The following is a 57,295-nucleotide window of genomic DNA, read 5'->3' as shown; positions in this document are numbered from 1 at the left end:
CTCCGAAGGTAGGAAAGCGGTATCTGCACCGCAAGGAAAAAGCGCTGCACGCGTTGACGCTCCGGCCACGCACGCCTAGAGACCGGTTGAAAACCCCTGCTCCGGGCAACACTGGCGATTTATTTGGAAACTGTGACATGGCGGGATCAAACATCTTCGATCTCAATCCCGAGCTGCTGGCGGCCGCGACCGACAGCAAGGCATGGCCGTTCGAGGAAGCCAAGAAGATCATCGAACGCTACAAAGGCACCGACTTTCCCGAAACAATCCTGTTCGAGACCGGCTACGGACCGTCCGGGCTGCCGCATATCGGCACGTTCGGCGAGGTGGCGCGCACGACGATGGTGCGGCACGCCTTCCGCGTCCTGACTCAGGACAAGGTTGCGACCAAGCTGCTGTGCTTTTCCGACGACATGGACGGCATGCGCAAGATACCCGACAACGTGCCGGATCGCGCAGCGCTGGAGCCGCACCTGCACAAGCCGCTGTCGTCGGTGCCCAATCCGTTCGGCGACGATTATGCGAGCTTTGCTGATCACAACAACGCGATGCTTTGCCGCTTCCTGGACACGTTCGGCTTCGATTACGAGTTCGCCAGCGCGACGCAATATTACAAGTCGGGCCGCTTCGACGCGATGCTGCTGCGTGCCGCCGAACGCTATGACCAGATCATGGCGGTGATGCTGCCGACGCTCGGCTCCGAGCGGCAGGCCACCTACAGTCCGTTCCTGCCGATTTCGCCGAAGAGCGGCCGCGTGCTCTACGTGCCAATGAAGCATGTCGACGCCAAGGCCGGCACCATCACCTTCGACGATGAAGGCACCGAGACCACGCTTTCGATCACTGGCGGGCGGGTGAAGCTGCAGTGGAAGCCGGATTTCGGCATGCGCTGGGCAGCGCTCGGCGTCGATTTCGAAATGTTCGGCAAGGACCACCAGACCAATGCGGTGGTCTATGACCGCATCTGCAACATCCTGGGCGGGCGCGCGCCGGAGCATTTCGTCTATGAACTGTTCCTCGACGAAAACGGCCAGAAGATCTCGAAGTCGAAGGGCAACGGGCTGACCATCGACGAGTGGCTGACCTATGCGCCGACCGAGAGCCTCGGGCTCTATATGTACCAGCGGCCGCGGCAGGCCAAGAAGCTGTATTTCGATGTCATCCCGAGAGCAGTGGACGAGTATTACACCTTCCTTGCGGCTTACCCGCGGCAGGACTGGAAGGAGCGGCTGGGCAACCCGGTCTGGCATATGCATGACGGCAACCCGCCGGCCATCGACATGCCGGTGCCGTTCTCGCTGCTGCTCAACCTGGTCAGCGCTTCCAACGCGCAGAACAAGGATGTGCTATGGGGCTTCATTTCGCGCCATACCGCGGGGGTGACGCCTAAGACGCATCCCGAGCTCGACCAGCTGGTCGGCCATGCGATCCGCTATTTCGACGATTTCGTGAAGCCGACGAAAACCTTCCGCCCCGCCGACGAGGTCGAGCGCGCGGCGCTGGCAGCCCTCGACACGGCGCTTGGCGCGCTGCCGACGGACGCCAACGGCGAAGCGATCCAGAACGCTTCGCTCAACGTCGCACGCAGGATCGAACGCTATCAGGATCACTCCAAGCAGAGCCCGGAAGGTGGCCCCGGCGTGTCGGGCGCCTTCTTCCAGATGATCTACCAGGTGCTGATCGGCCAAGAGCGCGGCCCGCGCTTCGGCTCGTTCGCCGCGCTCTATGGCATTGCCGAGACGCGGGCGCTCATTGAGCGGGCGCTGGCTGGTCAGCTGGCTTGAGCACGCCGTCGACCTCTTCCAGGATCGAGCTCGGCGCCTGAGGCGCAGGGCTCGGTGCGGCCGGCATCGCCGGCATGCCGGAGAGGTTCGGCGCCGATCCGAAAATGCCCTTCTTGGCCGTGCGCGCCTCGTCGCCGGCCTCGACATAGGGCCCACCCTTGGCGGCCCGAGCCCAGCCGTTTTCGACCAGCCATTGACCGACATCCTGCTTGCCGATCCGGCATTCGGCGGCGATCAGGTCGCGACCGCCCTCGGGCGGCACGGTGCAGACCACCGCGCGGCCGCGCAGGAAGGCGCGGAACGCCGTTCGCGCCCGGATACCGCACGGCCAGGCTTTGCCGTCATCGCTGCAGGTCTCGTCCTGCCTGACGATGTCGATGCCCGACACCGCGACCGAATAGCCCTTGGCCTCGATCAGGCCGGCGGCCTGCGCGACCGGCTGGAACAGCTTTGTCCCGTTCCAGTCGTCGGGCATTTTCGGCCTGGGCGGCACCGCCAGCGCCAGCTTGCTCAACGGCTCGCGCGGCTCAACACGCTCAAGCCCCTCGGCGGGCAGTTCCGGTGGTACGATAATTTCAGGATCGATCGCCCTTGAATGTGACTCCGGCTTTGGCGGCTGCGGAGCGGCTATGGCGGATGTCGCCGGCTCTGCGAGCACGGTCTCGGCGCCCTCTTGCGAGATCGTGTCGGCGCCCGGATCGACCTGATCCACCGTGACTGCTCCTGCACTTCCCTTCAGCGTGCGACCGCCAGCGACGACCATTGCCGCCATCGCCGGGACCATCAAAACCGCCAGGACAAGATGAGGGAGCCGCACCAGCCGGACCTACTGGCTTGCCCAGACAATCCGCGCCACCCATTCGACATCGCGCATGGGAATGTCGCGGTCCGGATGATCGGGATTGAGCGAGACCAGTGCAATCGACTTGACGGTCTGGCGCTCGAGCACCTTGGCCATCACTTCGCCGGCGGTGGTCTTGACGACGACGCGGTCGCCCTTGCGGGTGACGGCGCCCGGCTCGACGATGAGGACGTCGCCATCGCGGTAGAGCGGCAGCATGGAATCACCTTGCACCTGCAGCGCATAGGAGCTCTCCGTCGATTGCGCCGGCAGTTCGACCAGGTCCCAGCCCTGCCCGGCCGGAAAGCCGGCATCGTCGAAGAAGCCGCCGGCGCCGGCCTGGGCAAAGCCGAGCAACGGCACCGAGCGCCTGTGGGCTACCCGTGCTCCCTGGGCTGACGCGGCCCTGCCCTCGATCAGGCCGGTGAATTCGTCAAGTGTCGCCCCTGTCGCCTCGATGATCTTGGCCAGCGATTCGGTCGAAGGCCAGCGCGGCCGGCCATCCGACGACAGACGTTTCGACTTGTTGAAGGCCGTCGAATCGAGCCCCGCGCGCCGGGCCAGCCCCGAAGCCGACAGCGAATAGCGCTCGGCGAGAGCATCGATGGCAGCCCAGACACGGTCATGCGAGAGCAAGCTCGCTCTCCTCGAAACAGGAAAAAATGCCTCTTCCTCTCTAACGCGCAACCGCCGCCATGTCCACCGGGCGCAGTAGGCGGATTGCCGACAAAACTGTGTGCCGCCGCGACAACGACGCGCGGTTCCGTGATCGGACATCAATGATCGCCGATGAACCTATCCGGCCATCGCCGCCATCGCTCTCGGCAAGCCCTTCCTGAGTTCCTCAGCGTTCATCACCGGGATCATCTCGACGCTGGCATTGAAGGCGAAGAAGAACCGCTCGGCGACATAGGGCATATCCGAACTGTCCTTTACCTCCACGACGAGATAGGCCGTTCGCCGGCCACCGTCGGCGGTGAAATAGGCGGCCTCCGGGTTGAGGTCGGACAGGGTGTGCTCGATGAACTTGGCCATGCTGCCGTTCTTGATCGCCTTGTTGCCTTCCTCGGCCGGGATGGAAACTCTCAGCATCATACGCATGACGATTACGTCCTTCTGCCAACTTTAGGTTAGCAAAAGCTAATTTATCACCGACGGACCTCATGGGAAAGCTGAAGCGCGCCGGCCACGGCTACGTGCCGTGGCCATCATACGCAGACCAAAGGGCGACAAGCATCCTTTGCGTCTCCGAAGGACGCAGCGCTGCCGCCGCACCCAGACATAGATCGGCCCGCGTCAGGCTGCCTGCTTCACGTCACCGGTGTAAGGATTGAAGCGCTCATAAAAGGTCTCGCCCTTCTCGGCCATATCGAGCAACAGCTTGGGCGCCTTGAATTCGGCGCCGTATTTCTTCTGCAGCTTCTTGGCGATCTTGACGAATGCCTTGGCGCCGATGCCGTCGATATAGGACAGCGCACCGCCGGTGTAGGGCGCGAAGCCAAAGGCCAGAATCGAGCCGACATCGGCCTCGCGCGGGTCGGTGACGATGCCCTCTTCCATCACCCGGGCCGCTTCCAGCGCGATGGTGACCAGCAGCCGCTGCTGCAGCTCTTCATAATCGACCTTCTCGGCCGCAAGCTGCGGATAGAGGTCCTTGAGGCCCGGCCACAGCTTCTTCTTGGCCGGCTTGGCGGGATAGTCGTAAAAACCCTTGCCATTCTTGCGGCCGAAGCGGCCATGGTCGTCGACCATTGTGTTGATCAACGCCATTTGCTTCTGGTCGACGGCGGCGTCGCCGAGATCGCGCATGGTCTGCTTCATGATTTTCTGCGCGAGGTCGATGGCCGTCTCGTCGGTCAGGGCCAGCGGGCCAACCGGCATGCCGGCGGCTTTCGCCGCATTCTCGATCATGGGTGCAGGCACGCCTTCGATCAACATCTTGTAGGCTTCCGACATGTAACGCAGCACGCAGCGGTTGACATAGAAGCCGCGCGTGTCGTTGACGACGATCGGCGTCTTCTTGATGGCGCGGACGAAATCGATGGCTGTCGCGAGCGCCTTGTCGCCGGTCTTCTTGCCCAAAATGATCTCGACCAGCATCATCCTGTCGACCGGCGAGAAGAAATGGATGCCGATGAAGTTCTTCGGCCGCGCCGAGTTCTTGGCCAGCGACGAGATCGGGATGGTCGAGGTGTTGGAGGCGAAGATGCCCGAGGCTTTAAGCACCGCTTCCGCCTGCTCGGTGGCGCTCTTCTTGACGGCGGAATCCTCGAACACCGCTTCGACCACCAGGTCGCAGCCGGCAAGGTCGCCATAGTCGGCCGTCGGCGTGATCAGCGACAGAAGTTTGTCCTTCTCCTCGGGCTTGGCGCGGCCCTTCTTCACCTGATCCGAGACCAGGCTGTCGGAATGCGCCTTGCCCTTGGCGGCCGACTCCATGTCACGGTCGAGCAGCACCACCGGAATGCCGGCCTTGGCGGTGACGTAGGCGATGCCGGCGCCCATGAAGCCGGCGCCGAGAATGCCGATCTTCTTGAACTTGGTTTCCGGTACGCCGGCCGGGCGACGCGCGCCCTTGTTCAGTTCCTGCAGCGACACGAACAACGAGCGGATCATCGCCGCCGCTTCCTGGGTCTGCATGATCTCGGTGAAATAGCGCTGCTCGATGCGCAGGGCCGTGTCGAACGGCACCAGCAGGCCTTCATAGACGCATTTCAAGATCGCGGCGGCAGCTGGATAATTGCCATAGGTCTCTCGGCGCAGGATCGCGATGGCCGGCGGCCACAGATTGAAGCCGGCTGGTGAATAGATCTGGCCTCCGGGCAGCTTAAAACCCTTCTCGTCCCACGGCGCCACCGGCTTCAGGCCGTTCCTGATCATCGCCTTGGCGGTGTCGACCAGCTTGGCCGGTTCGGCTATCTCATGGATCAGGCCCATCGACTTGGCCTTCTGCGGCGACAGTGTCTGGCCGGACGTCAGCATCTGCAGCGCCTGTTGCTGATCGGTCAACCGCGGCACGCGCTGGGTGCCGCCGGCGCCCGGGAAGATGCCGATCTTCACTTCGGGAAGCGCCATCCTGACCTTGTCGCTATCGGCGGCGACACGGCCGTGGCAAGCGAGCGACAATTCGAAGGCGCCGCCCATGCAGGTGCCGTTGATCGCCGACACCCACGGCTTGCCCGACGTTTCAAGTTTGCGGAACAGGCCGGTCATAGTGCCGGCCTGGTCGAAAAGCGCCTTGGTGGCCTTTTCGACATCCTTGTCCTTTTCAGCGGCGAAAGTGGTCAGCATCTTCTGCAGCAAGGTGATGTCAGCGCCGCCGGAGAAGGTGTCCTTGCCGGAGGTGATCACCGCGCCCTTGATGGCGGCATCACCCGCCACCATGTCGACGATGGCGTTCAGTTCCAGCATCGCCTCTTCGGTGAAGACGTTCATCGAGCGGCCCGGCATGTCCCAGGTGACCAGCGCAATGCCGTCGGCGTCGATGTCGAGGGTGAAATTGGTGTAGCTCATGATTTCTCTCCCCTGTCAGACGCGTTCGATAATCGTTGCGGTGCCCATGCCGGCACCGATGCACAGTGTCACCAGCGCGGTGTTGAGGTCGCGGCGCTCGAGTTCGTCCAGCACCGTGCCGAAGATCATCGCGCCGGTGGCGCCGAGCGGATGGCCCATGGCGATGGCGCCGCCATTGACGTTGATCTTGTCGTGCTCGATATCGAAGGCCTGCATGTAGCGCAGCACCACCGAGGCGAAGGCCTCGTTGAGCTCGAACAGGTCGATATCCGACAGCTTCATCTTGGCGCGCTTCAACAGCTTCTCGGTGACGTCGACCGGACCGGTCAGCATCAGCACCGGTTCGGACCCGATGTTAGCGAAGGTGCGGATGCGAGCGCGCGGCTTCAGCCCCATCGCCTTGCCGGCCTTCTTCGAGCCGAGCAGCACGGCGGCGGCGCCATCGACGATGCCGGACGAATTGCCGGCATGGTGGACGTGGTTGACCTCTTCCACCTCGGGGTGCTTCTGCACGGCGACGGCATCGAAACCACCCATTTCGCCGGGCATGACGAAGGACGGGTTGAGCGAGGCCAGCGACTGCATGTCGGTCGACGGACGCATGTGTTCGTCATGGTCGAGGATGGTCAGGCCGTTCTGGTCCTTGATCGGAATGACGGAATTCTTGAAGCGGCCGTCGGCCCAGGATTTGGCCGCGCGCTTCTGGCTCTCGACTGCATAGGCGTCGACGTCGTCGCGCGAGAAGCCGTATTTGGTGGCGATCAGGTCGGCCGAGATGCCTTGCGGCACGAACCAGCCGGGCAGGCCAACCGAAGGATCCATAAACCAGGCGCCGCCAGAGGCGCCCATGCCGACCCGCGACATCGATTCAACGCCGCCGGCGATGACGATGTCATCGGCGCCCTGCGCGATCTTGGCGGCGCCGAAATTGATGGCGTCGAGGCCCGAAGCGCAGAAGCGCGAGATCTGCATGCCAGGCGCCTTGGTGTCGTAGCCAGCCTCGAAGGCGGCGGCGCGCGGAATGACCGAGCCCGCCTCGCCGACCGGATCGACGCAGCCGAAGATGATGTCGTCGACATTGCCGGTGTCGAGCCCATTGCGATCGCGCAATGCTTCGAGCGTCCTGGCGGCAAGCCGCACCGCCGGCACCTCATGCAGCGATCCGTCCTTCTTGCCCTTGCCGCGCGGCGTGCGCACGGCGTCATAGACATAAGCTTCGGCCATTTTTCGGTTCCTTCCTTGTGGTGCCGTCTAAGGCTTGCTTTAACGCAAAGCCGCACGCAGGCGATTTAGTTCGTCCTTGAATTTGGCTGCATCAGCCGGAGCGGCTTCAGCCCAGAGTTCCATGAGTTCAGAATTAGGGCTGCTCACGCATTCGACTGCCTGGATTGCCTTGCCCTTCAATCCACTCAAAGCTTGCCAGTTCGAGACAGTTCGCAATGCTTTTTCTGCGGGTTCCGACAAGAACTCGGACTTCCCGCTAGCTGCGGCGACAATTGCAGCGGCGGCCAGTGCAACCGAGCCATCCGGAGCCTCGATGTAGTCCAGATTGTTGCAAGCCACATCGAGCGCGCCTGCAACAGCGACGGCGCCACTGTTCTCAAATTCGGCGACGAAATCCGCTGCGTCATCGTTTTCGAAAATCTTGAAACCCCATGCGCCCATAATTGCTATCCTAAAGGCTCCGCCCAATCAGCAATTTCATGATCTCGTTGGTGCCGCCGTAGATGCGCTGGACGCGAGCGTCGCGGAACATGCGGGCGATCGGGTATTCATTCATGTAGCCATAGCCGCCATGCAATTGAAGGCATTCGTCGACGACTTTTCCCTGCAGGTCGCTGAGCCAGTATTTGGCCATCGACGCCGTCACCGGGTCGAGGCCGCCGGCGATGTGGCGGGTCACACAATCATTGTAGAAGACGCGGCCGATGGTCGCCTCGGTCTTGATTTCGGCCAACTTGAACTGGGTGTTCTGGAAATCGATGATCGCCTTGCCGAACGCCTTGCGTTCCTTCACGTAATCGATGGTCAGCGCCAGTGCCCGCTCGATCATGGCAATGGCGCTGGTGCCGATCTGTAGCCGCTCCTGCGGCAATTGCTGCATCAGCTGGACAAAGCCCTGCCCTTCCTCGTGGCCGAGCAGGTTGGAAGTCGGCACGCGCATATCGTTGAAGAACAGCTCCGAGGTGTCGTTGGCCTTCAACCCGATCTTGTCGAGGTTGCGGCCGCGCTGGAAGCCTTCGACCTCATCGGTCTCGACGACGATCAGCGAGGTGCCCTTGGCGCCCTTCTCCGGATCGGTCTTGGTGACGACGATGACGAAGTTGGCAAGCTGGCCATTGGTGATGAAGGTCTTGGAACCGTTGATCTTATAATGGTTGCCATCCTTCTCTGCCCGCGTCTTGACGCCTTGCAGATCGGAGCCGGCACCTGGCTCGGTCATGGCGATGGCGCCGATCAGCTCGCCGGTCGCCAGCTTCGGCAGCCATTTCTTCTTCTGCTCTTCAGAGCCGTAGTGGAGGATGTAGGGGGCGACGATCGAGTTGTGCAGGCCGATGCCGAAACCATCGACACCGACATGGCTGATGGCCTCGATGATGGCGCTCTCATGCGCGAAGGTACCGCCCGAGCCGCCGTATTCCTCCGGCATCGAGGCGCAGAGCAGACCGGCAGCGCCGGCCTTCAACCAGCTCTCGCGGTCGACCATCTCGTTCTTCTCGAATTCGTCGTAGCGCGGCGCGATTTCCTCCGACATGAAGCGGTGCGCCATGTCGTAGAGCATGCCGACCTCGTCCGCGGCCCAGGCGGGCTTCGGCAAAGAGAGCACTTCGGCGGGATTTGTCGCCACGATTTCCTCCGCGTATCGACAGGACAGGGCCGGCGGTGCCGGCGTTCGAGCTTAGAACGCTTCCGCCGGCAGAGCCATCAGCGTGTCGGCACCGCTCGAAATGCGGGCGAGGTGAGCGCCGGTTTCCGGCATGATCCGCTCCATGAAGAAGCGCGCAGTCACAACCTTGTTGTCGTAGAAGGACTGCGAACCGTTGGCCCCCGTCTTGCCGAGCGCCGCTTTGGCCATCTGCGCCCACATATAGCCCAGCGCCACAAGGCCGAAGAGATGCATAAAATCGGTCGAGGCGGCGCCCGCATTGTCGGGCTTGGCCATGCCGTTCTGCAGCAGCCACATGGTGGCGGCCTGAAGGTCGTTGAGGCCCTTCTTCAGCGCCTTCGTGAACGGCGCCATCTTCTCGTCGGAACGGTTTTCCTCGCAGAATTCGCCGACGTCCTTGAAGAAGGCCTGCACGGCGCGGCCGCCATTCAAACCCAGCTTGCGGCCGACAAGGTCGAGCGCCTGGATGCCGTTGGCGCCTTCATAGATCATGGCGATGCGGGCATCGCGCACGAACTGGCTCATGCCGTGCTCTTCGATGTACCCGTGACCGCCGAACACCTGCTGCGCCATCACGACGTGGTCGAACCCCTTGTCGGTGAGCACGCCCTTGACCACCGGCGTCAACAGGCCGGTGTAGTCGTCGGCGGCCTGGCGGTCCTTGTCGTCGCCAGAGCGGTGGGCGACGTCGGACTTGATCGCCGTCCACAGCGCCAGCGCGCGGCCGGCCTCGTTGAAGGCCTTCATGGTCATCAGGCTGCGGCGGATGTCGGGATGGACGATGATCGGGTCGGCCTTCTTGTCCGGTGCCTTCGGCCCCGACAGCGAGCGGCCCTGCAAGCGATCCTTGGCGTAGGCGGCGGCGTTCTGGTAGGCGATCTCCGACAGCGACAGCCCTTGCAGGCCAACGCCAAGGCGCGCCTCGTTCATCATCGTGAACATCGCCTTCAAACCACCATTGGCCTCGCCGAGCAACGTGCCTTCGGCCTCGTCATAGTTCATGACGCAGGTCGAGTTGCCGTGGATGCCCATCTTCTCCTCGATCGAACCGCAGGAGACGGTGTTCCTGTTGCCGGGATTGCCCGATGCGTCGAGCTTGAGCTTTGGCACGATGAACAGCGAGATGCCTTTGACGCCTTCAGGCGCGCCCTCGATGCGGGCCAGCACCAGATGGACGATGTTGTCCGACATGTCGTGCTCGCCGGCCGAGATGAATATCTTCTGGCCTGAAATCTTGTAGGTGCCATCGCCATTCGGCACCGCCTTGGTTCGCAGCAGGCCAAGATCGGTACCGCAATGCGGCTCGGTCAGGTTCATGGTGCCGGTCCAGGCACCCTCAACCATCTTCGGCAGCCATTTGGATTTCTGCTCGTCAGTGCCGTGTGTGATGATCGCCGCGATCGCGCCCTGCGTCAGGCCCGGATACATCATCAGCGACATGTTGGCCGACACCATATATTCGGCAACGGCGGTGTGCACCGCGTAGGGCAGGCCCTGGCCGCCGAACTCTACGGGTGCGGCCAGACCCATCCAGCCACCCTCGCGATACTGGTCGAAGGCCTCCTTGAAACCTTTCGGCGTCGTCACCGAGCCGTCGTCATGGCGGACACAGCCTTCCATGTCGCCGACACGGTTGAGCGGATGCATGACGTTTTCGGCGAGCTTGGCACCTTCGGCGAGGATAGCCTCCAGTACATCGGGCGTGGCGTCGGCAAATCCGGGAAGGTTCGAATAGCGCTGATAGCCCAGCACCTCGTTGAGCACGAACAGCGTATCCTGGACCGGAGCCCTGTATGTCGGCATGCTTTCCTCCACCCTGCAGACCTGTCCGAATGCCCCCGAAGTCTACCAAGGGTGGCATGCGGACCCATGTTGCGAGCGGGATAGCAAAAATTGACGTTTGCGTAAACGTCAATTTTTTCGATGCGACAAGATTTCCCGTTCACCGCGCGGTGAACGTAGCGGCGAGGCGTTGCACAAGCTAGCGGCGAGAGGCTGCATTGGGCCGCGGCCAAGACGACGAAAAGCCGCGCGGCAGGGCCACGCGGCTTTGATAGTCAGACAGTCAGCGGATGAATTAGCCTGCGACGCTCGCCTGCGGCGCCGAACGCTCGGTCAGCATTTGGCGCACCGCCGACATCGAGCCGCTCAGCTCGTTGATGGCGTCATCGATCAGCGCCCGCTGCTTCTGCAGCCGGGCAAGCTGCTTTTCCGACTTGTCCAGCGCCAGCCGCAGCTGCTTGGTGTTGGAGCCGGTCGGATCGTAGAGGTCCATCATCTGCTTGACGTCGCGCAGCGAGAACCCAACCTTGCGGCCAAGCAGGATCAGCTTCAGCCGGGCCTTGTCGCGGCGCGTGTAGAGACGGGTCGAACCGTCGCGCTGCGGGTTGAGCAGGCCCTTGTCTTCATAGAAACGCAGCGTGCGCAGCGTCACTCCATATTTCTTGGCCATCTCACCGATGCGGACAAGGTCCTCGCCGGCTTCGACAGACATATTGTTGGTATTGGCCGCGGTCTCGCCGGCCGAGATAAGCTTCATGGTCACTGGCTTTCCCCATCTGGTGGCGTCGCGGTCCTGGACCGTGCGTCGCCTGACTGGAAGCGGGGGCTTGCTTCCGGTCGTGGTTTCAACAAACAAATCGCAAACAGCACGCTCAGGGCGCCTTTTACGTTTACGTCAATTCTATACCGATAGCCGCCTCATGACGCAAGGGCGTTCTGCGCGGCGAGCGTTATGCCGCACCGTGCTGCCGGCATCCGACATCCTTGCAACTTCTTAAGTTTGGTTAACGCGTTGTTTACCACGTTGGGCGAAATGTGGGCGCGTCGGCTACCCGTGGTTATCCTGTATCGAATTTTTCACGGTTTTTCGGAGCGCGGGTGAGAGCCCGGGAAGCTCGTCTTCCACTGCGGCATAGCCGCTGTCGCCTCGTTCCGACAGGGACTTGGGGGAACTGGCCGCGAGCCAGCCAATCTGAAAGACGGACGCACCGATGAACAGCAAGCGGTCCTACCTCGATACACTCAACGCCGGCAGGCAGCGCAGGCCGCAGACCACGCTCGAGCAGTTGAACCGTTCCCTCGAAACGCTGGAGCAGCGGCTGGAGCGTACGCGCGAGGACCCGATGGCACCGCCCGAGCCCCGCCAATACGGGGCCGATGCGCGCTATCCAGCAGCCCAACCCTCTGGCCAACCCTCCAGCCAGCAGCGGTGGTACGAGGATCCGCAGCCGGCGCCGCGCCCGACGAGCCCGCCGCCGCCCGCCGCCGCTTTCGGGCAGAATTACCAGGCCATCGCCCGCGACATCGATCGCGTGCGTGGCCAGGAGGACGGCGTTGCCATGGTCGGCAAGATCGCCGGCGAGTTGCGCGGCATGCGCGAGGAACTGCGCCACCAGATGACGGCTGGGCTGCAGCGGGAATTCGAAGCGCTGCGCAAGGACATCGAGCGGGCTTTCCAGTCGGGCGCCAGGCCGGGCACCTCGGCCAAGGGCAGCGCCGAACTCGGCCTTGAATTCGAACGGCTCTCCGGCGCCATCCAGATACTTGCCGAGAAGAGCGACGACAGAAGCGTCAACATGCTGCGGCTCGAGCTCGAACAGGTCAAGGCCGCGCTCGACACGCTGGCGCGCGAGGAGAGCGTGCAGAAGGTAGACCGCCGCTGGGACGATTTCGATCGCCGGTGGACGGCCTTCGAGGACCGCGTCGACGCCGATCAGCGCAAGCGCTCCGACGACCCCGGCCTATCAATGCTGACCGACCGGCTGGAGCAGATCAGCAACGCCGTCAACAATCTGCCGGAATCGCTGTCGCTGCGCTCGCTCGAGGAAAAGGTCCGCACGCTTGCCGGCGCCGTCGATCATTTCGCCAGCCAGCAGGACAATCGTGGCAGCGACACGCTTGGCATGATCGACGAGCGGCTGGACGAGATCTCCCGCGCCATCGTCGCCTCGACGGTCGCCGCGCAAGCCAATTCTTTCGACCACGAGGCTTTCGAGCGCATCGAGAAGCGGATCGACTCGCTTGCCCAACAGATCGAGGAAGTTGCGCAGGACCGCCCGGGCAACGCTGTCATGGACCGGCTGAGCACCCTGTCGAGCCGTGTCGACGAGCTCGCCGGCCGCGCCAACCTGCCCGAGCAGGCGATGGAGCGCCTGGCCAAGCAGATCGCGCTCATTGCCGACAAGATCGACCAGGCGCCTGCCATGCCCGACGCCGACTATATCTTCCATGGCCTGGAGCAACGCTTCGACGTGCTGTCGAGCATGATGGAACGTCGCCAGGGCGACGCCATCGAACAGGGCAACATGCTGTTCCGCGATCTCGAGCGGCGGCTGGACGAGGTGGCCGACAGGCTGGACCAGCGCATGCCGCATGTCGACAGCGCCGGCATCATGGAAGCCATCGACGCCCGCTTCACCGCGCTGGCCAAGCGCTTGGAAACGCGTGTTCCCGATCCCGCAGGCGAAGCCGCGATCCGCGGCCTGGAAAGCCGGCTCGAAGACATTTCAAGCCGGCTGGACGCATCGGCCGCGCAGGTGGCCGGCATCGATCCGGCGCTGATCCGCAGCCTGGAGGCGCAGGTCGCCGGCCTGTCCGCCCACCTTTCAAGGCCCAGCACGCCCCTGCCGGAATTCGAGGACATCAGCCCGCGTCTCGACGAGATCGAAAAGTCGCTGTCCGGAACGCGCGATTCCATCCTCGGCGCGGCGCGCGAAGCGGCCGAGAACGCGGTGCGTTCGCTGGCCGGTTCGAGCGCCAACACGACAGCCGTTTCCGGCCTCGCCCAGGACCTGAAGACCCTCGAAACGCTGACGCGGCGCTCGGACGAGCGCAATTCGAGAACATTCGAAGCCATCCACGACACGCTGCTGAAGATCGTCGACCGGTTGGGTTCGCTGGAACCCGGCGAACCGGTCGAGGCGGTGAGCGAACTCCTGGATGCGGCTGCGGTCGGACCCAACAGCCGGCGCGGTGCGCGGCGGTCCAAGATGGCCGTCGAGGCACCGTCAATGGATATCGATCAGCCTGTACCGCTTACCGGGGACATGGCCGATCTCGATGGCCGCGCCGCCGCTATCCTGCGCAATGATCCGGGCATGCGTGGCGACCTGGATACGCGTGGCGACCTGGATATGCGTGGCGACCTGGATATGCGTGGCGACGTGGGCACGCGCTCACCAGCCGAAGCCGCCGCTGCCGCGGCCCTGGCTGCCCTCAGTTCCGACACCATCGCCGAGAAAAGCGAACAGGCAGGCGGCCGCAAATCGTTGTTCGGCGGGTTGGCACGTGCATTCAGGGGCAAGAAGGAGGCCGACATACCGCCGCTGGCCGGCTCGGCGCCGATTGCCCCAACACCGAGCGTCGACCTCGACGAACCGCTCGACCCAAAATTGGCCAATCGGCCGCTGGAGCCCGGCTCCGGCGCGCCCGACCTCAATGCCATCATGAAGCGGGTGCGCGACGAGCGCGGCCAGCCGGCCAAGCCCAGCGACACCGATGCCGCCAAATCGGATTTCATCGCCGCAGCGCGGCGCGCGGCGCAGGCCGCCGCCGCCGAGGCCGATGCGCTGAAGCGCCAGTCGACGATGACCGGACCCGTGAAGGCATTGCGGATCGGCGACCTGCTCAAGGCGCGGCGCAAGCCGATCCTGATGGCGGCCGCCGCGATCATGCTGGCGCTCGCCGGCCTGCAACTGGGCAAGGCCTTCTTCGCCGATCCGGCGCAGGTGGCAAGCAACGACGCCGCGCCGATCGTCGCCTCGCAACCGGTGCAAACCGCCTCGGTCGATGCGGCTAGCCAGCCGAAGGCGGACGTTCAGCCGCAGTCCGTGGAAAGCGCGCCGGCCCGTTCCGTCAGACAGGCCGAGCCGTCCGAACCGGCAGCCAAGGATGACATGGCCGCGCAAAGCACGATGGCCACGCCGCCAAGCATCGAGCCTTCGATGGATGCGGCACCGACAGCCCAGCCGGTTCCTGCGCCTGTTGCTTCGGCGACGCCCGCAGATGCGAGCGCAGCGGCGCCCGACATGACAGCTTCGGCTGCTGCGCTCCCGGCTGGTCCGGCCCCGGTCGCCGCGGAAGCGACCGATGCCGATACCGGGCCTGTGATGGCCGAGCCGAACACCGCCAAGGACACCACGGGCGCGGTTCCACCGGCGGACGCTTCGCCGGCGGCGGCCACCGCCAAGTTCGACATTCCCACCGACGTCGGCCCGCTCGGCTTGCGCGATGCCGCTGCCGGCGGCGACGCCAAGGCATTGTTCGAGGTCGGTTCGCGCTACGCCGAGTCGCGTGGCGTCAAGGAAGACATGGCGGCAGCCGCCAAATGGTATGAGAAGTCGGCCGAACTCGGCTTCGCGCCGGCCGAATACCGTATCGGCAATTTCTTCGAGAAGGGCATTGGCGTCGCGCGCGATATCAAGAAGGCGAAGACCTGGTACCAGCTCGCCGCCGAGCAGGGCAACGCCAGCGCCATGCACAACCTGGCCGTGCTGTTCGCCATGGCCGCGGATGGCGTCACCGACAATGAGTCGGCCGCGCACTGGTTCCAGGCGGCGGCAGACGTCGGCGTCAAGGACAGCCAGTTCAACCTCGGCATCCTCGCCGCCAAGGGCGTCGGGATGAAGCAGAACCTCGAGGAATCCTACAAATGGTTCGCGCTCGTCGCCAAGACCGGCGACAAGGATGCGGCGGCCAAGCGTGACGAGATCGCGAATGCGATGCGGCCCGAGCAACTCGAACGCGCCCGTGCCGCGGCCGAACTGTGGAAGGCCAAGCCGCTGGATGCGGCAGCCAATTCGGTCGACATTCCCGAATCGTGGCAGGACGGCGCGCCGCAGACGACCGCCAGCGTCGACATGAAGAAGGCCATCGAGAACATCCAGCGCATTCTCAACAAGAATGGCTACGATGCAGGCGACGCCGACGGCAGGATGGGCCAGAAGACGAAGACCGCGATCATGGCTTTCCAGACCGACAACAAGCTGCCGGCGACCGGCACGGTCGACGAAAAACTGGTCAAGGCGCTGCTGGCGCGCAAATAACGGCAGATGCGTCGCTTCCACGACGCCCTTGCCACACATTTGCCTGTTAACTGATTGAGATGTTTTTTGTTTCGGCAATGCTGCGTGGTTTGACTTCGTAGCACCTCCGGCGCAAGAACAAACTGGCTTGTCGGGTCAAGATGCCCGCAACGGTTGCATTCACCGACAGGCAAAACTGATCGAGACTGACGGGTGGGCATCTATCTCCCGATCGCGGAAATTTCCGTCAACGTCTTCGTACTGCTGGCCATGGGTGCGGCAGTGGGCTTCCTGTCGGGCATGTTTGGCGTCGGCGGTGGCTTCCTCATCACGCCGCTGCTGATCTTCTACAACATCCCCCCGGCGATCGCCGTCGCCACCGGCGCCAACCAGGTCATCGCCTCCTCCTTCTCCGGCGTCCTTTCGCACATGAAGCGAGGTACGCTCGACTTCAAGCTCGGCGGCGTGCTGCTGGCCGGCGGCATCGTTGGCTCCACCGGTGGCATCTTCGTCTTCGCCTTCCTGCGCAGGCTCGGCCAGCTCGACCTGTTCATCTCGCTGCTTTATGTCGTGCTGCTCGGCACGGTCGGCGGGCTGATGCTGGTCGAAAGCGTCAATGCGCTCCGCGCCACGCGCAGCGGCGCGGCACCGGTGCTGAAGAAATCCGGCCAGCACAATTGGATCCACCGCTTGCCGCTGAAGATGCGGTTCAGGGCCTCGAAACTGTTCGTCAGCGTCATCCCCGTGCTGGGTCTTGGCGCCGGCATCGGCTTCCTGTCGTCGATCATGGGCGTCGGCGGCGGCTTCATCATGGTGCCGGCGCTGATCTATCTGCTGAAAGTGCCGACCAATGTCGTCATCGGCACTTCGCTGTTCCAGATCATCTTCACCTCCGCCTACACGACTCTGGTCCATGCCACCACCAACCAGACGGTCGACGTCGTGCTGGCCTTCCTGTTGATGGCGGGCGGCGTTGCCGGCGCCCAATACGGCGCCAAGGCCGGCCAGAGGCTGCGCGGCGAGCAGCTCAGGGCCTTGCTGGCACTGCTGGTGCTGGCGGTGGCGATCCGCCTCGCCATCGACCTCTTCGTCACACCGCCCAATCTCTATTCGCTGACCGCCACGGGCCTCAACTGATGAGGGGGCCCAAAGCGTTCGCAACCGCTATTGTCCTGTCGTTGCTTGCGGTCGCCGTGCCGGTCAAGGCACAGACACCACCGGTAGAAGGCATCCAGATCGGCCTCTCCACCGACAATGTTTCGATCACCGCCGGCTTTTCCGGCGCCGACCTGACCATTTTCGGCTCGCTGGAAAATCCCGACCCGCTGGTTGCCCGTCAAGGCAGATACGATGTCATCGTCGTGCTCGAGGGTCCGCCGCGCCCGGTCGTGGTGCGCCGCAAGGACCGGGTGCTCGGCGTCTGGGTCAACCTGGAGTCCGAAACCTTCGAGAATGTGCCGATGTCGTATTCGGTGGCGACGACGCGACCGCTGCAGGACATCACCGAACCGAACAGCTACAAGCAGCTGTCGCTCGGTGCCTCCAACCTCTACATGCAGCCGGCCGACGCTGGCGACAACCCGGCGACCATCGAGGAATTCACTGCGGCGCTGCGCAGCCGCAAAACAGCGACCGGCCTCTACAGCGAGAATGTCGGCGGCGTGCAATTCCTGTCGCAGAACCTGTTCCGCGCCACCGTCAGGCTGGCACCGAATGTTCCGGTCGGCACCCACAAGGCACGCGCCTTCCTGTTCAAGAGCGGCGTGTTCATCAAGGAAAGCTCGGCCCAGCTCGAAATCCGCAAATCCGGCTTCGAGCAGTCGATCTTCCGTGTCGCGCACAATTATTCCTTCCTCTATGGCGTCTTCGCGATATCGCTGGCCATGCTGACGGGCTGGCTCGGTAGGGTGATCTTCCGAAAGGATTAGGCGCCGGATTTCCAAAAAGGGTTTCCCTTTCCGGCGTCTTGCGTTAGAGAGCACGCCCCCGGCCCGACCGGACACGAGTTGCCGCTCCCCAAAGACAAAATCAGGAAACTTGCCATGCGACCAGCATTCGGCGGTATCGACTTTGGCACTTCAAACTCCACCGTTGGCGTGGTCCGCAACGGGCAGCCGCGCCTCGTCGCACTTGAAGATGGGCAGGTCACGCTGCCCAGTGCCGTGTTCTTCAACTTCGAGGACAACCGCACCTGTTTCGGACGCCACGCCATTGCCAACTACACCGACAGCATCGAAGGCCGGCTGATGCGCTCGCTGAAGAGCGTGCTCGGCAGTTCGCTTGCCCACGAGAAGACCCGCATCAAGTCCCGCTCGATCGGCTTCATGGAGATCGTCGGCCTGTTCCTCGGCCACCTCCGCAAAAAACTGGAGGAAGATGCCGGCGGCGCGGTCGAAACAGTGGTGCTCGGCCGCCCGGTGCAATTCGTCGACGACGATCCCGAGGCCGATACAAACGCCCAGGGCGAACTTGAGAAGGCCGCGCGCGCCCAGGGCTTCAAACACATCGCTTTCCAGTTCGAGCCGATCGCGGCGGCGCTCGACTATGAGCAGAAGGTGACGCGCGAGGAACTGGCGCTGATCGTCGACATGGGCGGCGGCACCTCGGACTTCTCGATCGTGCGGGTCTCACCGCAGCGCTCGCGCTCGCTCGACCGCAAGGACGACATCCTGGCCAGCCGCGGCATCCATATCGGCGGCACGGATTTCGACCGGCTGTTGAGCATCGCCCATGTGATGCCGCAGCTCGGCTATCTGACCCCGACCAAGGACGGCAAGCGCAATCTGCCGGCCAGCTACTTCATCGATCTCGCGACATGGCAGCGCATCAACCTGGTCTACACCGCCAAGGCAATGACGCATCTGCGCCAGATCCGCTACGAGGCCGAGCGCGCCGACCTGGTCGACCGCTTCATCCACATTGTCGAGCATCGCTATGGACATGCGCTGGCGGCCCTTGTCGAAAAGGCCAAGATCGAGCTGACCGACAGATCATCGGCTCAGGTGGCGGTGAAGCTGCCGGGGGCGGCGTTCGCCGCCGAAATCACGCGCACCGGGCTGGACGCCACGATTGCAAGGGACATCGAGCGGGTCACCGCAACGGTCGGGCAGACCATCCGCGACGCCCAGGTCAAGCCATCCGACATCACCGCGGTGTTCCTGACCGGCGGGTCGACCGCAATCCCGCTGGCAAGACGAGAGATTCTCTCCTTGGTGCCGCAGGCATCCGTCATCGACGGCGACATGTTCGGCTCGGTCGGGCTTGGCCTGGCGCTCGACGCCCAGCGAAAGTTTGGCTGACACAGCCCACTCACGGGCGGGCGGGCACCGCTTCATCAGCACTGGCGCTGAGATGCACCTTGAGCGCCATCTGGGCAAGGCTCGCCTGCCGGTCGCGGTGGGTGATGATGGCGAAGTCGCGCTTCGGCAGGTCAATAGGCACCGCGCGCAAACTGCCTTCGGCAATCGCGCCGCCGACGACGAGTTCGGAAATGATGGTGGCGCCGGCACCCGCCTCGACCGCCTGGCGGATGGCCTCGTTGCTCGGCAGCACCAGGAATATCTGCAGGTCGGCGAGCGAAATTGCTTCGCGGCGGGCCAGATCCTCCAGCACTTCGCGCGTGCCCGAACCACCCTCGCGGATGATCCAGCGCAGGCCCTTGATGTCGGGCCGGCCTTGCGAGACTTCGGCGATCTCGGGGTGGGCGCTGGCGACGACCAGCATCAACCTGTCGACGTCGACCTTGGCGCGGCGCAGGATGTCGGATTCCGTCCGCCCCTCGACCAGACCGAGATCCGCGGCACCATCGAGGACATTGGCCTCGACCTGCCTGGTGTTGCCGATGGTGACGCTCAACCTGACGGCGGGATAGGCCTCGTGGAAGGAAGCCAGCCGGCGCGGCAGCCAATAGCTGGCGATGGTCTGGCTGGCGGCGATCGAGAGGCTGCCGGTGACCGTCTGCGAGACATGCTCCAGCACATTGCGTGCAGTGGCCGCCCGCTCCAGCACGGCCTTGGCTTCCGGCAGGAAGCGGTGCCCGGTCTGGGCGAGCTCGATGTTGCGGCCGACCCGGTTGAACAGATGGACGCCGTGCTGCTCTTCAAGCGCGCGAATAGCGGCAGACGCGGCCGATTGGGAAATGCCAAGCAGCTCGGCCGCCTTGGTCATGTGGCCACGCTCGGCAACGGCGACGAAAATCCGCAATTGGTCCAGGGTCATGCGTGCATTAAGAACCAATATCGATCGAATTTACAAGAACAACTGATTAGACAGATCGATAGCTTTATTCTACGTTTTCGAGTGAAGTTAGAAAAAATTCGCCACCGAATCGCAGGGAACAAAATGATCGGGCGGTTCAGATCCCTGCTTGCCCATTGGACCCGCGGCATCCGGCGGCGGCTGGCCGGTGACCGATACCACCCGGAAGAGCACTATATGCGCGGCCCCGGGCCGAAGACTCGAGCCAAGTCCGCCGGCCGTGCGGGCACCAGCGGATCATGATGCACCGACCGCCGCGCGGCGCAAATTCGGCACCATCGCAACGCCCGCTTGCCGACACCAGGGCGCCCGATGAAGGCGACGGCGTCGACACTTCGCCAAGCATTTCCGACAGCATCGCCAAGACGACCTGCTACATGTGCGCCTGCCGCTGCGGCATCGACGTGCACATCAAGGCTGGCAAGGTCCGCTACATCAACGGCAACAAGGACCATCCGGTCAATCGCGGCGTGATCTGCGGCAAGGGCAGCTCTGGCATCATGCAGCACTACAGTCCGGCCCGGCTGAAAAAACCATTGCTGCGCACAGGCCCGCGCGGCTCGGGAGAATTTCGCGAGATCGAGTGGGAGGAAGCCTTCTCGATCGCGACCGAACGGCTATCGGTCATCCGCCGGACCGATCCGAAAAAACTTGCCTTCTTCACCGGTCGCGACCAGTCGCAGTCGCTCACCGGCTGGTGGGCCAGCCAGTTCGGCACGCCTAACTTCGCCGCGCATGGCGGCTTCTGTTCGGTCAACATGGCGGCCGGCGGCCTCTATACGATCGGCGGGTCGTTCTGGGAGTTCGGCGAACCCGACTGGGACAACACCAGATACTTCATGCTGTTCGGCGTCGCCGAGGATCACGATTCCAACCCGATCAAGATCGGCCTCGGCAAGCTCAAGGCGCGCGGTGCCAAGGTGGTTTCGATCAATCCGTGCCGGACAGGCTACAACGCCATTGCCGACGACTGGATCGGCATCCGACCCGGCACCGATGGCCTGTTCGTGTTCGCCCTCATCCACGAATTGCTGAAGGCCGGGCGCGTCGATCTCGACTATCTCCTGCGGTACACCAATGCGCATTTGCTCGTCATCCAGGAGCCGGGCGCGGCGGATGACGGCCTGTTCGTGCGTGACGCCGGCGGCAATCCGCTGGCCTGGGACAGAGTTGCGAAGAGACCGGTCAGCGCCACCGATACCGAGGCCAAGCCTGCACTGACGGGCAGCTTCACCGTCGACGGTCGCCGCTGCGTACCGGTGTTCCAGCTCATCGCCGACCGCTATCTCGATGAGAGCTACGCACCCGACGCGGTGGCAGAGCGCTGCGGCATTCCCGCCGACACGATCCGCAGGATCGCCGCCGAACTCGCGCATGTCGCCTTCGAACAGACGATCGAATTGCCGGTCGCCTGGACCGACTGGGCCGGGCGCCGGCACGAGACGATCAAGGGGCGGCCAGTGTCGATGCATGCCATGCGCGGCATCTCCGCCCATTCGAACGGCTTTCACACCTGCCGCGCCGTCCATCTCTTGCAGGTGCTGCTCGGCACCGTGGATGTTCCCGGCGGCTTCCGCTTCAAGCCGCCCTACCCGAGATCGGCGCCGCCGGGCCCAAAGCCTTCAGGCAAGACCGTCAAGCCGATGACGCCGCTCGACGGCATGCCGCTCGGCTTCGTCTGTGGGCCGGACGACCTTTTGGTCGACGACGCCGGCATGCCTGTTCGCATCGACAAGGCCTATTCCTGGGATGCGCCGCTGGCGGCACATGGCCTCATGCACACCGTCATCCGCAATGCGTGGGCCGGCGACCCGTACCCGATCGACACGTTGATGATGTACATGTCGAACATGGCCTGGAATTCCTCAATGAACACTGTCGAGACCATGGCCATGCTGACCGACCATGACGAAGCGGGCAACTACAAGATCCCCTTCATCATCTATTCCGACGCCTATTATTCCGAGACGGTGCCGTTCGCCGATCTCGTGCTGCCGGACACAACCTATCTCGAACGCCATGATTGCATCAGCCTGCTCGACCGGCCGATCAGCCATGCCGACGGACCAGGGGACGCTATCCGCCATCCCGTCGTCGAGCCGGATCGCGATGTCAGGCCGTTCCAGTCGGTGCTGATCGAACTCGGCGCGCGGCTTGGCCTGCCGTGCTTCGTCAATGACGATGGCTCGGCCAGATACCGCGACTATGCCGATTACATCGTCAACCATGAGCGCACGCCCGGCATTGGCCCGCTTGCTGGCTGGCGCGGCAAGGATGGCGCCTCGTTTGGCAAGGGCGAGGCCAATCCGGACCAATTGCAGCGCTACATCGACAATGGCGGCTTCTGGCACCACGATTTCGCCGAGGACCAGCGCTACTACAAGATGGCCAACCGCTCCTATCTCGACTTCGCGGTGCAGATGGGCTTCATCCCCAAGGCTGAGCCGGTCGTCTTCCAGCTCTATTGCGAGCCTCTGCAGCGCCTCAGGCTGGCCGCACGCGGCCATGGCCGCGTGGTGCCGCCAGAGGGCGACCGCCGGCGCATCGAGACCTATATGGACCCGCTGCCGTACTGGTACATGCCGTTCGAGGAAGCGGCCGTCGATTTGCAAGACTATCCGCTGCACGCGCTGACGCAGCGGCCGATGCATATGTATCATTCCTGGGGCTCGCAGAATGCGTGGCTGAGACAGATCACCAGCCAGAACCGGCTGTTCGTGCATCACCGGACCGCCGCTGGTCTCGGTCTTGTCGATGACGACTGGGTGTGGATCGAAAGCATCAACGGCAAGGTCAAGGGGCAGATCAAGCTGGTCGACGGGGTGAACGAAAGCACGGTCTGGACCTGGAACGCGATCGGCAAGCGGCGTGGCAGCTGGGGGCTGAAGGATGACGCCGCCGAATCCAATCGCGGCTTCCTGCTCAACCACATCATTGGCGACCAGACTTCGGCCGACGCCAACGGCAAGCGCTATTCGAACTCCGATCCGGTGACCGGTCAGGCGGCGTGGTTCGACCTGCGCGTGCGCATCGTCAAATGCGCGGCCGAGGAAGCCGGCTTCACCGAGCCGCAATTCGAACGTTTCCAACAACCGCCTGGCTTCGAACCCTCACCCGACAGACTGACCTTCGGCGCTGAGTTCCGCCGGGCAAGGGAGGCGGCCGAATGACCTGTCTGCCAAGTCAAAGCGGCAAGAAGCTCGGCCTCGTCATCGATCTCGACACCTGCGTCGGCTGCCAGGCCTGCGTCACGGCCTGCAAGGAATGGAACACCGGCGGCCACATGGCGCCGCTGACCGACATCGACCCCTATGGCGGCCATGTCGACGGCGTCTGGTTCAACCGCGTCCACAGCTACGAACACACCACCGAGATGGGCGGGCGGACCGTGAACTTCCCGCGCTCCTGCCTGCATTGCGAGACGCCGGCCTGCGTCACGGTCTGCCCGACCGGCGCCTCCTACAAGCGGGCCTCGGACGGCATCGTGCTGATCGACGAGGACAAGTGCATCGGCTGCAAATTGTGTAGTTGGGCCTGCCCCTATGGGGCGCGCGAATTCGATCGTGATGTCGGCGTGATGAAGAAGTGCACGCTGTGCGTCGACCGCATCTACAATGACAACCTGGCTGAGGAAGACCGCGTGCCGGCCTGCGTCGCCGCTTGCCCGACCAGCGCCCGGCATTTCGGCGATCTCGGCGATCCCGCGTCGGCCGTCTCGCAGCTGGTGGCGGAGCGTGGTGGCGTCGACCTGATGCCGGAACTCGGCTATCACCCGACCAACAAATATCTGCCGCCGCGCGCCCACACCAAGCGCGCCGCATCGGTGGCCGCGCCGGCACTCGAAGCGGTGCGGGCCGAAGGGGGCTTCCTGGGCTGGGTCGACCGCATGCTTTCGAACTGACATCCATGCACCCAGCCTTCTCCGTCGTCTTCTTCACCACCGCGACCGGCGCCGGCTACGGGCTGCTGGCGCTGCTTGGGGTGCTCGGAGGCTTCCAGATCATCCCGCCCGATTTCTGGTTGGGCCTCATCGGCATGGGCCTGGCGCTCGGCCTGATCGTGGCCGGGCTACTGTCCTCGACAGGCCATCTCGGCAGACCCGAACGCGCCTGGCGAGCGTTCTCGCAATGGCGCAGCTCATGGCTGTCGCGCGAAGGCGTTGCCTCGGTCATCACCTTCGTTCCGGCGGGCCTGTTCGGCATCGGCTGGGTGTTTTTCGGCCGCAGTGGCGGCTGGGTGGCCATCGCCGGATTTCTGGCGGCCATCGGTGCGGTCGTCACCGTCTGTACCACCGGCATGATCTATGCGTCGCTGAAGCCGATCGCCCAGTGGCATAGCCGCTTGACTCTGCCCGGCTACCTCATTTTTTCGGCGACGACCGGCAGCGTGCTGTTGAACGCGCTGCTGCAGGCATTTGCTCTCGGCTCGAAGACGCTTCTAGTGGCCTCGGTGTTGTTCAGTCTGCTCGGCTGGGGCTGGAAGCTGGCGACCTGGCGCTACAACGACCGGCTGGAAATCCCAACCAATGCCAACACCGCGACGGGGCTCGCCGGCGGCACGGTACGATCGCTGGAATGGCCGCATACCGAAGAGAATTATCTGCTCAAGGAGATGGGGTTCCGCATCGCGCGCAAGCACAGCGCACGCCTGCGCCAGATCACCCAGGTTCTGGCCTTCGCTTTGCCCATCCTGTTGCTGGCCGCCGTATTTGCCTCGCCGTGGCCCTTCGCGGCGCTGCTGTCGCTGCTCGCGGCCGGCGTCCAGTTCGCCGGCATGCTGGTCGAACGCTGGCTGTTCTTCGCCGAGGCAAAGCACACTGTGACGCTCTACTATGGACGCTGACCTCAGCCCGGTCTGAGCATCGACCGTGAAATCGCGAAAATGCGCTCGGCGCCGAGCATGTAGGCCATCAGCGTGTCCAGCCGGAACAGCCCGGCATAGGCGCGATCGAGCACGTTGAGCGAACCGGTATAGGCGCCGAAGGCCGGCATGATCATGCGGCCGCCATCGCCGGCAAAGCAGCGCCGCCGCACCGAACGCCCACGTTGCACGATGCGCGCGCACGGATGCAGATGACCCGCTATCTCGCCTTCGACACGTTCCTTCGATGGCTCATGCCGGAACAACAGCGAGCCTATGGCAAGTTCGCGCACCGTCTCGCCGGGCAGGTCGGCGGGCGCTTCCGGATCGTGATTGCCGGCAACCCAGAACCAGTCGCGGCCGGATATCAGCGCTTCCAGCCGTTCGCGGAAGCTCGCATGCATGCGCTCGGCGCCGCCGCCATCGTGGAAGCTGTCGCCCAGGCTGATGACGATGGATGGCTGGTAGTCAGCGATCACGGCCTGCAGTCTCAGCAACGTCGCACCGGTGTCGTAAGGCGGGATCAGCGCGCCGCGCCGCGCCAGCGACGAACCCTTTTCGAGATGCAGGTCGGAAACGGCCAGAAGCCGCAGATCCGGAAAATAAAGCACGCCGCGCCGGTCGCAGACCGCACGCTCGCCGGCGATGCCGACAAGGTCGGCCTCGGCGATCAGCGACGTGCGCGCCAGTGAAAAATTCATCTCGAAATCAGTCTCATCTTTGGCCCATCGCCTCCTCGACCAGATCGGCGGCTTCCATGAGCAGGGACTCGTTGGCGCCGCCATTCACCAATTCCTTGCCGATCTCCAGCATGATCGGCACGGCCAGCGGCGATATCTGCTCAAGATGCTTATGCATGATTCGACCGCGGACACGCGAGAGCATCTCGGCAAGTCTGCTGACATCGAGCAGTCCCGCCGATGCATCGGTGCGCGTCGCCTGCAGCAGGATGTGGTCCGGCTCGTGGCTGCGCAGCACATCGTAGATCAGATCGGCCGACACCGTCACCTGGCGGCCGCTCTTCTCTTGCCCGGGAAAACGCTTCTCGATCAGTCCGGCGATGACCGCGCAGGTGCGAAACGTCCGCTTCAGCATCCAGCTGTCGTTCAGCCAGGCCTCGAGGTCGTCGCCGAGCATGTCCTCGTCGAACAGGGCGGCCAATGACGGCTTCTTCGCCTTGAACAGCGCCGCCATGTCGTCCAGCGCCCAGACGGCCAGCGAATAGTCGGTGGCGACGAAGCCGAGCGGGCGGGCGTTGGCGCGCTCCAGCCGCCGCGTCAACAGCATGCCGAGCGTCTGGTGCGCCAGCCTGCCTTCGAAGGGATAGGCGACCATGTAGTGGCGGTTGCCCCGCGGAAAGGTCTCGACCAGAAGGTCGCCGCGCTTCGGCAGCACTGACTTTTCCTTCTGCAGCCGCAGCCAGTCGGCGACCTGCTCGGGCAGCGCCTGCCAGCGGTTGCTGTCGGCCAGCATGCCGCGCACCTGGTCGGCGAGATAGGTCGAGAGCGGAAACTTGCCGCCGGCATAGGACGGCACGATGATGTTGGCGCCGGCGCCGTTGGAGACGACGCATTCGTTCTCGCGGATGCCCTCGAAGCGCAGCACCTTGCCGGCAAACAGGAAATTGTCGCCGGGGCGTAGCGTCTCGGCGAAATACTCCTCGATCTTGCCCAGCACCGGCCCGCCGCGCCCAGCCATGCCACGGCCCTGCCTGACATAGCGGACATTGAGTTCCGGCATTTCGACAATGGTGCCGACATTCAGACGGTATTGCTGGGCGACACGCGGATGCGAGACGCGCCAGAGCCCGCCGACCGTCTTTCGAATGCGGGCGTAGCGCTCATAGTTCTTCAGCGCGTAGCCGCCTGTGGCGACGAAATCGACGACACGGTCGAAGGTCTCGCGTGCCAGTCCTGCATAGGGCGCGGCACTGCGTACCTCTTCGAACAAATGGTCGGCATAGAAGGGCGCCCCGCAGGCGACGCCCAGTACGTGCTGCGACAGCACGTCGAGCGCGCCGGTGATCAACGGCGGCGTGTCCTGCGCGCCGAGATAGTTGGCGTCGAGTGCGGCACGGCATTCCAGCACCTCGAAACGGTTGGCCGGAATAAGGATCGCCTTGGACGGCTCGTCCATGCGGTGGTTGGCGCGGCCGATGCGCTGCGCCAGGCGGCTCGCGCCCTTCGGCGCGCCGACATGCACGACCAGGTCGACATCGCCCCAGTCGATGCCGAGATCGAGCGTCGACGTCGCGACGATGGCGCGCAGCGCATTCTCGCCCATCGCCTTCTCGACCCGCCGGCGCTGGCCGACATCGAGCGAACCGTGATGCAAGGCAATCGGCAGCGAGTCCTCATTGGCCCGCCACAGTTCCTGGAACAGCAATTCGGCCTGGCTGCGGGTGTTGACGAACAGCAGCGTCGTGCGGTGCCTTTTGATCGCCTCGTAGATTTCAGGAATAGCGTATCGGGCCGAATGGCCGGACCACGGCACATGCTGCTCGGAGTCGAGAATGGAGATGTCGGGCTTGGCTCCGCCGGCCACGGTGATCAGGCCGGCCATGGCGCCTGGCGGATTCTGGCCGACCAGCCAACGCCGCAATTCGTCGGGCTCGGCGACCGTAGCCGACAAGCCTATCGTCTGCAGGCCAGGCACGTAGCTGCGCAGCCGCGCCAGGTCGAGCGCCAGCAGATGCCCGCGCTTCGACGTCACCAGCGAGTGCAGCTCGTCGAGCACGACATAGCGCAGATCCTCGAAGAAGCGACGGGCATCGGGCGCCGCGATCAGCAGCGCCAGTTGCTCGGGCGTGGTGAGCAGAATGTCGGGCGGCACCAGTTTCTGGCGCTGACGCTTGTGCGACGGCGTGTCACCGGTGCGCGTCTCGATGGTTACAGGCAGGCCGATCTCTTCAACCGGCTTGCCGAGATTGCGCTCGATGTCGACCGCCAGCGCCTTCAGCGGTGAGATGTAGAGGGTATGGATGCCGCGATGCGCCTGCCCCGGCTTTCGCCTTGGCCGGTTGGCCAGTTCGGTCAGCGAGGGCATGAAGCCGGCCAACGTTTTGCCGGCCCCGGTCGGGGCGATCAGCAGCACCGATTGCCCGCCCTGGGCCCTTGCCAGCAATTCGATCTGGTGGGCACGCGGCGACCAGCCTTTCTCGCCGAACCACCTGATGAATGGTTCGGGCAGGGCTACAGTGGCATTCTGTTCGGCAAGGCGCGGCTGCTCTGTCACGCGCCAGAGGTAGCGCGAAGGCAGGCAATCGCCAAGAAGAATCGGAACAAAAGGGGATCGTTCTTCCCTTCCCCCTTATGGGAGAAAGGACCGCCTCTCACTTCACGGCCGCCGAAACCCGGTCGGGCCGCCATAGAGATAGCCGATGCGGGCGATCGCCTCCTTCAGCCCTTCGCGCGACACCAGCATGGTGTGGCCATTGGCATGGATCATGGTATCGGCGTCGGTCATGACGGCGACATGGCCTTTCCAGAAGACGAGGTCGCCGCGCCGCAACCCGGTGTAATCGGGGCCAGGATCGAGCGGCTCGCCGAGAGTCGCCGCTTGCATGTCGGAATCGCGCAGCACGTCGCTTCCGGTCATGCGCATCGCCAGTTGCACAAGGCCCGAACAGTCGATGCCGAAACCCGAAGCGCCGCCCCACAGATAAGGTGTGCCGAGAAACATCTCGGCCACCGCAACATAGTCGGCGGCCGCATCACCGACAGGCCGCAGATGGCCGGCGATGATCGCCTCGCCGGAAGGCAGGACGGCATAGTGCGTGCCGCGCGTTTCGGCTGCACCCGTCACCGCAACCGTCGATCCCATCGACAATTGTCCGGCGATCGGAAACCGCAGATCCGGCGCAGGGTAGAGGAAAGTGCGCGGCACCGACACGATATGGGTCGCCGCCTGATCCCGCCCGCCCAGCATGGTATCGGCGACGTAACCGACATAACCATCGCGCTCGGCCTGGATCCAGGCCCAGCCTTCGGCGACCTCGAAGACGAGTACATCATCGCCCAACAGGGCTTGGGTGTTGACGCCGGCATCCGGCCGCGGCGCTTTGCGCACATCGGCCACGGACGCGGTGATCCGCGCCGGCCGGCCGGCGACGAAGCGGTCGGCGGCAACCTCGCCCTTCAGCCGCGCATCGGCAAGGTCGGAACGGAAAGCGTGAAGGCGGGCATCCCTGGCGGTCAAATCAGCAACTCTGCTTTATTATGTTGACGCATGATCTTGTCCGAAAAACTGGTTCCCGCTTCTTGCTGCGCTGACCTGCGGTTCGGGATCGTGCTTTAGATGGGCAATTCGTGGGCCTTGGCAATGATACCATCGCCGAAGCGCTCGACAAAGAGCGCGCCCTCGACGGTACGCCTGATCAGAACATTGCGCTTGTCGAGTTCGTCGCGATGGCGCGACACCAGCTTCAACGCGCCCATCGTGTCGAGCGCACGGGTGATCACCGGCTTGGTGACATTGAGGCGGGCGGCGAGCCCGCGCACCGTGTGCGGCGGCGGATCGAGATAGATGGTGAACAGGATCGCCGTCTGGCGGATGGTCAGGTCGGGCGCGTCGTCGCGTACCTGCGACAGCATCACTTGCTGCCACAGTCGCAAGGCCTGGCTGGGGCGCATGGCAATCGACATCCGAGCAGCATGACGGCAAATTGTTTCGGTTCCGTTTCAGTTTCTGCAATTTGCCGGCTCTGCTTGTCGCTATCAGCCAAAGCGTTTCGAGATGATCCGCTCCAGCGCGCGAATGCCTTGCGCCTCGCCGCCCGCGGGGCCATGCGCACGGTCGGCGGGGTTCCAGGCGAAGATGTCGAAATGCGCCCAGCCGGCGGTCTTTTCGACAAAGCGCTTGAGGAAGAGTGCCGCCGTGATCGAGCCGGCGAAACCGTCCGTGGTGACGTTGTTGATGTCGGCGATCTTCGACGACAGTTTTGCATCGTAAGGCCGCCACAACGGCATGCGCCACAGCGGATCTTCGGCGGCGACGGAAGCCGCCGCCAGGTCGGACGCCAGTGCGTCGTCGCCGGTATAGAAGGGTGGCAGGTCGGGGCCGAGCGCGACACGGGCTGCCCCGGTCAGCGTCGCCATATCGACCAGAAGCTGCGGTTCCTCCTCGTCGGCCAAGGCCAGTGCATCGGCCAGCACCAGCCGCCCCTCCGCGTCCGTGTTGCCGATCTCGACGGTGATGCCCTTGCGGCTCGTCAGCACGTCGCCCGGCCGAAAGGCGTTGCCGGCGATCGAATTCTCGACCGCGGGAATGAGCACGCGCAGACGCACCTTCAGGCCGGCGGCCATGATCATCGAGGCGAGACCAAGCACATTGGCCGCGCCGCCCATGTCCTTCTTCATCAACAGCATGCCGGACGACGGCTTGATGTCGAGACCGCCCGTGTCGAAACAGACGCCCTTGCCGACCAGCGTCACCTTCGGCGCGCCTTGCTGCCCCCATCTCATGTCGATCAGGCGCGGCGCGCCGGTCGACGCGCGACCGACGGCATGGATCATCGGGAAATTCCGATCGAGGAGATCGTCGCCCTTCACCACCGAGATTTCGGCCTCGTGCGCTGCGGCCAGGCTCCGCACCGCCTTCTCCAATTCTTCCGGACCCATGTCGCTGGTCGGCGTGTTGACCAGATCGCGTGTCAGGAAGACGCCATCGGCAATGCGGCGAACGCGCCCGGCATCGACGCCGGCCGGCAATACGAAGCGCAGCGCCTTGCCGGGTTTCTTGCCATAACGGGTAAAGGCATAGCCGCCGAGCACCAGTGCGGTTGCCGCCAACTCCGGCTCGGCCGGCGCGGAGGCGAAATGCCAATCGCCTTCCGGCAAGGCTTTCGACAACGCACCAAGAGCGAGTGCGCCCTCGCCATCGCCGATACCGAACAAGGCGCCGCCGAGGGCTCCCTTTTCGCCGGGCACGACCAGCGTCCTGCCTGCCTCGCCTGAAAAGCCGTTTGCCCTGGCCCAGGCGACCGCGGCAGGCGCAAGACCGGCTGCTTCCAGCCCATCCCTGGCGACCAGATGGACCGGCAGCGCGCCCGGCAGTTTCTTTTCGACGAGTTCGACAGGCATTCGATGTTCTCCGTGCGGCGCCCTTGAGTCGCCATTCTTAACCGTCCGTTAGGGTTAACAGAATATTTCTTCGGGAGGGAAGATGGCCACGCAATGGCCGCGTATGAATGGAGGCCCGGTGCCGATGCCGACCAACCGCACGATCAATGCCACGGGAAAACGGTTCATCACCACGGCGCTCGTGCTGGCGCTCGCGGCCAGTGTCGCCGGTTGCGCAACCGACAAGTTCACCACCGGTTCGATCGGACGCAACAGCGGCAAACCGCTGGAGGCCATGTCGGGCGGGGAACTGCACACTGCAACGGCGGCACTTGGCCAATCCTACGCCAGGAACCCCACCGACAAGCGTATCGCCACCAATTATGCGGCGGCGCTGCAGATGGATGGCGACGCCGACCAGTCGCTCGCCGTGATGCGCAAGCTGGCGATCGCCCTGCCGAAGGATCGCGACGTGCTCGCCTCCTATGGCAAGGCGCTGGCTGCCAATGGCCAGTTCGAGGCCGCACTGGACGCCGTGCGCCGCGCCCAGACACCGGAATATCCCGACTGGAGGCTGGTATCGGCCGAAGCGGCCATTCTCGACCAGATCGGCCAGAAAGACGACGCGCGCCAGCTTTATCGCAAGGCTCTCGAACTAAAGCCGAACGAGCCTTCGGTGCTCTCCAATCTCGGCATGTCCTACGTGCTGGAAGGTGACCTGCGCACCGCCGAAACCTATATGCGCTCCGCCGCGCAGCAGCCGAACGCAGACAGCCGGGTGCGCCAGAACCTGGCGCTGGTCGTCGGCCTGCAGGGCCGTTTCGACGAAGCCGAGAAGATCGCCTCGCAGGAACTCTCGCCCGAACAGGCACAGGCGAACGTCGCCTATCTGCGCCAGATGCTGGCCCAGCAGAACGCCTGGAGCCAGCTCAAGGACCAGGACAAGCCAAAGTCTGCGACCAACTAGATCTCGTCGCGCCGAACTCGCTTTAAGTCTTTGTTGATGCATGTCGTTGGCCCAATACCGCTGCGTTCTTGTGCGACATGCTATGGACGACAATCTGCGACAACCTTGAAATGAAGAAGCCGCGCTACGTTCAGCGCGGCTTCTTCATTTCTGATGCGGGACGAGCCTCGCCTCTATTGCGCTGTCGATGATGGTGCCGAACGATCGCCGAAGATGCCGCGCTGGCTGACCTGAATGCCGGCGGGGCCCAGAATGATCGCGAAAAGCACCGGCAGGAAGAACAGGATCATCGGCACGGTGAGCTTCGGCGGCAAGGCCGCCGCCTTCTTCTCCGCCGCGTTCATGCGCATGTCGCGGCTTTCGGCGGCCAGCACGCGCAGTGCATGCGCCACCGGCGTGCCGTAACGTTCGGCCTGGACGAGTGCCTGCGACACCGACTTGACCGATTCCAGGCCGGTGCGGCTTGCCAGGTTCTCGTAGGCCTGCCTGCGCTCCTGCAGATAGGAAAGCTCGGCGTTGGTGAGGATGAATTCTTCCGCCAGCGCCACCGATTGCGCGCCGATCTCGTCGGCGACCTTGCGCAGGGCCGCTTCCACCGACATGCCCGATTCGACGCAGATCAGCATCAGATCGAGCGCATCCGGCCACGCCATCTGGATCGACTGCTTGCGCTTGGTAGCGCGGTTGTTGACGTAGACGACCGGAGCGTAGAAGCCGCCATAGGCAACGAGGATGCAGACGAACACCCTGATGACCAATGGCTTGTCGGGCAATCCTCCGAGTACGAAGGTGTAGATTGCGCCCAGCGCGAAGCCGACAAAAGGAAGCACGAGACGGAAGAAAAGAAACCGCGTCAGCGGGTTCTGTCCGCGAAAGCCGGCGACCTTGAGTTTCTGCAATGTGCCCTCATCGGCGAGCGCGCGCCTCAGATCCAGCCGGTCGACAATGTTGCGCATACCAACCGACTGTTCCTCGCGCAGGCCCTTGCGACGGCGATCCGCTTCGACGGCAAGCCGGGCGCGCTGCTTGGCACGCAGTTCGTCGCGTTCCAGCGCGACGGTTTTCATGCGTGACTTGAGCTGGTTTCCGCCAAACGCCGGCAGCAAGGTGAAAACGGTCGCAAACACCGCTATGGCGACCAGCATCGCGATCAGGAAGCTCGGATCGGTCAGGGATTTGATGACTTGGTCGGTCATGCCAGCATCCTAGACTTCGAAGTTCATCATCTTGCGCATCACAAAGATGCCGATCGACATCCAGACCGCCGAGCACCCAAGGATCAGGTGTCCAACGTTGGTGACGAACAGCGGCATCAGGTAGTTCGGGCTCGACAGGTAGACGAGAAACGCAACGATGAAAGGCAGCGCACCGATGATGGCGGCGGACGCTTTCGCTTCCATCGACAGTGCCTGGACCTTGGCTTTCATCTTCTTGCGATCGCGAAGCACGCGCGAAAGATTGCCCAGCGCCTCGGATAGGTTGCCGCCAGCCTGCGATTGAATCTGGATGACGATGCCGAAGAAGCTCGCCTCCGTGCAAGGCATGGTTTCGGGCATGCGCAAGGTCGCATCGGGGATCGACAGGCCCATCTGCTGGGAATCGACGATACGACGAAATTCGGTCTTCACCGGTTCGGGAGATTCGTTGGCTATCAGGCGCACCGCGTCGTTCAGCGGCAGGCCGGACTTGACTGCACGCACGATGATATCGAGCGCGTTTGGAAATTCGTTGAGGAATGCCTTTACGCGGCGGGCGCGACGAAACGAGACGAACCAGCGCGGCAGGCCGAGTGCGCCGGCCAGCAGCACGCCCGGCAGAACGAGCCGCGGCGCTCCGGCCACAAAGGCAACCATCGTCAAAGCGAGGCCGCATATGGCGGAGTATATATAGAAGCGCTCGACGGTGATCTTCAGGCCAGCCTGACGGAGTTGGGCTTTCAGCGGTGGTTTCTTGACCCTGCTGTCGTTGGTTTTCTGCTTTGCGTCGAGCTCGTTCAGCGAATCCTGAACCGACTTGCGCCGCTTGACGGCTTCCGCCGCGCGGTCACGCGAGGCCTTGACGACGGAGCGATCAGTCTCGGCGGACTTGATCGTTTCAAGCCGCTTGCCGACCTGTTTCTCGTTGCTGATCCGGGTGAACAGGAATGCATAGGCGACCGCGCCGGCGCTAAAGCCGGCGAGCACGACAAACGCCAGTACTGTGCCGTCAATTCCAAACATTGGCCAGAACCCTCACGCCGTCAGTCAGCGCGTTTCTCCATCGCTTCGAGCGCAGTGGCGAGGCGCTGCTCCTCGCCATAGTAGCGAGCCCGGTCCCAGAAATGCGGACGACCGATGCCGGTCGATACATGCTCTCCCAGCAGCCTGCCATTGGCGTCCTCGCCCTTGATGTTATAGAGGACGATATCCTGCGTGATGATGACGTCGCCCTCCATGCCGATCACCTCGGTGATGTGGGTGATGCGACGCGATCCATCGCGCAGGCGCGCCGCCTGGATGATCACGTCGATGGAGCCGACGACGATTTCGCGCACGGTTTTCTGAGGCAGCGAATAACCGCCCATCGCGATCATGGATTCGATACGGTTCAGGCACTCGCGCGGGCTGTTCGAGTGGATCGTTCCCATCGAACCGTCATGGCCGGTGTTCATCGCCTGCAGAAGGTCGAACACCTCGGGTCCGCGCACTTCGCCGACGATGATGCGCTCGGGACGCATGCGCAGGCAGTTCTTGACCAGGTCACGCATCGTTACCTCACCCTCGCCCTCCAGATTGGGCGGGCGGGTTTCGAGGCGCACGACATGCGGCTGCTGCAATTGCAGCTCGGCCGAGTCCTCGCAGGTGATGACGCGCTCCTCGCGGTCGATATAGTTGGTCAGGCAGTTGAGCAGAGTCGTCTTGCCCGAGCCGGTACCGCCCGAGATGACGATGTTGCAGCGAACACGACTGATGATCTTGAGAACTTCGGCTCCCTGCGGTGAGATGGCGCCGAACCTGACCAGCTGATCCAGGGTCAGCTTGTCCTTCTTGAATTTGCGGATGGTGAGCGTGGCACCGTCGATGGAGAGCGGCGGCGCGATGACGTTGACGCGTGAACCGTCGGGAAGACGCGCGTCGCAGATCGGGCTGGATTCGTCGACACGGCGGCCAACCTGGCTGACGATGCGCTGGCAGATGTTGAGGAGCTGCTGGTTGTCGCGAAAGCGGATGCCGGTCTGTTCGACCTTGCCGTTGACTTCGATGTAGACGTTCTTGGAGCCGTTGACCATGATGTCGGCGATGTCATCGCGCGCCAGCAACGGCTCGAGTGGCCCATAGCCGAGCACATCGTTGCAGATGTCCTCGAGAAGTTCCTCCTGCTCAGCGATCGTCATCGCGAAATTCTTGATCGCGATGATGTCGTTGACGATGTCGCGAATTTCTTCGCGTGCGCTTTCGGGATCAAGCTTGGAGAGCTGCGACAGATCGATGGTGTCGATGAGCGCGGAGAAAACCTGGCTCTTGGTGTCGTAATAGGATTCGCTCTTTTCGCGTTGGACCCGCTTCAGGTCCGGTGCCGATGACGGCGCATCGATTGTGCGGCGCGCCGGCGGCGCGACAGGTGCGCTTGGCGGAGGCGCAGCGGGGCGGGCAAGCACCGCCGTATCCGCAGAACTTACGGCCGCCGGCGCAACCGGGGTCGGTGCCGGCTGGCGAAATTCCGGCGTGAACCGGTTTCCGTCGTCGCTGCCTCTTTTACCAAACATGATCTGCTACCGATTCCACCGCTGAAACGTCATTTCTTGTTGCGCGAGAGCCTGCCAAGCAGATTGCCAAGCCCTGCCTTCTTCTTCGTCTTGATTTCACTGCGCCCAGTCAGCACGTGCGCGATTTCGTTGATCATCGCGACAACCGAGTTCTTGGCATCCATTTCGCCAAGCATGCGCCCGTTGTTGGCGGCATTGCCGAACAGCAACGGATCAAAGCCAATGACCGACATTGGCGTCAGGCCGAGCGGCTCGGTGAAATCGGACGGTGAAATCTCCGGGCGCTTGGGGACGCCGGCCTGGTTGATGATCAGCTTCGGCGGCGGGTCGTTGGGACGAAGCCGCTTCAACATGTCGACCATGTTCTTGGTGTTGCGCAGATTGGCCAGTTCCGGCGTCGCCGTGATGACGATCTCGTCGGCCTTGATCAGCGTGTTCTTGGTCCAGCCCGTCCAGGCATGGGGAATATCGAGCACCAGTAGCGGCACGCTGCGCTGGGCGGTGTCGATGAGCTGCGCGAAGGCTTCGGGATCGAAGTCATAGACCCTTTCGAGCGTCGAAGGGGCTGCCAGCAGCGACAGGTGTTCGGCGCACTGGGTCAGCAGACGGTCGAGATATACTTCATCGATGCGCTCCGGCGAAAACACCGCCTCGGCGATGCCTTGCGCCGGATCCCGGTCGAAATTGATGTTGGCCGTACCGAAAGCGAGGTCGAGATCGGCGACGACCACCTCGGATTTGAACAGGGTGGACATCGCCCAGGCCACATTGTGGGCAATCGTGGAGGAACCGACGCCGCCCTTGGCGCCGACAAAGGCGATCGAGCGGCCGAGCGGCTCGGCTTCCGGATCAATGAAAATCGACGACACCACGCTGACGATGTCAGCCATCGACACAGGTGCGATCACATATTCGGAAATGCCGGAGCGGATGAGCTCGCGATAGAGACCGACATCATTGTAATGACCTATCACCACCACCTTCGAGGTCGGATCGCAATATTCCGAGAGCTGGGCGAGTTGCTCCAGCAATTGCTTCGGCTCGCTGCGCGATTCCAGCAGGATAAGATTGGGCGTCGGCGCCGACTGATAGAATTCGATGGCGGTGGGGACGCCGCCCATATGGACCTTGAGATGCGCCTTCGTCATGCGGCGGTCCTCGCCGGCGCGCTCGACCGGATTTGCAACGCCCTCGGTCTCGCAGAATGCCTGGATCGAGATGCGCGGGATCGGCCGCAATGCCTGCATCGCGGCGATGTCTTGCTGCGAAGTATCGCTGCCATCCACCGGGGCGTCGTAGGCAAGGTTGCTCATGATCATACTCTTTCGCGTGGCCTGTTCTGTCCGAGACGGCGGCTCAGAAATCTACTTCCGAATTGCTAAGGAACTCGCCCGAGATGCCCCTCTGACGGTAGACATCGATCACCGCGCCGCGATTTTCAGCATCGATGTCGGTAGATTTGCGCGGGCCGAGCAGATCGGCCGGGTTGGCCATCTGCGCGGCGAGATTGTTCTGATAGGAGCAGCCGAAGTCGGCATAATGCTTGTTTTCCGAGGTCTCGACCAGGTCAGCTGGCCAGCGTCCGCATTTGTCGGTCTGGGCTCTGACCGAGACAAAGGAGACGCGAACCGGCGAGGAGATCTCGCTCGAGGCGGCCTGATAGGAGGTGACGACGACCCGGTTGCGCTTGACACCGGCGGCGACCGCGAGCCGGGCGAAATCGCGGGCCGCCGCCGTCGCGGCGACCTCGTTGGCCGACCCGCTCGGGACCTGGATCGTCAGCGTCGGGGCGGCACTCTTGTCATAGCTGTCGAGGAAGCCCAGAAGCGTGTCGCGCTGCGATCCGGTCATGCCGCGATCGCCGGCGCCGACAGGCAGGTCGATCTTCTGGTTCTTCTCCGCGATCACGATCGGATGATTGGTGCGATAATCATCCGGGATCGCACCGACGGTGACGCTGTCGCGATTGGCGCAGCCGGACAGCAGCGCCGCTACCGCAATTGCCAGGACCGGAACGGCTCGCCCGCAAATCCGCGAACGGCCAAAGCGCATCGTCGTGGCGATGGTGCTTGCCTTCAATGCTGACTGAGACATGTCCGCTCCCGCCTATTTGTAGATGAAGCCGACAACGCCATGGTAACGGCCGTTGGGCTTGTCAGTCTGCATGGTGCCGTAGACGCGATTGACCCTGCCAAGGAACATGGCGGCGCCATCGCTGGCAGCGTTGAAATTGTCGTCCGGCTTGGCAAGGTCGTTGCGTGCCACGGGCCGTGCGAGATACGGCGTGATGATGATCACCAGCTCGGTTTCGTTGCGCACGAAATCCCTGCTGCGGAACAGCGCGCCGAGGACCGGAATCTTTGTTAGTCCGGGCAACCCGTTCACGGCTTGCCTGACATCGTCGCGAACCAGGCCGGCGATCATCATGGAGCCGCCCGAGGGCAGTTCAACGGTCGTATCGGCAAGGCGCTTGCGCAGTGACAGGGCATTCATGCCGGGGCTGGTCACGCCACTGGAAAACGAAACCGACCCTTCCGTTGTCGGCTCGGAAACCGAGGTTCTGACCTTCAGGCTTATGCGGCCGGGAGACAACACCACCGGCTGGAATTCCAGACCGATGCCGTACTCGATCTTGTCGACGCTGTAGGTCTTCAGGCCGGTCTGGTTGTCGGTCGATACATTCTGGGAGACGCCGCTCACCATGTTGTATTCACCACCGACCTTGAAGGTCGCCTTCTCGCCGGACACGGCGGTCAAGGTCGGCTCAGCCAGTGTCTTCATGACGCCGGACTGCTCCATGGCGTTGATATAGGCCTGCAGCCCCGAGGCGCCGATGTTGAAGCCCGAATTCGACAGCTGCTTGCCGAGGCCGGTGAAATTGTCGCTGACCGCGCCGTAGCTGATGCCGTTGCTGCCGCCACTGCCGACCATGTTGACGCCGAGCTGCTTCATCACCGAGCGGCTGACTTCGGCGACCGTCACCTTCAGCGTGACCTGATCGTCGCCGATGATCTGAAGCAGGTTGACGATCTTGCTGGTGCGGCGTTCCTGGTCCGGATTGTCGATCTGGACACCGTTCTGGGCCGAACCGCCGGCCGCGGTCTGCGAATATTGTCCCGTGGTCGCTTCACCGCCCGACACGAAGATCGTCGCCAGGTCGACGGCGCGTTTCGCGTCCAGCGGCGTGTCGACCGTCCCTGTCAGGACGACGTTGTCATTCAGCAGTTCCACCTTGATTGCCGACGTTGGAATGAAGCGCTTGATATAGTCTTCAAGGCCGGCAACGTCGCGTTCGACAGCCAGATCCAGGCTGACGATCTGCTCGCCATTCGGACCGAAGACAAAGATGTTCGTCTCGCCGACCGCCTTGCCGAACAGATAGATACGCCTTGCGGTGCGGGTCACCGCATCGGCAACCGCCGGGTTGGCGACGAGAATATCGTAGGCATCGCTCGGCAGGTCGATGACCACCGACTTGTTGAGGCCAAGCTTGACGCGCTGGGTTGCCGTCGATGCAGTGACCTGCGCGTTCTTTGCCTCGACGACGCCTTGCAGATTCGTCCCGATGAGCAGCAGGCTGAATGCCGCGGCTACAATTGCCGGCAGTTTACCACTTAGCCTCATTTCCTTGCCCCCACTTCGGAAACTTCGCCCGACTTGATCAGCCTCACCGTTCCCCTGCGGCCATTGCCGGAAACGAGATAGTCGGCCTCGCCCAGGTTCTTTTCCTGGGTGTCCGCGACCGCCCGCAGCGCCAGGGTCAGGCGATCCGCCATCTGCTGGGCAACGGTGATGATCTCCGCCTGACGCGGTGTCAGTTCCAGCGTGGCTGTCTGGCCCACCCTGGTCTTCTTGCCTTCCTCGTCCTCCTGAATGGTCTGGTCGATTGCCAGGACGCGGATGTTCTTGAGGATGGTTTCAGTGTTGAAACTGGTGGCGCCGCCGCCGCTGGCATCGCCCCTGCGGGTCATGATGACATCGACGAAGTCGTTGGGAAGAATGAAGCCGCCGGCCGACGTGTCGGCCGAGATGGCGGTGGCGACCGCCCGCATGCCGGAAGGCAGGATCGACGACATGAAGCTCTGCCCCTCGCCGATCAGCTTGGAACGCCGCAGAGGCTCTCCGGCGTACATCGCCACGCGGGCAACGGAGCCCTTCAGCTTTTCCAGCGCCTCTGGCTCGGCGGTGCGGGTGATGAAATTCGCGTTGATGCCGTCGGCGGGCCAGGATTGCCAGGCGATGTTTTTCTCGAGCGGACTGCCCATCGGAACGTCGCCCGAAAGCACTAGCACATCCTGCAGCGACACCGCCGGCGCCTGGGGCCCGGAATCGACGACGATCTGGGGCGGCGGTGCCACCATGTTCTTCGCGACATAACCGGCACCACCCGCCGCGGCCACCGCCACGCTCAGAATTATCAATCGCGATGCTGGCATCTGTCCGAACCCTTGCCCTGGCAAACCACGTAGCCAAGCCGGACTTTGCAGCGGCAATCGTCAAAACAAGGTTAATGTAATGCTTACGATCGTGATTAATTTAACGTTTACATAAATTAGCCGGAATGTGGCCTGACCGGCCAAAACGGGCCGTCCCGGCGTTGTCGAAAGCCGGCTGCGACAATGCTGGTGGATAACCGAAATCGGATCGTGTTCAGGTCGCCAGCCTGGTCAGCGCCCAGACCATCAAGGGCGAATCCGGATAGGTCAGCAACCCACCAAGGCCAAGCGCGATGCCGTAGGGAACCCCATTTGACTCTTCGGCGAAATGGCGCAGAAACGGATTTTGGCCGGTAACGGCCGCAAGCAGCGATTTCCGGTAGAGGAGGATGGCGAGCGTCAGCAGGCCGCCGATGATTGTTGAGACCACAAGATATTCGACGAGATGTATATTGAGACCCATCCACATCGCGGAGGCGGCCAGCAGCTTGGCGTCGCCACCACCCATGCCACCCATTGCAAACAGGCCGAACGTCACGGCCAGGACCAGGGCGCCAGTGGCGATATGTCCGCCATAGGCTGCCCATTCCATACCCGTCAGTGGCGCAACCAGCGCGAAAACAACAACAAGCAGCACCGGCACGCGATTGGCGATCGTCATCGACAGCATGTCGGAGATCGCGGCAAACAGCATGCAGAACGGAAACACGACGAAGATCAGGGCTTCAAGCATCGGCGCTATGCCTATTGTCCGATTTCACAGGGCTCAATCTAGCCATGTTCGATTAACGATTGGTGAGGCCCGGAACGAAAAGGCGACTGGTATTGGCAGCGGAATAGAGAAGGGCCGCCACGCGGCAGCCCTTCTACAGAACGTGATCCGAGCGCTCAGCGCTCAGCGCTCAGCTATGCGGAATATTAGCTGCCGCTGCTGTTCAGGGTGTTTCCGATAGCCAGGAACTTGGTGTTGAGTGCATTGCCGAGCGCGCCAGCGCCAGTGATGATGGCGAGCGCGATGAGAGCGGCGATCAGACCATATTCGATAGCGGTCGCGCCGGATTCGTCCTTCACAAAACGTGCGATGAGATTAGACATTCGAGAGCTCCTACTCCACGTGTTACAGCACTTCCGTCAACTTCTGCGTTGGTTGATCGGATACTGGCAATCTAGGGAGAAGCTCTTTCGATCGGCTTAATAAACAGCCTTACCGATTCCTTTCCCGGTTCGAATATATTGCGTGGTTAACCCAGCACTAAATGCCGGCCGGCCCCATCCGTTTGCAGGGGTCGATGGTGGGGAGATCGCGCTCCGCAGGCAATCAAGTTGGCACGCCGCACCCTTCTGCTGGGGTGTCCGCTTAACCGTTGGTTCACCAATCTCGTTCATGTTCCGTTGATCAGTCTGCTTGCGTGGAGCGCCTCAATGGCCCAGCCGAGATCGTCAATCGTGATTGCTGCGCTTCTTGTCGCCGCGAGCTTCGTCGCGCCCGCCATGGCCGGGGCCGGCATCGAGGTCACGATGAACCAGGCCAAGATCGTCAAACTGTCGCGTCCCGCCGATACGATCGTGGTCGGCAATCCGGCAATCGCCGACGCTTCCGTACAGGACGCCTCGACGATCGTGTTGACCGGCAAGGGTTTCGGCGTCACCAATCTGGTCGTGCTCGATACGGACGGCAGCCCGATCGTCGACGAACAGGTTACCGTCGTGCGGCAGGCCGCCTCGTCGGTGCGTATCTATCGCCGTGCAGAAATACAGACCATGTCCTGCACGCCCTATTGCGAAAGCTCCTATAAGAGTGATGCGGAGAAATCCTCCGAGGCTGAGATGAACGGCACCCGATAGGATGGCGCGGTGGAATGCCGTTCAGGTTATCGGCTGGTTAAGACGCCATCGACGACTTTAACGATCATTCAAACCGGGCCTCAATTGGTTTGCGCTAATACGCCTTCCGAGACCGCATAGAGATCGGCAGGATCAGACATGAGCAAGGAATTCGGCTCCGCAGACGAGCACAAAGCGAGACGCCCAAGGTTTTTCGCTCGCTTCCTTCGCGACCGGCGCGGCAGTACGGCAATTGAATTCGGAATCCTTGCAATCCCGTTTGCGCTGCTTGTCTTTGCCATTCTGGAAAGCTGCATCGCATTTGCCGGCCAGGAAGTGTTGTCCAACATCACCGACGATGTCGCGCGCCGCTTGCGCACCGGCCAGTTAAGGGCAGCCGACGTCGCCGGAGACAATTTGAAGAACATGATCTGCAACAAACTGGAGATCATCGTCTCGCAGGATTGTCCCAATCAGCTGGACGTGGATCTTCGCCAATATACGACGTTCGCCGCCGCCGCCGCGGCCGGCTTCAAGATACAGGCTGGCCAAGTCGTCCTGACCAACGGCGGCGCCAACCAGTCCTTTGCCGTTACGGCGGGTGCTGCGGAATCGAAGAACATGCTGCGGGTCTTTTACAAATGGCCGATCATGACCGATCTACTGGCCCAGTCGATGGGCGGCAACAAGACCCTGCATTTCGCGTCGGTAACCTGGCAGAACGAGCCGTTCGACAATTGAGTTCGAGGCGGATGCACGAGCAGTAAAAGAAAGAGGGCAATGGGCATGATGCGTGCGGGGGCACATCTCAAGACTTCAGGAATTTGGCGCACAGCAATTCGATTCGGGTCCGATCGCCGCGGTATCGCGGCAGTCGAGTTCGCCTTGATCATGCCTCTTCTGCTGGCCATGTATTTCATCACCATGGAGGCGTCACAAGCCATCGAGACCAGCAAGAAGGTCAGTCGTCTCGGCAGCATGGTGGCTGATCTCGTCACCCAGCAGACGACAGTCGTCAAGGCGGATATCGACGCCATCATGGCGATCGGCGCCGTCACCCTTCAGCCCTACAACCGCTCGGTCCCGAGCATCACCATCACGGCCATACAGGTCACGACCGACGCAACGCCGCTGGTGCAAGTGGTGTGGTCGCGCAAACTGGTCAATGGCGTCGCCAGCACTGGCCCCACCACCACCACGGTTCCAGCAAAACTCAAGGTCGCCGGCACCTTCCTCATTCGCGTCGACAGCACTCTTGGCTACAAGCCGGTCATCACTTGGTCGGCGGGCAGCCAACAGAAGCTTGGATTGACCACGGCTTTCAACGCCCTGACGATGGGCGAGTCCTACTATCTGCGTCCGCGTAGAAGCGTGACGATCCCTTGCGGCGATTGCTGAACCGGGACCGCTGAGCCGCTCGCAAAACCGCTCCAAAGCCTCGCGTTACTGCCCCGGACCACTGCCCGCGACGAAGCGCACGACAGCGGCGGCCATGTCGTAATCCTTTGGCACCACGATAGCGAAGCCACCGGAATGCTTTGATTCCAGGAGATCGTAGATGTCTGGCGTCATCGACTTGAGGTTGGTGAGGAAGACGGTGAGCCGGCGCTTGGCTTCCGGATCGAGGTCGCTGCGGACGGCGTGGGGACCATATCTCAGCAGGCCTGACGCCCATACGACCTGAAGCGCCGCTGCCGAAAGTCCCGCAGCTTCGAGCCTCGCCTGGGTGCCCGATGCCTGCGCGCCTGAGGCTTGAGTGCCCGATGCTTCCGGCCGGCCGTCGGCAGCGGCCGTTACCCAGCCGAACAGGCTATCGGCCTTGCCATCGAGCAGCATCGTTTCCGCCGCCGCAGCCGACTCGGCATGGACCAGAAATGGTGCATCTTGCGCAATCTTGCGGCCTTCCGCAGTCAACGCCGCCAATGGCAACAGAGAACCGCCGACGCTGTCCGAAGGGGCCATGGCGATGCGATGGCTTTCCATTGCCGCCAGATCAGGCAGCTTGCCGTCGCGCGTCAAGAGAACGGAGCGGATGCCGATCGCGCCGTCAAAATCGACCGGAGCCACAAGCGGCTCGATGCATCCGCAGCGTTGCGACGCCGTCGCGTAGGCGGTCGCCGAATAGATCGCGTATTCGATGCGGGCATTGGCCTGCGCCTCGATCAGCGCGGCATAGTCGCGGGCGACGACAATCTCGACCTTCATCCCCAAGGCCTTGGTATAGGCGTCGGTCAACCGTGCCAGCCCCGGAACGGTGTTGCCGGCGCCTGGCTCGGCAACAATGCCGATGCGGAACGTGCCGATATCATCGCGCCAGTCGGCATGCGCCGGATTGGACCAGAGCGCACCCTGCACCAGCATGAGAGCGGCGTATGCCTTCAGGGTAACCCTCATGACAGAACCGCCGTCTGCTTTCCTTGATCCATGCCCTTGCCCGCCGCATCGTTGCGACATGCCAAAACCGCCACGCACCATGCATGTCGTTGCCCCAAAAGCGCCGCGCACTTTTGGGCGACATGCATTCTCAGTTTATGCGTGTCGTTGCCCCAAAGCCGCGGCGCACTTTTGGGCGACATGCATCGGACTATCACGCCTGGTCGTTGCCGTTTGGTTTCCGAATTGCCAACGAAGTCGCGGAACCCTATGTCTGGGCGTTCAAACTGGCAACAATTCGATGGCGCGCGCTTTCCTCTTCGTTCTGGACTCCTTCGGCATCGGCGGGGCGGCCGACGCCGACCGCTATGGCGACGCAGGTGCCAACACATTCGCGCACATCACGGAAGCCTGTGCCGAAGGCCGCGCGGATCGCGAAGGGCTTCGCAGTGGACCGCTGTTTGTCCCCTACATGGCCTCGCTCGGGCTTGGCAAGGCCGCCGAAACCGCCACGGGACTGGGCTTCGCGAGCAGCGGCACGGATCTGCTCACCACGGCCTTCCACGGCGCGGCGCAAGAGGTTTCGAGCGGCAAGGACACGCCGTCGGGCCATTGGGAAATCGCCGGCCTGCCGGTGCGATTCGACTGGGGCTATTTCCCGGATACGGTTCCCGCCTTTCCGGCGGATCTGACCGAGGCGATCATCCGCGAGGGCAAGGTGCCGGGCATTCTCGGCAACTGTCATGCGCCGGGCACCGAAATCATCGAGCGGTTCGGCGAGGAGCACATCCGTACCGGCAAGCCGATTTGCTACACGTCGGTCGACTCGGTCCTGCAAATTGCCGCGCATGAAACCCATTTCGGCCTCGAGCGGCTTTATGAATTCTGCAAGGTGGTGCGCAGACTGGTTGACCCGCTGAGGATCGGGCGGGTGATTGCACGGCCGTTCGTCGGCGAAACCACCGCGACCTTCGAGCGAACCTACAACCGTCATGATTACGCGGTGCCGCCACCGGAGCCGACCCTGCTCGACCGGCTGACGGCGCGTGGCAGCCGTGTCATCGCGATCGGCAAGATCGGCGACATCTTCGCCCATCGCGGAATTTCGCAAGTGCGCAAGGCGGCGGGCAACATGGCCATGTTCGACGAGGCGCTGGGCGCGATGGATGATGCCGGCGATGGCGACCTCGTCTTCGCCAATTTCGTCGACTTCGACACCGAATTCGGGCATCGCCGCGACGTTGCGGGTTATGCTGCCGCGCTCGAGGCCTTCGACCGGCGGCTCCCGGAGGCATTTGCAAGGCTGCGGCAGGGCGATCTTCTCATCCTGACGGCCGACCATGGCAACGATCCGACCTGGCGCGGGACCGACCATACGCGCGAACGCATTCCGGTGATCGGCACCGGACCGGCTTTCAAGGGCGGTGACATCGGACTGAGAACGACATTCGCCGACATCGGTGAAACCGTGGCGGAGCATCTTGGGCTGGCGGCCGGCCGTTACGGCACGTCTTTCTATGCAGCGATTGGCGGCCATGCCTGAACTGCCCGAGGTCGAAACGGTCCGGCGTGGGCTGCAGCCGGTTCTGGAAGGCGCCACCATCACCCGTGTCGAGGCGCGCCGACCGGATTTGCGCTTTCCATTTCCCGAAAAATTCTCGCAGCGGCTGACCGGCAAGACGATCACCGCGCTCGGCCGCCGGGCCAAATATCTGACGATGGACGTTGAAGGCGGTCCGGTGCTGATCTGCCATCTCGGCATGTCGGGCTCATTCCGCATCGAGACGGCGGATGGCAGCGACATGCCTGGTATCTTCCACCACGACCGCTCGAAGAGCTCCAACCACGACCACGTCGTCTTCCATGTCGTATCCGTGGGCGGCGCCAGTTCGCGCGTGATCTTCAATGATCCGCGCCGCTTCGGCTTCATGTTGTTTGCCGAAGGACCGCCGGATGTCCATCCGATGCTGGCAGGGCTCGGCGTTGAGCCAACCGGCAACACATTGGACGGCCCGCTGCTTGCCTCATTGATGAAAGGGCGGCGATCACCGCTGAAGGCAGCGCTTCTCGACCAGAGACTGATCGCCGGGCTCGGCAACATCTATGTCTCGGAGGCGCTGTGGCGCGCCAGCCTGTCGCCGCTGCGCGAGGCGGGCACGATCGCCAAGCCCGGGAAGAAGGCCCAGGCTCAAAGTGAGCGCCTCGCCGAAGCCATTCGCTCGGTGATATCAGATGCGATCGCGGCCGGCGGATCCTCGCTCAGGGACTATATGCAGGCTGATGGATCGCTGGGCTACTTCCAGCATTCCTTCGCCGTCTACGACCGCGAGGGTGAGCCTTGCTCGAAACCCGGCTGTAGCGGCCACATCGAGCGGATCGTGCAGAGCGGCCGATCGACCTTCTATTGCCGGACGTGTCAGCGGTGAGTTAGAGCAGTTCCAGGAAACGTGCGAGACGGCTTTCCTGGGAAAAGCGCGTAGCGCTTTCCCTAGGGAGTTGCATCAAAACAAGGAGATAGACGGGTTCCGCGTTTCCGTGAAACGATGACCCGCTCTGGACGATGGGCGAACGAGGAGAAGCAAGTCATGGCCTATGAGACGATCGTCACCGAAGCGCGCGGCAAGGTCGGGTTGATCACGCTGAACAGGCCACAGGCGCTCAACGCGCTGAATTCCCAGATCCTGGCCGAACTGGTGGCAGCCGTGAACGGTTTCGGCGCCGATGCCGGCATCGGCGCCATGGTCATCACCGGTTCCGAAAAAGCCTTCGCCGCCGGCGCCGATATCAAGGAGATGCAGGCAATCTCCTATGTGGATGCGTACTGCCAAGACTTCTTCGTCGGCTGGGAGGAGTTTACGCGGGCGCGGAAGCCGATCATCGCTGCGGTGGCCGGCTATGCGCTGGGCGGCGGCTGCGAGCTGGCGATGATGTGCGACTTCATCATTGCCGCCGACACGGCCAAGTTCGGCCAACCCGAAATCACGCTCGGCGTCATTCCCGGCATGGGCGGGTCGCAACGGCTGACCCGCTTCGTCGGCAAGTCGAAGGCGATGGACATGTGCCTGACCGGGCGGATGATGGATGCAGCCGAAGCCGAGCGTTCGGGCCTGGTGTCGCGGGTCGTACCTGCCGGCGAGCTCGTCGAGGAGGCGCTGAAGGCGGCTGCCAGGATCGCCGACTTCTCACTGCCATCGGTGATGATGGCCAAGGAGGCTGTCAACCGCGCCTTTGAGACAACGCTCGCCGAGGGATTGCGCTTCGAGCGCCGACTGTTTCACTCGCTGTTCGCGCTCGAGGACCAGAAGGAAGGCATGGCGGCCTTCACCGAGAAGCGGAAGCCGAATTTCAGCAACCGCTGACGCCAGTTTGATAGCCGCCAAAAAGAAGGCCAGGCAGCGTTGACGCGCCGGAAAAGCTGAACTATAAGCCGCACCAACCGAGGCGGCCCCGTGGCTGCCCGTTTGTTTTTTGCGCCCTGCGGCATCCCGCATGCGCCGACCAGATCAGAAGAGAGGCATCATGGCCAATACATCCTCGGCCAAAAAGGCAACGCGCAAGATCGCACGCCGCGCGGCGGTCAACAAGAACCGTCGCTCGCGCGTCCGCACCTATATCCGCCAGGTCGAAGAGGCACTTGCCTCCGGCGACAAGGCTGCCGCACAGGCTGCGTTCAAGATCGCGGAGCCGGAATTGATGCGCGCCGCAACCAAGGGCGTGATCCACAAGAACACGGCGTCCCGCAAGGTGTCGCGACTGGCCCAGCGGGTCAAGGTTTTGTCTGCCTGACATCACGTCCTGGACTGACGTTCTGAGAACCCGGCCGATTGTGCCGGGTTTTTTCGTTTGCCGGCAAGCACTTAAAAAGAATGGCCGGAAACAGCCCTTTGGCGGCTCGAAATGCTTTGCCGGCACTGCCATGCAGGTTGATCGCCGGTATCCCTGAAAAGGGTTCACTCGGAAAAAGTCGACACTCAGAAATAATCTATACTTTTCAAATAGTTGCGGACAGTCGTCCACAGCTTGTTCACATCGAGCCGGGGGGATGGGGGACAAGTCGCTGTCAAGCGAATTATTTCATAAAATTTCGTGACGGGCCGGCTTTTTCATATTCGCCGGAAAAGAGTTTGAATCACAATGGCTTTGTTAAAAAGTGCCGTAGCGGCACGCCACTCGAACCCGCCTCCACTAACCAGATTCCTTAAAAATCAGTTAGTCCCGGCCTTGCCCTATCCACAGCGATTTCGGTAATGTCGGTCTATCGAAAGGGACGGGCTCCGGGCCTTAACCCAGCTTGTAACGGCCAGCTTAAATTGGCGGGATTTGCAACGCGGATCAAGTCCGTGGACGGCTTTGGTTTGTCTTTTTCGATACGGTAGGGGACTGGCGTAACTAGACATGGCAGGTAGACGGCGCGCCGGCGCACTTTTCGCCGGATGGTGTCGTATTGCCCAGACATACCCAACGCGGACTGGCTTCCATGGGCCGGCACCGGTTTCCCCCGAATGTTGGCGATGTCATCTGCCGGCGGCGGCAGCAGGCATCGTAGCGAAGACGCAGTTGCCGGGACACGGGTGCAGGGGCGCATCCCCGGTGGAACAGGGTACGGAAAGACAAGGAAGAGACCATGCAGAGCGGCATCGAACGGGAGCTTACGGGCGACCTCCCATTTCCTGGAACTTTGACCGGAGCAAACGACATGGCGGTGTCCAGCGACGCGGAACAGAAGTTCGACCGGGTCAAGACCCAGTTGAAGGCGCGCCTGGGAACTGAAGTCTATTCGAGTTGGTTCGGCCGCATGAAGGTCGCGGAGGCTTCCAAGGGCATCATCCGCATCTCGGTGCCCACCGCTTTCCTGCGCTCATGGATCAACGGTCACTATCTCGACCTCATTTCCGAGTTGTGGAAGCAGGAGGATCCCGATCTCCTCAAGATCGAGATCGTTGTGCGGACGGCGACCCGCCAGGGGCACAGCCATGCCGAGCCGGAAGTGGCGCCTGCGCGAGCCAAGATGACGCGGCAGACGCAGACGGCGCTCGCCGCCGGCACTGTCAGCCCCGGCCGGACTGAGCGCGCACCGGCTCCGCGTCCGGGCACACCGGTCGAGAGCGAGTTCCGGCACAATGTGCTCGGCTCGCCGCTTGATCCGCGCTACACATTCGGCTCCTTCATCGAGGGACCGTCGAACCGGGTGGCCTTCGCCGCCGCCAAGGCAGTTGCGGAATCGCAATCCAGCGCGGTGCGCTTCAACCCGCTTTTCCTTCACGCAACCGTCGGGCTCGGCAAGACACACCTGTTGCAGGCGATCGCCGCGGAATCGCTGAAGCAGAACCCCAAGTCGCGCGTCGTCTATCTCACGGCCGAGTATTTCATGTGGCGCTTTGCCACCGCGATCCGTGACAACAATGCGCTGACGCTCAAGGAACAGCTGCGCGACATCGACCTGCTCATCATCGACGACATGCAGTTCCTGCAGGGCAAGTCGATCCAGCATGAATTCTGCCACCTGATCAACATGTTGCTCGACAGCGCCAAGCAAGTCGTCGTTGCCGCCGACCGGCCGCCGTCGGAATTGGAATCGCTCGAACCGCGGGTCCGGTCGCGCCTCAATGGCGGCGTCGCGCTTGAAATGTCGGCGCCCGATTTCGCCATGCGCCTTGGCATGCTCAACTTGCGCCTTGCCACCGCAAGGGTCGATGACGCATCGCTCAATATTTCGGAGGAGATCCTCAATCACGTCGCCCGCACCGTGACCGGCAGCGGACGCGAGCTGGAAGGGGCGTTCAATCAGCTGCTGTTCCGCCAGTCCTTCGAACCGCAGATCACCATCGACCGGATCGACGAGATCCTCGGCCACATCTATCGCACCGGCGAGCCGAAGCGGGTTCGTATCGAGGACATCCAGCGCATCGTCGCGCGCCACTACAACGTGTCGAAGACCGAGTTGCTGTCCAACCGGCGCACGCGCACCATCGTCAAGCCGCGGCAGGTGGCCATGTACCTGTCGAAGGTGATGACGCCGCGCTCCCTGCCCGAGATCGGACGGCGTTTCGGCGGCCGCGATCACACCACGGTGCTGCACGCCGTTCGCAAGATCGAGGACCTTTCGGGCAACGACAATACGCTGGCGCAGGAACTCGAGCTCCTGAGGCGGTTGATCAACGACCAGGCCTGACCGGTCTGGCGAAGACGAAACCAGAACAGCACCGGAATTCAATGACTTGCCGGTGCGGTCCTGGATTCGTGGTGTCGCCTGGGGGCGATCCGGAATTTGGTTTTGCGACACCGGCTCGCGGACTTCGTGGCCTTTATCCCCAGAAAGCCCGCGTAGCCGGCCTGAACCGGTGTCGCGGGCTTGCGTTTGCTGGTTTTTTCCTGTCAGTTTACGCAGATTCTGAGCCTGTTCAGACCTTTCGCGGGGCGCCGCTCACTGGTGACCCGTCATTCATTCAAGCGAGCCTGTTTCGTCATGCGTGTTATCCTGGAACGGTCAAATCTCCTGAAGTCGCTCAACCACGTCCACCGTGTCGTCGAGCGGCGTAACACCATACCGATCCTGTCCAACGTGCTGCTCAGCGCCGAGGGCGCCAGCCTCGAAATGAAGGCGACCGACCTCGACCTGGAGGTGACGGAAGCGACGCCCGCCAAGGTGGAGCGCGGCGGGGCGACGACGGTTCCGGCACATCTGCTCTACGACATCGTGCGCAAGCTCGCCGACGGCGCCGAGGTGATGCTGAAGACGGACGAGGACGGCAACGCCATGACGGTAACGTCCGGCCGTTCGAGCTTCCGCCTCCAGTGCCTGCCGCAATCCGATTTCCCCGAGCTTTCGGCCGGATCCTTCTCGCATATCTTCCGTCTCGACTCGGTTGCCCTGAAGAGCCTGATCGAGAAGACCCAGTTCGCCATCTCGACCGAAGAGACGCGCTATTATCTGAACGGCATCTACCTGCACACGCACGAGGTCGGCGGCAAGCTGAAGCTGCGCTCGGTGGCGACCGACGGCCACCGCCTGGCACGCGCCGAGATCGACGCGCCGGCGGGTTCCGAGGGCATGCCGGGCATCATCATTCCGCGCAAGACCGTGAGCGAGCTGCAAAAGCTGGTCGACGATCCGGATGTCGCGGTCACCACCGAACTGTCCGACACCAAGATCCGCTTCACCATCGGCAGCGTGGTTTTGACCTCGAAGCTGATCGACGGCACCTTCCCGGACTATCAGCGGGTCATTCCGACCGGTAACGACAAGAGGCTGATCATCGACCGCCAGAGTTTCGCCGCCGCTGTCGATCGCGTCTCTACCATCTCCTCCGAACGCGGCCGCGCGGTGAAGCTTTCGATCAGCGACGGTCAGGTGACGCTTGCGGTCAACAATCCGGATTCAGGCAGCGCCACCGAGGAGCTGGCCGCCGACTATTCGTCCGATCCAATCGAGATCGGCTTCAACGCCAAGTACCTGCTCGACGTTGCCGCGCAGCTGACCGGCACGGAGGCCAAGTTCATGCTGGCCGACGCTGGTTCGCCGACTCTGATCCACGACATGGCCGACGAGACCGCGCTTTACGTGCTGATGCCGATGCGGGTCTAGCCGGCGCGGCGTCACCAATCCGGCCCGCGACTGGACCGGCAGCGAGAATTATGGCTGCGGCGACTTCCAGAGCAATTCCAGGAAAAATATGAAACGGTTTTCCGCCCGGAATTGCGTCAAAACAAAGAGTTAGAGCAGGTCTGCGTTTTCCGTGAAACGACGAACCGCTCTATAGGCGGATAGCGGTTGCCGGCACAGACTCACATAAGTAAGCTTACACTTACTAATTTCCGCAACTATGCGGGGCTGGCGATCGACCTGGCGCCGGGTGCCGTGGTCTTTTCCGGCGATAACGGTGCGGGCAAGACCAATCTTCTCGAAGCGATCTCCTTGCTGACACCGGGACGCGGCTTGCGCCGCGCGCCTTATGCGGATGTCGCGCGCGAAGGCGGCGACGGCGGCTTTGCCCTGCACGCCCGGCTCGATGGGCCCGACGGCCAGGTCGAGATCGGTACGGGCATTTCAGGTGGCGACAGTGCCGGCGAAGGCGGCAGGCGCGTGCGCATCAACGGCGCTTCGGCGCGATCGGCCGAGGAGATGCTGGAGTGGCTGCGCGTGGTGTGGCTGACGCCGGCGATGGACGCCTTGTTCACCGGACCAGCCGCGGATCGCCGGCGCTTTCTCGATCGGCTGGTGCTGGCGATCGATCCCGGCCACGGCCAGCGCGCAATCGACTACGAAAAGGCGATGCGCGGCCGCAATCGGTTGCTTACTGAAGGCTCCCGGGACGACCGCTGGTTCGACGCGATCGAGACACAAATGGCCGAAACCGGTGTGGCGATCGCCGCCGCACGCGCCGAGATGGTGCGCCTGCTGGCCGCGATGATCGACAGGCTGCCCGACACCGGACCGTTTCCGCAGGCCGATATCGGCCTTTCGGGTGAGCTTGAGGCCGAGATTGCCATCGCGCCGGCGGTCGACGTTGAGGAGCGGTTCCGCCGGACGCTTGCCGAAGGTCGTGACCGCGACCGCGCCGCCGGGCGCACGCTCGAGGGACCGCACCGTTCGGATCTGGTGGTTCGGCACCGTCCCAAGTCGATGCCGGCCGAACTTTGCTCGACGGGTGAGCAGAAGGCGCTGCTGGTCGGCATCGTCCTGTCGCACGCCCGGCTAACCGGCGAGATGTCTGGCATGACACCGATCCTGCTGCTCGACGAAATCGCCGCGCATCTGGATGGCGGGCGGCGCGCGGCGCTGTTTTCCATCCTCGAAGACCTGAACTGCCAGGCGTTCATGACCGGAACCGACGCGGCGCTGTTTTCCAGTCTCAAGGGACGTGCGCAATTCCTGACTGTCGACCACGGCACGGTTGGGCCAACGATCTAGATCTTTGTCTACGTATGTCGTGGTCCCAAAACCGCTTCACACTTTTGGGCGACATGCATTGGCTCCTGACAAGGTTTTTCAGCCGCTATATGGTCCGGCAATGACCGCTGCCGCCCTGACCGACGAAGAGATCGAACGCTATGCCCGCCACATCGTGCTGCCCGAGGTCGGCGGCGCCGGCCAGCAGAGGCTGAAGCAGGCGCGGGTGCTGGTGATCGGCGCCGGCGGGCTGGGTGCGCCGGTGCTCGAATATCTTGCCGCCGCCGGCGTAGGCACGCTCGGCGTGATCGACGATGACACCGTTTCGCTTTCCAACCTGCAGCGCCAGGTCATTCACGGCACCGACACCGTCGGCATGCTGAAAACCGATAGCGCCAAGGCGGCAATCGCGCGCATCAATCCCAACACCGCTGTCGAGACCCATACGTTCCGGCTGACCGCGGACAACGCCGCTGCCCTCGTCGCCCGTTATGACATCGTCGTCGACGGTTCCGACAATTTTGAAACCCGCTATACGGTGGCCGACGCCTGCGCGAGCGAGAGGAAACCGCTGGTGCACGCCGCTGTTGGACGCTTCGATGGTTCGGTGACCGTGCTGAAGCCGTTCGAAGACGGCAAGGACGGGGTGCCAAATCCGGGCTATCGCGATCTGTTTCCGGAAGCGCCGCCGCCTGGCCTAGTGCCGTCCTGTGCCGAGGCCGGGGTGCTTGGTGCGCTGACCGGTGTCGTCGGCACGCTGCAGGCGATGGAGGCGATCAAGCTGATCACCGGCATCGGCGAGCCGTTGGTCGGCCGGCTGCTGCTCTATGATGGGCTGGCCGCGCGGTTCGATACGATCCGCTACAAGAGAAGCTGACATCGTGGATCGGACCGAAGTTGTCACCGTCATGAGGATTCCTGCCGATTTCGACCATTGGGACGATATGCTCGCACTGATCATGCACGCGTTCGCCACCATGGACGGTATCATCGACCCGCCCTCCTCGGCGCACCTGCTGACCGCCGAAACCTTGCGCGACAAGGCGCGGCGTGAGACCGGATTCGTGGCGTTCGAGGGGGACAGGATCGTCGGTTGCGTTTTTGCCCTTGAAAGGACGGCGGAATTTTACGTCGGCAAGCTCGCCGTCGCGCCGGATTGTCAGGGCCAAGGCATTGGCCGGCGGCTGATGCTGGCGGTCGAGGATCTTGCCCGCAGCCGCGGCAAGGCTGCGGTCGAACTTCAGACGCGGATCGAGCTGACCGGAAACCATGCCGCCTTTGCCCGCCTCGGCTTTCACGAGACCGAACGGACGGCGCATGAGGGCTACATCAGGCCGACCTCGATCACCATGCGCAAGGTCCTTGCGTAAGCCTGGGCTTTCGTTCGGAGGCTGACGTCAGGTTCTGAGCGGCAGCACGCGATCCGGTGGCCGGTGGCCGTCGACGAATGCGCGGATGTTGATGATGACCCTTTCGCCCATGTCGATGCGGCCTTCGAGCGTTGCCGAGCCCATATGTGGCAGAAGCACGACCTTGCCCTTGGCGGCGAGCTTCAGCAGCTTGCCGTTCAGTGCCGGCTCGTGCTCGTAGACGTCGAGGCCGGCTCCGGCGAGCTTGCCGTCCTGGATCATCTTCACCAGCGCCTCTTCGTCGATGATGTCGCCGCGCGCGGTGTTGACGACATAGGCCGTGGGCTGCAGCAGCGCCAGCCGCCGCGCCGAGAGCAGATGGAAGGTCGCCGGCGTCGATGGGCAATTGACCGAAATGATGTCCATGCGGGCCAGCATCTGGTCGAGGCTTTCCCAATAGGTCGCCTCCAATTCGTCTTCCACGGCCGGCAACACGCGATGGCGGTTGTGGTAGTGGATCGACAGGCCGAAGGCCTTGGCGCGCCTCGCGACCGCGGTGCCGATGCGCCCCATGCCGACAATGCCGAGCCGTTTGCCCCAGATGCGGCGCCCAAGCATCCAGGTCGGCGACCAGCCGGCCCATTTCTTGTCGCCGGTGAGCACGTTGGCGCCTTCCGCCAGCCGCCGCGGCACAGCCAGCATCAGCGCCAGGGTCATGTCGGCGGTGTCCTCGGTCAGCACATTGGGCGTGTTGGTGACGGTGATGCCCTTCTTGGCCGCCGCCGTGACATCGATCTTGTCGACGCCATTGCCGAAATTGGCGATCAGCTTGAGATTGTCGCCGGCCTGGGCGATCAGCGCCGCGTCGATCTGATCGGTCACCGTCGGCACCAGCACGTCGGCTTCCTTGACCGCCGCGACCAGTTCCGGCTGCGTCATCGGCCTGTCCTCGACATTCAGCCGGGCATCGAACAGTTCGCGCATGCGGGTCTCGACCGGATCGGGCAGCTTTCGCGTGATGACCACGAGAGGCTTCTTTTTGCCTACCATTGTTTCCTCGTACCCCGATCTCGTTGAGACCTCTTTAACCAAGACCGGCGAAACTGAAAGCCGGTCGCGGTGCCGATTACCCCATGTAACAAGCGGTGCCGCCGAAGACAAAGAAAAAGGGGCGCCAAGGCAAGCGCCGAAAGGAATGAAAGTGTCTGGTTTCGCGTCGCTTCGCCTGACCCTCAGTGCAGCATTTCTCGGCGCTCTGCTTCATTCTCCGCTTGCCGCGGCGCAGAGTGCGGCAGCACCTGCCCAGAGCGTCGTCACGCTCGGCCCGAGCGGTCTGCCGCTGCCGCGATTCGTCAGCCTGAAATCCGGCCGCGTCAACTCGCGCGTCGGCCCCGGCGCCAACTACTCGGTCGACTGGATGTATATGAAGGCCGGCCTGCCGATGGAGATCATTCAGGAATTCGATACATGGCGCCGCGTGCGCGACGCCGACGGTTCGGAGGGCTGGATCAACCAGTCGCTGCTTTCCGGCCGGCGCACCGCAATCGTCGCCCCGTGGCAGCGCGGCAAGGGCGCCCAGGTGAACCTTCTCAACAGCCCTGAACAGGACGCAAGGGTGGTCGCGATGGTCGAGCCTGGCGTCATGGGCACGATCAAGTCCTGCGACGGCCAGTGGTGCGAAATGACGTTCGAGGGCCACACCGGCTGGCTCGCTCAGTCGCTTGTCTGGGGCGCCTATCCCGGTGAACGGGTCAAGGACTGATCTTTTGACCGTTTGACCACGATCGTTCCGGACCAAAGAGTTCCAAACAGCTGCTTAGACTAGCGGCCGATACGGCCAAGATGCGTGTCCTGAAAGCCGGTTGACAGCTTCAGGCCGTAGCCCAACGCACGATCGATGCCGATGTGGGCGATCCAGATCAATGCAACCGCCGTCGCGGTCGCTTTGCCGGACAGGTGACCGGCCAGCAGCAGCAGCACGGGCACGATCAGGATATGCAAGGCGTTGTAGGCCAGGGCACCGACGCGCGGCCCCGCCAGATAACCGAACATAGACAGGTCAGGCGCCAGGATAAGCAATCCGAAGAGCCACCAGCTTATACCAGTTGAAGCGTAGAAGACGACGGCAGCCACCGCAACGATGGCCCATTCGAGCCGGATTGTCAGGTCGAGGGGTTTCATTCCTGGCGGATCATTCTTGGCTGATCATTCCGGCCCTGCCGTTTATTCGGGCGTCGCCGTTCATTCGCAGCGCTTGGGGCGCAGCCTCACCACGATGTCGACATTGGCGATCTCCATCCCCTCCGGCGGCTCCGGCAGGTTGGCGACCGTCACCGGACCGCTGTCGATGTCGAATATGCGGTTTTCACCTTCGATGTAGAAATGGTGGTGGTCGGAGGTGTTGGTGTCGAAATAGGTCTTCGCGCCCTCGACGGCGAGGATGCGCAACAGGCCCGCCTGGGTGAACTGGTGAAGGGCATTGTAG

General features: G+C 63.0%; 50 protein-coding genes (1 of these 50 running past the window's edge). 22 read left to right on the top strand and 28 right to left on the bottom strand.

Annotation, left to right across the window (positions count from 1 at the left end; genetic code table 11):
- The first annotated feature begins 137 nt into the window (after window positions 1-137).
- The gene (locus AC1DYW_RS05600; RefSeq protein WP_477225363.1) at window positions 138-1,784 is read left to right on the top strand and encodes a lysine--tRNA ligase; all 1,647 of its coding nucleotides are present in this window, start codon (window positions 138-140) and stop codon (window positions 1,782-1,784) included.
- Here AC1DYW_RS05600 and AC1DYW_RS05595 read toward each other — a convergent pair.
- The 9 genes from AC1DYW_RS05595 to AC1DYW_RS05555 all read right to left on the bottom strand — a co-directional run bounded on the left by AC1DYW_RS05595 (window position 1,750) and on the right by AC1DYW_RS05555 (window position 11,564).
- The gene (locus AC1DYW_RS05595) at window positions 1,750-2,601 is read right to left on the bottom strand and encodes a thermonuclease family protein (protein WP_477225362.1); all 852 of its coding nucleotides are present in this window, start codon (window positions 2,599-2,601) and stop codon (window positions 1,750-1,752) included. The genes AC1DYW_RS05600 and AC1DYW_RS05595 overlap by 35 nt on opposite strands.
- 9 nt (window positions 2,602-2,610) lie before the next feature.
- On the bottom strand, window positions 2,611-3,261 hold the full coding sequence (locus AC1DYW_RS05590) for a S24 family peptidase (protein WP_477225361.1): 651 nt from the start codon (window positions 3,259-3,261) through the stop codon (window positions 2,611-2,613).
- A 159-nt stretch (window positions 3,262-3,420) separates the two neighbouring features.
- Window positions 3,421-3,726 carry a DUF3303 family protein gene (locus AC1DYW_RS05585; protein ID WP_095082325.1) on the bottom strand — a complete coding sequence of 102 codons (306 nt, stop codon included), beginning with the start codon at window positions 3,724-3,726 and terminating at the stop codon, window positions 3,421-3,423.
- A 195-nt stretch (window positions 3,727-3,921) separates the two neighbouring features.
- The gene (locus AC1DYW_RS05580; protein WP_477225360.1) at window positions 3,922-6,138 is read right to left on the bottom strand and encodes a 3-hydroxyacyl-CoA dehydrogenase NAD-binding domain-containing protein; all 2,217 of its coding nucleotides are present in this window, start codon (window positions 6,136-6,138) and stop codon (window positions 3,922-3,924) included.
- 15 nt (window positions 6,139-6,153) lie between these two features.
- Window positions 6,154-7,362: an acetyl-CoA C-acetyltransferase gene (locus tag AC1DYW_RS05575; RefSeq protein WP_477225359.1), complete on the bottom strand. Its 1,209-nt coding sequence runs from the start codon at window positions 7,360-7,362 to the stop codon at window positions 6,154-6,156.
- A gap of 39 nt (window positions 7,363-7,401) precedes the next feature.
- Entirely contained in the window at window positions 7,402-7,803 is a 402-nt protein-coding gene (locus AC1DYW_RS05570; protein WP_477225358.1) for a DUF4259 domain-containing protein, read from the bottom strand.
- 10 nt (window positions 7,804-7,813) lie between these two features.
- Window positions 7,814-8,986 (bottom strand): acyl-CoA dehydrogenase family protein, encoded by a 1,173-nt coding sequence (locus AC1DYW_RS05565; protein WP_477225357.1) that lies wholly within the window; start codon window positions 8,984-8,986, stop codon window positions 7,814-7,816.
- Window positions 8,987-9,037: 51 nt separating this feature from the next.
- Entirely contained in the window at window positions 9,038-10,828 is a 1,791-nt protein-coding gene (locus AC1DYW_RS05560) for an acyl-CoA dehydrogenase (RefSeq protein WP_477225356.1), read from the bottom strand.
- A gap of 274 nt (window positions 10,829-11,102) precedes the next feature.
- Window positions 11,103-11,564: a MerR family transcriptional regulator gene (locus AC1DYW_RS05555; protein ID WP_477225582.1), complete on the bottom strand. Its 462-nt coding sequence runs from the start codon at window positions 11,562-11,564 to the stop codon at window positions 11,103-11,105.
- 454 nt (window positions 11,565-12,018) lie between these two features.
- On the opposite strand from AC1DYW_RS05555, the gene AC1DYW_RS05550 reads away from it, so the two are divergent.
- From AC1DYW_RS05550 to AC1DYW_RS05535, 4 genes are all read left to right on the top strand, one after another.
- Window positions 12,019-16,071, top strand: a complete 4,053-nt coding sequence (locus AC1DYW_RS05550) for a peptidoglycan-binding protein (protein ID WP_477225355.1) — start codon at window positions 12,019-12,021, stop codon at window positions 16,069-16,071.
- Window positions 16,072-16,263: 192 nt separating this feature from the next.
- A complete protein-coding gene (locus AC1DYW_RS05545) occupies window positions 16,264-17,187 on the top strand; it encodes a sulfite exporter TauE/SafE family protein (protein ID WP_095082339.1) in 924 nt (307 codons plus the stop codon).
- Window positions 17,187-17,978 carry a TIGR02186 family protein gene (locus AC1DYW_RS05540; protein ID WP_477225354.1) on the top strand — a complete coding sequence of 264 codons (792 nt, stop codon included), beginning with the start codon at window positions 17,187-17,189 and terminating at the stop codon, window positions 17,976-17,978. The genes AC1DYW_RS05545 and AC1DYW_RS05540 overlap by 1 nt, the downstream gene beginning before the upstream one ends.
- A gap of 114 nt (window positions 17,979-18,092) precedes the next feature.
- On the top strand, window positions 18,093-19,349 hold the full coding sequence (locus AC1DYW_RS05535) for an Hsp70 family protein (protein WP_477225353.1): 1,257 nt from the start codon (window positions 18,093-18,095) through the stop codon (window positions 19,347-19,349).
- A 10-nt stretch (window positions 19,350-19,359) separates the two neighbouring features.
- Here the strand turns inward: AC1DYW_RS05535 and AC1DYW_RS05530 are convergent, their stop codons facing one another.
- Window positions 19,360-20,268 carry a LysR substrate-binding domain-containing protein gene (locus tag AC1DYW_RS05530; protein ID WP_477225352.1) on the bottom strand — a complete coding sequence of 303 codons (909 nt, stop codon included), beginning with the start codon at window positions 20,266-20,268 and terminating at the stop codon, window positions 19,360-19,362.
- Between the two features lie 278 nt (window positions 20,269-20,546).
- Here AC1DYW_RS05530 and AC1DYW_RS05525 point away from each other — a divergent pair, with 278 nt between their 5' ends.
- Genes AC1DYW_RS05525 through AC1DYW_RS05515 form a run of 3 tightly spaced genes read left to right on the top strand, consistent with a single transcriptional unit; the run spans window position 20,547 to window position 25,149 of the window.
- Window positions 20,547-23,477, top strand: a complete 2,931-nt coding sequence (locus tag AC1DYW_RS05525) for a molybdopterin oxidoreductase family protein (RefSeq protein WP_477225351.1) — start codon at window positions 20,547-20,549, stop codon at window positions 23,475-23,477.
- On the top strand, window positions 23,474-24,208 hold the full coding sequence (locus AC1DYW_RS05520) for a 4Fe-4S dicluster domain-containing protein (RefSeq protein ID WP_477225350.1): 735 nt from the start codon (window positions 23,474-23,476) through the stop codon (window positions 24,206-24,208). The genes AC1DYW_RS05525 and AC1DYW_RS05520 overlap by 4 nt, the downstream gene beginning before the upstream one ends.
- 5 nt (window positions 24,209-24,213) lie before the next feature.
- Window positions 24,214-25,149 (top strand): dimethyl sulfoxide reductase anchor subunit family protein, encoded by a 936-nt coding sequence (locus AC1DYW_RS05515; RefSeq protein WP_477225349.1) that lies wholly within the window; start codon window positions 24,214-24,216, stop codon window positions 25,147-25,149.
- A gap of 2 nt (window positions 25,150-25,151) precedes the next feature.
- On the opposite strand, the gene pdeM is transcribed toward AC1DYW_RS05515, so the two are convergent.
- The 5 genes from pdeM to AC1DYW_RS05490 form a co-directional block, all read right to left on the bottom strand.
- Complete coding sequence (gene pdeM / locus AC1DYW_RS05510; RefSeq protein WP_457151529.1) at window positions 25,152-25,868, bottom strand: ligase-associated DNA damage response endonuclease PdeM; 717 nt, start codon at window positions 25,866-25,868, stop codon at window positions 25,152-25,154.
- A 13-nt stretch (window positions 25,869-25,881) separates the two neighbouring features.
- A complete protein-coding gene (locus AC1DYW_RS05505) occupies window positions 25,882-28,401 on the bottom strand; it encodes a ligase-associated DNA damage response DEXH box helicase (RefSeq protein ID WP_477225348.1) in 2,520 nt (839 codons plus the stop codon).
- Window positions 28,402-28,503: 102 nt separating this feature from the next.
- Window positions 28,504-29,364, bottom strand: a complete 861-nt coding sequence (locus tag AC1DYW_RS05500) for a C40 family peptidase (RefSeq protein WP_477225347.1) — start codon at window positions 29,362-29,364, stop codon at window positions 28,504-28,506.
- Between the two features lie 95 nt (window positions 29,365-29,459).
- Window positions 29,460-29,810, bottom strand: coding sequence for a MarR family winged helix-turn-helix transcriptional regulator (locus tag AC1DYW_RS05495; RefSeq protein WP_258591658.1), 351 nt, complete (start codon window positions 29,808-29,810; stop codon window positions 29,460-29,462).
- 72 nt (window positions 29,811-29,882) lie between these two features.
- A complete protein-coding gene (locus AC1DYW_RS05490; RefSeq protein WP_477225346.1) occupies window positions 29,883-31,247 on the bottom strand; it encodes a leucyl aminopeptidase family protein in 1,365 nt (454 codons plus the stop codon).
- Between the two features lie 124 nt (window positions 31,248-31,371).
- Between AC1DYW_RS05490 and AC1DYW_RS05485 the strand changes: the two genes are divergently transcribed.
- The gene (locus AC1DYW_RS05485; protein ID WP_457151535.1) at window positions 31,372-32,193 is read left to right on the top strand and encodes a tetratricopeptide repeat protein; all 822 of its coding nucleotides are present in this window, start codon (window positions 31,372-31,374) and stop codon (window positions 32,191-32,193) included.
- Between the two features lie 173 nt (window positions 32,194-32,366).
- Here AC1DYW_RS05485 and AC1DYW_RS05480 read toward each other — a convergent pair whose 3' ends face one another.
- The 9 genes from AC1DYW_RS05480 to AC1DYW_RS05440 all read right to left on the bottom strand — a co-directional run bounded on the left by AC1DYW_RS05480 (window position 32,367) and on the right by AC1DYW_RS05440 (window position 41,469).
- Window positions 32,367-33,389: a type II secretion system F family protein gene (locus tag AC1DYW_RS05480; protein ID WP_457151533.1), complete on the bottom strand. Its 1,023-nt coding sequence runs from the start codon at window positions 33,387-33,389 to the stop codon at window positions 32,367-32,369.
- Between the two features lie 9 nt (window positions 33,390-33,398).
- Window positions 33,399-34,412 carry a type II secretion system F family protein gene (locus AC1DYW_RS05475; RefSeq protein WP_477225345.1) on the bottom strand — a complete coding sequence of 338 codons (1,014 nt, stop codon included), beginning with the start codon at window positions 34,410-34,412 and terminating at the stop codon, window positions 33,399-33,401.
- Window positions 34,413-34,432: 20 nt separating this feature from the next.
- The gene (locus AC1DYW_RS05470; RefSeq protein ID WP_477225344.1) at window positions 34,433-35,938 is read right to left on the bottom strand and encodes a CpaF family protein; all 1,506 of its coding nucleotides are present in this window, start codon (window positions 35,936-35,938) and stop codon (window positions 34,433-34,435) included.
- Window positions 35,939-35,967: 29 nt separating this feature from the next.
- Complete coding sequence (locus AC1DYW_RS05465) at window positions 35,968-37,251, bottom strand: CpaE/TadZ family protein (protein ID WP_457153295.1); 1,284 nt, start codon at window positions 37,249-37,251, stop codon at window positions 35,968-35,970.
- 43 nt (window positions 37,252-37,294) lie between these two features.
- Window positions 37,295-38,032 carry a CpaD family pilus assembly protein gene (locus AC1DYW_RS05460; RefSeq protein ID WP_457153294.1) on the bottom strand — a complete coding sequence of 246 codons (738 nt, stop codon included), beginning with the start codon at window positions 38,030-38,032 and terminating at the stop codon, window positions 37,295-37,297.
- Window positions 38,033-38,044: 12 nt separating this feature from the next.
- A complete protein-coding gene (locus tag AC1DYW_RS05455; protein ID WP_095082367.1) occupies window positions 38,045-39,562 on the bottom strand; it encodes a type II and III secretion system protein family protein in 1,518 nt (505 codons plus the stop codon).
- Complete coding sequence (gene cpaB / locus AC1DYW_RS05450) at window positions 39,559-40,374, bottom strand: Flp pilus assembly protein CpaB (protein WP_457153293.1); 816 nt, start codon at window positions 40,372-40,374, stop codon at window positions 39,559-39,561. Before cpaB ends, AC1DYW_RS05455 begins: the two co-directional genes overlap by 4 nt.
- Window positions 40,375-40,588: 214 nt before the next feature.
- Window positions 40,589-41,107 carry an A24 family peptidase gene (locus tag AC1DYW_RS05445; protein WP_095082371.1) on the bottom strand — a complete coding sequence of 173 codons (519 nt, stop codon included), beginning with the start codon at window positions 41,105-41,107 and terminating at the stop codon, window positions 40,589-40,591.
- Window positions 41,108-41,292: 185 nt separating this feature from the next.
- Window positions 41,293-41,469, bottom strand: a complete 177-nt coding sequence (locus tag AC1DYW_RS05440) for a Flp family type IVb pilin (protein ID WP_184877599.1) — start codon at window positions 41,467-41,469, stop codon at window positions 41,293-41,295.
- A gap of 327 nt (window positions 41,470-41,796) precedes the next feature.
- Here AC1DYW_RS05440 and AC1DYW_RS05435 point away from each other — a divergent pair, with 327 nt between their 5' ends.
- The 3 genes from AC1DYW_RS05435 (at window position 41,797) to AC1DYW_RS05425 (ending at window position 43,596) form a co-directional block, all read left to right on the top strand.
- The gene (locus AC1DYW_RS05435) at window positions 41,797-42,219 is read left to right on the top strand and encodes a pilus assembly protein N-terminal domain-containing protein (protein WP_095082375.1); all 423 of its coding nucleotides are present in this window, start codon (window positions 41,797-41,799) and stop codon (window positions 42,217-42,219) included.
- A 138-nt stretch (window positions 42,220-42,357) separates the two neighbouring features.
- The gene (locus AC1DYW_RS05430; RefSeq protein WP_477225343.1) at window positions 42,358-42,939 is read left to right on the top strand and encodes a TadE/TadG family type IV pilus assembly protein; all 582 of its coding nucleotides are present in this window, start codon (window positions 42,358-42,360) and stop codon (window positions 42,937-42,939) included.
- Window positions 42,940-42,984: 45 nt separating this feature from the next.
- Complete coding sequence (locus tag AC1DYW_RS05425; RefSeq protein WP_477225581.1) at window positions 42,985-43,596, top strand: TadE/TadG family type IV pilus assembly protein; 612 nt, start codon at window positions 42,985-42,987, stop codon at window positions 43,594-43,596.
- A gap of 45 nt (window positions 43,597-43,641) precedes the next feature.
- On the opposite strand, the gene AC1DYW_RS05420 is transcribed toward AC1DYW_RS05425, so the two are convergent.
- The gene (locus tag AC1DYW_RS05420) at window positions 43,642-44,592 is read right to left on the bottom strand and encodes a phosphate/phosphite/phosphonate ABC transporter substrate-binding protein (RefSeq protein WP_457153983.1); all 951 of its coding nucleotides are present in this window, start codon (window positions 44,590-44,592) and stop codon (window positions 43,642-43,644) included.
- A gap of 280 nt (window positions 44,593-44,872) precedes the next feature.
- Between AC1DYW_RS05420 and AC1DYW_RS05415 the strand changes: the two genes are divergently transcribed.
- From AC1DYW_RS05415 to AC1DYW_RS05375, 9 genes are all read left to right on the top strand, one after another.
- Window positions 44,873-46,114 carry a phosphopentomutase gene (locus tag AC1DYW_RS05415; RefSeq protein WP_457153984.1) on the top strand — a complete coding sequence of 414 codons (1,242 nt, stop codon included), beginning with the start codon at window positions 44,873-44,875 and terminating at the stop codon, window positions 46,112-46,114.
- Complete coding sequence (mutM, locus tag AC1DYW_RS05410; protein WP_477225342.1) at window positions 46,107-46,997, top strand: bifunctional DNA-formamidopyrimidine glycosylase/DNA-(apurinic or apyrimidinic site) lyase; 891 nt, start codon at window positions 46,107-46,109, stop codon at window positions 46,995-46,997. The genes AC1DYW_RS05415 and mutM overlap by 8 nt, the downstream gene beginning before the upstream one ends.
- Before the next feature lie 159 nt (window positions 46,998-47,156).
- On the top strand, window positions 47,157-47,930 hold the full coding sequence (locus AC1DYW_RS05405) for an enoyl-CoA hydratase (RefSeq protein ID WP_457153986.1): 774 nt from the start codon (window positions 47,157-47,159) through the stop codon (window positions 47,928-47,930).
- Window positions 47,931-48,090: 160 nt separating this feature from the next.
- Window positions 48,091-48,357 (top strand): 30S ribosomal protein S20, encoded by a 267-nt coding sequence (rpsT, locus tag AC1DYW_RS05400; protein WP_095084274.1) that lies wholly within the window; start codon window positions 48,091-48,093, stop codon window positions 48,355-48,357.
- An 838-nt stretch (window positions 48,358-49,195) separates the two neighbouring features.
- A complete protein-coding gene (gene dnaA, locus AC1DYW_RS05395; RefSeq protein ID WP_095082383.1) occupies window positions 49,196-50,743 on the top strand; it encodes a chromosomal replication initiator protein DnaA in 1,548 nt (515 codons plus the stop codon).
- 294 nt (window positions 50,744-51,037) lie between these two features.
- A complete protein-coding gene (gene dnaN / locus AC1DYW_RS05390; protein WP_477225341.1) occupies window positions 51,038-52,156 on the top strand; it encodes a DNA polymerase III subunit beta in 1,119 nt (372 codons plus the stop codon).
- Window positions 52,157-52,342: 186 nt separating this feature from the next.
- Window positions 52,343-53,482, top strand: a complete 1,140-nt coding sequence (gene recF, locus AC1DYW_RS05385; protein WP_095082387.1) for a DNA replication/repair protein RecF — start codon at window positions 52,343-52,345, stop codon at window positions 53,480-53,482.
- 100 nt (window positions 53,483-53,582) lie between these two features.
- Complete coding sequence (locus AC1DYW_RS05380; RefSeq protein WP_477225340.1) at window positions 53,583-54,338, top strand: molybdopterin-synthase adenylyltransferase MoeB; 756 nt, start codon at window positions 53,583-53,585, stop codon at window positions 54,336-54,338.
- 31 nt (window positions 54,339-54,369) lie between these two features.
- Window positions 54,370-54,831, top strand: coding sequence for a GNAT family N-acetyltransferase (locus tag AC1DYW_RS05375; protein WP_457152865.1), 462 nt, complete (start codon window positions 54,370-54,372; stop codon window positions 54,829-54,831).
- A gap of 27 nt (window positions 54,832-54,858) precedes the next feature.
- Here AC1DYW_RS05375 and AC1DYW_RS05370 read toward each other — a convergent pair whose 3' ends face one another.
- Complete coding sequence (locus AC1DYW_RS05370; protein WP_457152863.1) at window positions 54,859-55,860, bottom strand: 2-hydroxyacid dehydrogenase; 1,002 nt, start codon at window positions 55,858-55,860, stop codon at window positions 54,859-54,861.
- Between the two features lie 151 nt (window positions 55,861-56,011).
- Between AC1DYW_RS05370 and AC1DYW_RS05365 the strand changes: the two genes are divergently transcribed.
- Window positions 56,012-56,572: an SH3 domain-containing protein gene (locus AC1DYW_RS05365; protein ID WP_095084275.1), complete on the top strand. Its 561-nt coding sequence runs from the start codon at window positions 56,012-56,014 to the stop codon at window positions 56,570-56,572.
- A 59-nt stretch (window positions 56,573-56,631) separates the two neighbouring features.
- Here AC1DYW_RS05365 and AC1DYW_RS05360 read toward each other — a convergent pair whose 3' ends face one another.
- On the bottom strand, window positions 56,632-56,991 hold the full coding sequence (locus tag AC1DYW_RS05360) for a DUF4260 domain-containing protein (RefSeq protein ID WP_457152862.1): 360 nt from the start codon (window positions 56,989-56,991) through the stop codon (window positions 56,632-56,634).
- A 60-nt stretch (window positions 56,992-57,051) separates the two neighbouring features.
- Window positions 57,052-57,295, bottom strand: the 3' portion of a protein-coding gene (gene irrA, locus AC1DYW_RS05355) for an iron response transcriptional regulator IrrA (RefSeq protein ID WP_167458528.1). It continues 188 nt past the right edge of the window; 244 of the gene's 432 nt are visible here — the last part of the coding sequence; its start codon lies beyond the right edge, outside the window — the gene reads right to left on this strand; its stop codon occupies window positions 57,052-57,054.

The organism is Mesorhizobium sp. P2_D5 (assembly GCF_056404355.1).
The sequence above is the reverse complement of the archived record's forward strand: the minus strand, read 5'-3'. Positions and strand labels throughout refer to the sequence as shown.

Excerpts from the sequence above, each read along its gene's own strand:
- AC1DYW_RS05600 (WP_477225363.1), top strand. The coding sequence starts at position 138 with ATGGCGGGATCAAACATCTTCGATCTCAATCCCGAGCTGCTGGCGGCC.
- AC1DYW_RS05585 (WP_095082325.1), bottom strand. The coding sequence starts at position 3,726 with ATGCGTATGATGCTGAGAGTTTCCATCCCGGCCGAGGAAGGCAACAAG.
- AC1DYW_RS05580 (WP_477225360.1), bottom strand. The coding sequence starts at position 6,138 with ATGAGCTACACCAATTTCACCCTCGACATCGACGCCGACGGCATTGCG.
- AC1DYW_RS05575 (WP_477225359.1), bottom strand. The coding sequence starts at position 7,362 with ATGGCCGAAGCTTATGTCTATGACGCCGTGCGCACGCCGCGCGGCAAG.
- AC1DYW_RS05570 (WP_477225358.1), bottom strand. The coding sequence starts at position 7,803 with ATGGGCGCATGGGGTTTCAAGATTTTCGAAAACGATGACGCAGCGGAT.
- AC1DYW_RS05560 (WP_477225356.1), bottom strand. The coding sequence starts at position 10,828 with ATGCCGACATACAGGGCTCCGGTCCAGGATACGCTGTTCGTGCTCAAC.
- AC1DYW_RS05555 (WP_477225582.1), bottom strand. The coding sequence starts at position 11,564 with ATGAAGCTTATCTCGGCCGGCGAGACCGCGGCCAATACCAACAATATG.
- AC1DYW_RS05550 (WP_477225355.1), top strand. The coding sequence starts at position 12,019 with ATGAACAGCAAGCGGTCCTACCTCGATACACTCAACGCCGGCAGGCAG.
- AC1DYW_RS05540 (WP_477225354.1), top strand. The coding sequence starts at position 17,187 with ATGAGGGGGCCCAAAGCGTTCGCAACCGCTATTGTCCTGTCGTTGCTT.
- AC1DYW_RS05535 (WP_477225353.1), top strand. The coding sequence starts at position 18,093 with ATGCGACCAGCATTCGGCGGTATCGACTTTGGCACTTCAAACTCCACC.
- AC1DYW_RS05530 (WP_477225352.1), bottom strand. The coding sequence starts at position 20,268 with ATGACCCTGGACCAATTGCGGATTTTCGTCGCCGTTGCCGAGCGTGGC.
- AC1DYW_RS05525 (WP_477225351.1), top strand. The coding sequence starts at position 20,547 with ATGATGCACCGACCGCCGCGCGGCGCAAATTCGGCACCATCGCAACGC.
- AC1DYW_RS05520 (WP_477225350.1), top strand. The coding sequence starts at position 23,474 with ATGACCTGTCTGCCAAGTCAAAGCGGCAAGAAGCTCGGCCTCGTCATC.
- AC1DYW_RS05515 (WP_477225349.1), top strand. The coding sequence starts at position 24,214 with ATGCACCCAGCCTTCTCCGTCGTCTTCTTCACCACCGCGACCGGCGCC.
- pdeM (WP_457151529.1), bottom strand. The coding sequence starts at position 25,868 with ATGAATTTTTCACTGGCGCGCACGTCGCTGATCGCCGAGGCCGACCTT.
- AC1DYW_RS05495 (WP_258591658.1), bottom strand. The coding sequence starts at position 29,810 with ATGTCGATTGCCATGCGCCCCAGCCAGGCCTTGCGACTGTGGCAGCAA.
- AC1DYW_RS05490 (WP_477225346.1), bottom strand. The coding sequence starts at position 31,247 with ATGCCTGTCGAACTCGTCGAAAAGAAACTGCCGGGCGCGCTGCCGGTC.
- AC1DYW_RS05485 (WP_457151535.1), top strand. The coding sequence starts at position 31,372 with ATGCCGACCAACCGCACGATCAATGCCACGGGAAAACGGTTCATCACC.
- AC1DYW_RS05480 (WP_457151533.1), bottom strand. The coding sequence starts at position 33,389 with ATGACCGACCAAGTCATCAAATCCCTGACCGATCCGAGCTTCCTGATC.
- AC1DYW_RS05475 (WP_477225345.1), bottom strand. The coding sequence starts at position 34,412 with ATGTTTGGAATTGACGGCACAGTACTGGCGTTTGTCGTGCTCGCCGGC.
- AC1DYW_RS05470 (WP_477225344.1), bottom strand. The coding sequence starts at position 35,938 with ATGTTTGGTAAAAGAGGCAGCGACGACGGAAACCGGTTCACGCCGGAA.
- AC1DYW_RS05465 (WP_457153295.1), bottom strand. The coding sequence starts at position 37,251 with ATGAGCAACCTTGCCTACGACGCCCCGGTGGATGGCAGCGATACTTCG.
- AC1DYW_RS05460 (WP_457153294.1), bottom strand. The coding sequence starts at position 38,032 with ATGTCTCAGTCAGCATTGAAGGCAAGCACCATCGCCACGACGATGCGC.
- AC1DYW_RS05455 (WP_095082367.1), bottom strand. The coding sequence starts at position 39,562 with ATGAGGCTAAGTGGTAAACTGCCGGCAATTGTAGCCGCGGCATTCAGC.
- cpaB (WP_457153293.1), bottom strand. The coding sequence starts at position 40,374 with ATGCCAGCATCGCGATTGATAATTCTGAGCGTGGCGGTGGCCGCGGCG.
- AC1DYW_RS05445 (WP_095082371.1), bottom strand. The coding sequence starts at position 41,107 with ATGCTTGAAGCCCTGATCTTCGTCGTGTTTCCGTTCTGCATGCTGTTT.
- AC1DYW_RS05440 (WP_184877599.1), bottom strand. The coding sequence starts at position 41,469 with ATGTCTAATCTCATCGCACGTTTTGTGAAGGACGAATCCGGCGCGACC.
- AC1DYW_RS05435 (WP_095082375.1), top strand. The coding sequence starts at position 41,797 with ATGGCCCAGCCGAGATCGTCAATCGTGATTGCTGCGCTTCTTGTCGCC.
- AC1DYW_RS05430 (WP_477225343.1), top strand. The coding sequence starts at position 42,358 with ATGAGCAAGGAATTCGGCTCCGCAGACGAGCACAAAGCGAGACGCCCA.
- AC1DYW_RS05425 (WP_477225581.1), top strand. The coding sequence starts at position 42,985 with ATGATGCGTGCGGGGGCACATCTCAAGACTTCAGGAATTTGGCGCACA.
- AC1DYW_RS05420 (WP_457153983.1), bottom strand. The coding sequence starts at position 44,592 with ATGAGGGTTACCCTGAAGGCATACGCCGCTCTCATGCTGGTGCAGGGT.
- AC1DYW_RS05415 (WP_457153984.1), top strand. The coding sequence starts at position 44,873 with ATGGCGCGCGCTTTCCTCTTCGTTCTGGACTCCTTCGGCATCGGCGGG.
- mutM (WP_477225342.1), top strand. The coding sequence starts at position 46,107 with ATGCCTGAACTGCCCGAGGTCGAAACGGTCCGGCGTGGGCTGCAGCCG.
- AC1DYW_RS05405 (WP_457153986.1), top strand. The coding sequence starts at position 47,157 with ATGGCCTATGAGACGATCGTCACCGAAGCGCGCGGCAAGGTCGGGTTG.
- rpsT (WP_095084274.1), top strand. The coding sequence starts at position 48,091 with ATGGCCAATACATCCTCGGCCAAAAAGGCAACGCGCAAGATCGCACGC.
- dnaA (WP_095082383.1), top strand. The coding sequence starts at position 49,196 with ATGCAGAGCGGCATCGAACGGGAGCTTACGGGCGACCTCCCATTTCCT.
- dnaN (WP_477225341.1), top strand. The coding sequence starts at position 51,038 with ATGCGTGTTATCCTGGAACGGTCAAATCTCCTGAAGTCGCTCAACCAC.
- AC1DYW_RS05380 (WP_477225340.1), top strand. The coding sequence starts at position 53,583 with ATGACCGCTGCCGCCCTGACCGACGAAGAGATCGAACGCTATGCCCGC.
- AC1DYW_RS05375 (WP_457152865.1), top strand. The coding sequence starts at position 54,370 with ATGAGGATTCCTGCCGATTTCGACCATTGGGACGATATGCTCGCACTG.
- AC1DYW_RS05370 (WP_457152863.1), bottom strand. The coding sequence starts at position 55,860 with ATGGTAGGCAAAAAGAAGCCTCTCGTGGTCATCACGCGAAAGCTGCCC.
- AC1DYW_RS05360 (WP_457152862.1), bottom strand. The coding sequence starts at position 56,991 with ATGAAACCCCTCGACCTGACAATCCGGCTCGAATGGGCCATCGTTGCG.